This is a genomic window from Chitinophaga filiformis (assembly GCF_023100805.1).
Taxonomy (GTDB): Bacteria; Bacteroidota; Bacteroidia; order Chitinophagales; family Chitinophagaceae; genus Chitinophaga; species Chitinophaga filiformis_B.
The window spans coordinates 5,578,990-5,636,660 of record NZ_CP095855.1; the positions used below are offsets into that span (position 1 = coordinate 5,578,990).

Sequence of the window (57,671 nt, forward strand, 5' to 3'; positions counted from 1 at the left end):
ATACATCTCAGCACATTGCGCCCTGAAAATGGCGGCCTTCGCATTATACCAGGCACACATAAGCAGGGCATTCTGAGTATGTTGTTCCGCAAGAAATATTTCATCGGTCATAAACCCGATAAGAATGAACTGGCCATCACGCCGAGGGCGGGCGATCTTACAGTACATGACGGACGCTTATGGCATCGTGTTGCGAAATCAGATATCATTGGGGAAGAAAGCCGGAGAAGGGTGATCTATGTGCCCATCATTGCGGGCAAATATGAACCCAAACATGAGAACAGTCCCACCTTACTTTATCAACGTCTGGCAGGTGTTATTCTCAAATAATCCCTGCTTATACATCATTGCAAAATGGCGGATCTGCAGGTCCGTCATTTTTTTTCTCATTAATAAGCTGTCTTATTTTGCTGCTTTTCTTCAAACCGCTTCCTGTTCTCCAATATTGTGTCCATATGGGTATGGCCCCAGGCAGCGAGTTGCTGAATGTGCGGGACAAGGCTCTTTCCCAACCCGGAAAGTTCATATTCTACTCTCGGTGGTATCTCAGGGTAGAATTGCCTTATAATCAGTCCGTCCGATTCGAGCGAGCGCAATGTGACTGTCAGCATCTTCTGCGAAATATCGCCTATCGTCTGCGCTATCTGGCTAAAACGGAGCTTTCCCTCGTGGGACAACAATTCTATTATCAGGATAGACCATTTATCGCCAAACCTGTCCAGCACCTGCCGGATAGGGCAAGTCCCACCTCTCCAGATCTTTTCACCACTTTTTCTACTCATAACATATTGATTTCTACGATTGTTACTAAAAGGTTAGTAAGTTGCTGCGGTGAAACGTTCTTGTTTTACAATAACTCTCCTCCTACCTTTGGCTTTCTAAAAGAAAGTAACTCTCTAAAAGGAGTAAAATTATCACAAATATTTAAGATTATGAGAAAACGGGAATAATGTGAAGTATTAACCTAGTTTAAGATTTTCATTAACGATATATGTTGAAACATCTATTATCCAAAAAAAGATATACTTTTGAATTCTAAACAAGAGCAAACATGAAAAAAATCACAATCATCGCCTCTTTATTGGCCCTTTCAGCAACTACTTTTGCACAAACAACATGGTCTGTAGACAAAGCTCACTCAAGACTTGGTTACAGCGTTTCTCACATGACCATCTCTGAGCAGGAAGGTAACTTCAAAGATTACGATGTAAAGATCACCACTACTAAAGATGACTTCTCTGACGCTTCTTTCGAAGTAACTATCAATGTGAACAGCATCAACACTGAAAACGAAATGCGTGACAAGCACCTGAAGAGCCCAGACTTCTTCGATGCTGAGAAATTCTCTACCATCACTTTCAAGAGCACTTCCTTCAAGAAAGTAAGCGGTAAACAATACAAACTGACTGGCGATCTGACCCTGCATGGCGTAACTAAACCAGTTACTTTAACTGCAGTTTACAACGGTACTGTTGAGAATCCAATGAGCAAAAAACCAGTAGCTGGTTTCACTATCACCGGTGCTATCAAACGTGCTGATTTCGGTTTCGCTACCGCTATGCCAGCTGCTGTACTGGGTGAAACTATCAGCCTGAGAGCAAGTGGTGAATTCACTAAATAATAAAGAAGGCAATGAAAAGATTAATTATATTTTCATCAACACTGCTGCTGTCGGCAGCAGTGTTTGCCTACGCTGTACTGGCGCAGGCCTGGAACATCAGTGGTAAATACAATATCAGCTTCTCCAGCAGTGCTGCAGGCGGTATCTTCAAAACCTTCAAAGGCACCATTGCGTTCGACGAACAGAACCTGGCGGCTTCCAATTTTAACGTTACTGTAGATGTTGCCTCTATCAATACCGGCAACGCCCTCCAGAACAAACACGCTAAAAGCGACGAATGGTTTGATGCTGCGAAATACCCTGAGATCAAATACACTTCCAAAAAGATCGTGAAAGCGGGCGCTGGCTACCAGGTAACCGGTGATCTTGAGATTCACGGCGTTAAGAAGGAATTCACTATTCCTTTCACCTTTAAGAAAGCTGGCAACGCCGCTACCTTCAATGGCACATTCAAAGTGAACCGCAACGATTTCCATATTGGCAAACCAGGCGGCGACGTTCCGGATGTGATCGATGTTACAGTAGCTGTTCCTGTTGTTAAAGCCTAATCTTCAAATAGCATTTATGGGTAAAAAAATATTGCTGCTTGCGGTGCTCGCAGTATTGGTGGGTGTTCTTTCAGGCATAGCTGGTGTCGTTTACCAGAAAGTGTATATTGAAACTGTAGGTGAAGGCTTCGTAAATATCGCCAGCGTAAAAAATATTATGACGGGCTGTATACTGGGTACACTGGTAGCCGCTGTTGGTTACTTCCTGCTCAGCCTCGTTTTGAAGGGCAAAACAGAAATGGTATTTAACATCCTGTTTGTCATTCTTTCTTTTGCAAGCATCCTGGGACCAATTGGTTTCAAATTACCACTGGATCAGGACTCGCCTGAATTATTCCCCGGACTGACAGTGCCCATGCACTTTTTTCCGGCACTCGGGTGGTTTGCACTAAGGCCATTTTTTGGTAAATCAATCTAACTGTACACAGATACGATATAAAAAAAACGCCCCTCCCGGAGCGTTTTTTTTTATGTCTGTGAATATGCTTCTTACACAAATGAGCTGAATCCCGTAATGGCACGTCCCACAATCAGTGTATTGATCTCTTTCGTGCCTTCGTAAGAGTAGATCGCTTCCGCATCGGCAACAAAGCGGGCTACATTGTACTCCAGCAATATGCCGTTGCCTCCCATTACTTCCCGCGCTCCTCTTACCACGTCCCGCGTTCTGAGAGAACAGAATACCTTGGCAATAGACGCATGCTCATCTGCCAGCAGGCCCTGGTCCTGTAACTCAGATAAACGATATACCATGGTTTGCATAGCCGTCAGGTTAGACAGCATTTCCACCAGGTGGTTCTGTATGAGCTGGAAAGAAGCGATCGGCTTCCCGAACTGCTTTCTTTTCAGCGTATATGCCAGGGCATTTTCGTACGCGCCGCGTGCACAGCCTACGGCCAGCCAGGCTACACCCGCCCTGGTCATACGCAGTACTTTGGCGGTATCTTTAAAGGAATTGGCGTGCTCGAGGCGGTCTTTCTCTTCCACTACACAATCTTTCAGGGTGATCAGTCCATTCTGCACTATGCGCAGGGCCATTTTGCCATGCATCTTTTCCACGCTGAAACCGGGTGTACCTTTCCGCAGCAGGAAGCCCTTTACCTGGTTGTCATCCACATCCCTCGCCCAGATCACTACCACATCGGCAAAAGTGGCATTACCGATCCATTTCTTCTGGCCATTCAGTACCCAGGTATCCCCTACCCGTTTTACGGTGGTGGTAAGTCCGCCGGCAGCCCCGGAACCCACTTCCGGTTCCGTGAGGCCAAAAGCGCCAATCTTCTTTAACTGCTGCATGTCTGGCAGCCATTCCTTCTTCTGGGCCTCTGATCCCAACAGGTAAATGGAGCCCATGGCCAATCCGCTCTGTACACCGAAAAAAGTGGCCATAGAGCAGTCTACCCTGGCTATTTCCATGGTAACGATCCCCTCCATCAGGAAAGACTTGTTTGGCCCTCCGTAGCCCTCATACGTGGAACCGCAGATATTCAGGGCTGCCATTTTGGGCAGCAGTTCGAAAGGAAATTCTGCCTTCATCCAGTATTCATTCACTACGGGCTGGATCTCCTGTTCCATAAATTGCCTTACCCGCAGCTGCAGCGCTTTATCCTCCGGCGACAACATGCTGCTGAGATCATAAAAATCCCCGTTCACGGGTGGCAACTCTTTTTTCTGCCCTCCGCCACTGCTTTGGAGCATCCTCATTAAGCCTGACAATTGCTGGTCGTTCATCTTGCCAACAGTTGCCATTACCTTAGGCAGATCTATCTTCTCCGATAAACGCCCTAATTGTTCAAAATCAATGCTCTTCAGTAAGTGGAAGGCCTGTCTGATGGTGGATAATTTAACTGCCATGGAATAGATTTAGTGCATTAAATTACCCAAAACTGTCAAATGTTTATTCCACCTGGAAGATTAATTTGGAGGAATCGGTGGATAGACGGATGTGGGACATTTCCAGCTCCACCTTTTCCGTTACTTTCTTACGGGCTATTAAATTGTAGGGAAAACGTAACCAGATCTTGAACTTAATAGCAGGTTCTTCATTATCAAGCCGGTAGCCAAATCTTATTTCTCTGATCTTATTCCGTCCCAGGGCATTGGTGAGGTGACGGACCACCTCCGTCGGATTTTCCAAAGTTGTGTATTCTTGCATGATGATGGCTTAGGTTTAACTCCTAAAAGGTAACTTTCAATAAAAAATATATAACGATTGCGACCATTTCACAGGGGCTTCAGAGAACAGGACCTCAGGCTCAGCTGTAAATTTCAGATCTAAACAGGTATCTTTGGGAGAACACCTTCCATTTATGTAAACGCTGATGAAACTATACCTATTCTCTCCCATCGAAAAAAAATACAGGGAAGAATTTAATCATCATACAATGCTGCAGAACATAAAAGTTACAGCATTCATCTCACTCACCGTTGCTATCACTGCAATGACGGTACGTGTCATATCCTGGATTGTCCCTTACCAGGCAATGGTTTCATCCGATCAGTTCAATGAATACCGGATCATTAACAATTATACAATTATCACTTCCACGCTTTTTGCAGGCCTGCTTTTTTTCATCTGGAAGAAGTCCGCTCCAAAACAGCAAAATCGATACCATTTTATCAGCATCCTCTACTCACTGTCGTTTATCGGTTCCTGCATGGCCCTTACTTTCGTGGCGCAGCATAACCCTAAAAACACGATGACAATGATGCTGTTAGGACTGATCAGCGTGGGGGTACTGCTGGTGTACTCACTTCGTAATCTCTTACTGGTAGCCGGCTCCACCATTGTTACGTTTATGTTATTCTTTCACATCTTCCAGCTGTCTGCCGATACGCGTTCACTGAATTATGTGGTATTCTGGTTGATCATTACCTGTTTCCTGTTTATTTCCCGCCTCATATATTCATATCATGCGAATTACTTTATCAAGCTAAAAACCATCGAAGACAAGAACAGGGAAATCGAAAAAGCGAACCAACTGAAGAATAAAATACTCGCTATTGTGGCGCATGACCTGCGCAACCCCATTTCGGGAATACGGTCTGTAACGCATCTTATGCAGGAATACCCTTATACGAAAGACCAGGAAGAGAAATACCTCTACTGGATCATGGATGCCTGTAAAACAGCTGACCAGATCATCGAGGAATTGCTGATGGCTGCAAAACAGCGGGAAGCTGACCTCTTGCAGACGGATTATGTGTCGCTGAACGAATGGTTGAAACATGTACGGGACAACTGGCTGCAGCAATCGAACTTTAACAGGGATATTATGCTGGAATTGCCGCAACAGGAGTTGAAAGCGCGTATCCATACGGGGAAGATGCAGCGCGTGGTCGATAACCTGCTGCACAATGCCGCGAAATTCACGCCTGCAGAGGGTAATATCACTTTGGGCATGCAACAGTACAGGGGCGGCGTGCGTATATCCGTTACGGATACGGGTATCGGTATTCCTCAGGAACTACTTCCCACACTATTCGACCAGTTTACTGCTTCGAGCCGCCAGGGATTGAACAATGAACCTTCCAATGGCCTCGGACTGCATATCTGTAAACAACTGGTGCAGGAACACGGTGGCAGCATTTACGTTAGTTCCGAAGAGAACCAGGGAACTATCTTCAATATAGATCTCCCCTTTACACTACTATAACCGCTAACGTTATTTATTTTCCATCTCCGGACAGTTGCGGGCATCTTTATTGTCGTACTGCACTATAAGGGCCATCAGGCGCTTTTTCAGATCAGCTGTATTCTGCTCCCGGATTTCCTATTGCAGCTATTATGCAGCTCTCCTTCACCGTTCACCGCTGGCATAAAGGAAATAGCCCGCATATCTGCAGGCGCTTTTACACCGGCAATATCCGGTAAGGCAGGCGCCAGTCACTAAGGTTGCTCTGCTGGGGCCACAAATGGGGTTTGTGACCAAGGGTGAGGTTGAACAAATCCCTTCACGGGCAATCCTGTCGATATCCGGCGTTTGCACATACCTGTTACCATAGGCGCTGATGGCCGGGAAGTGTGATCATCCGAAAGAATGAAGATGATATTTGGTCGTTTCGACTGGCCGCTCAGTTTGGCGGGCGCAAGGAGTACAATTAGTGCGACAAATACAGTTTTTCCACATACACATAGAGATACTCGTTTAGCCATAGTATCCTACGTGCCCGTACATATTCTCAGGGATACGATGTGGCGCCTTTTCCACGATCTTCCACATGTACGACCTGGAGTATACGTGTGGCAATTGCATTCACTAACTGGGGATCCGCTGCATAGTCTGCATTAGGCTGCAGGTCGCCATTGCCCTGTAACAGATAATCGATAGAGTGATCCTCGTCGAGTACAGCTTTATAGTGCTCTATCCCCTTTGATTCGTGAGGTTGAACAACAACTACATAGTTGTCTCCTTTCAAATCAAAATCTAATGTAAAATCTTTCATACGGCATTTTGTTTAGGAAGAACAGTTGTATGTAATCTAAATATAACAAAATTAAGGCCATGTGGTTGCAAAAAGATTTCATTATGCACTAGTCTTCTTTTGCCCCTTTTTCTCCTGTAAACCAGTGCTCTTTCTGCTTAAATAGTACATTAAAGGTAGTAAGTGATCCGTATATCCTGGTAATATACTGCTGCATATTTATTTTGTCTTCGTCACTTAATTGCTTGTGACTGTTTATCTGCTGCTCCAATACACGAAGGCGGTCGCGGACCATCACTATTTTATGAAAAAACGCTTCAATGGGTATCTCCTTGGGCTTCAATGAAGGATCTTTAGGTTGCAATGTCATTACGCCCCCCTCCCATCTTTCACCCAGCGGAACCACTTCTGTCAGCCCGCCCCATAGCCGTAGTATTTTCAGCAGGGACGTTTCAACAGATGATACGGTTTCCAGTTCTATGCTTTGATTCTCGATGTGCAGTATTTCAAAAAGAGGGTCTGTTTTATCGACCTCAATAATGCCCTGATCCATAAAGGTGACTACATACTGCGCATACTTTACGCCGATAATCACTCCCGGGCCATAACGTGCGTGCTGTACCCTTGATCCCTTACCGGCAGTTAATTCTTCCATTGATGCGAAAATTTACCTGACAATATAATACAAGTTATTGAAAAAGTGCATTTTGTGAAATATCACTCCATATTCACAATCGCTTTTATAACGCCGTTGGCCGGATTCAGCCAGCTTTCAAATTCATCTTTTACCTCCCCGAAATGGACCCTGTGGGTAATGTAGGTAGTAGGATCGACCTCTCCGCTTTTCATACAGCGGATCACATGTTCAAAATCCTCCCGGGTAGCATTCCTGCTACTCATGAGGGTGGCTTCCCTTTTGTGGAATTCCGGGTGGCTCACACAGATCTCGCCTTTCTGCAACCCTACCAGTACATAACGGGCCCCATGCGCCATATAGGCAAAACCACCGTTTATAGCCTGCTGGCTGCCTGTGGCATCAATTACCACTGTCGGCATATCGTCGCCTGTGATCTGCTTTAAAGTGGCCATCACGTCCTCCGTTTTTGCATTGACAGTATGGGCCACTTTCAGCTTCTGTTTACAAAAATCAAGACGGGCGGGATTAATGTCCATCGCAATGACCTGCGCCCCTGCAATCCGCGCAAATTCCATAATTCCCAGCCCTATCGGACCGGCCCCTATCACCAGCACAAATTCCCCGGGCACTACACCGGCACGACGCACGCCATGGGCGCCAATAGCCAGTGGCTCCACGAGCGCCAGCGCGTCCATGCTCAAACCTTCCCCGTGCACCAGGGATGCCGACGGCACCAGCAGATATTCTACCATACCACCGTCCACATGCACACCACACACTTTGATATTTGTACAGCAATTAGGCTTCCCGTTCCGGCAGGCTACACAGGTCCCGCAATTAAAATAGGGAATAAAAGTAACCGGCTCGCCGGCGGTAAAGCCAGGTGCATTGTCAAAAGAGACCAGTTCCCCTGCCAGCTCATGGCCCAGGATGCGGGGATAGGAAAAATAAGGCTGTGTGCCTTCAAAAGCATGCAGATCGGTACCACAAATGCCTATCCTTTTGATCCTGACAATCGCATGATCAGCGGTCAATACAGGCATGTCCGTTTCTCCATATTCAAACTTACCAGGCGTGGTACAGGTGAGTATTTTCATAAAGTGTTCATATTGTGCCGGGCTAAAATAATAAAAAAATAACCGCCCGGTATAAAAAACCGGGCGGTCACCTGTACAATGATACTTATCTGGTATTATTCTTTTCGTACTTTAAGACTGGCAGAATCTTTCGCGGCCTTTTTCTTCCTGTCTTCTTCTTTTTTCTGCTGCTCTTCCGCCTGTTTCCTGGCGGCCTTTTCCTTCTTTTTGTAATAGCCCCTCAACAGGAAATTATGTTTCAAGGCTTCCATATTCTCACTAAAACCATCTGAACCTCTCCGGATGGATTTTACCGTTTTCTTCGCCTCCGTCACAGTACCTTCCAGGCTGTTCGCAAGGCTGTCGCTATACAGCAACCTGCCGATACTGCCCTTTCCCTGGTTGATCTGCGTGGCAATGCCTGCCAGCTGTTCGGTGATCACCTCTGCATTTTCGGCCACGCCGGAAAGCCTGTCAAGCACCCTGTCATAATCCATGGGATTCACTGCCTGGATGGCATCCCCATCTTCGACGGGGGTGTCATTCTGCGTACCGGAGCTGATGGTGATCAGTTTATCGCCCATCAAACCATCTGAGCTGATGCCCGCCACGGCGCCCTTCTTAATGAAAGGCTTCACCTTTTCCTTAATACGCAGGGCAACACGGGCAGTTGTATCGGATAATATATCAATACTTTCTACAGTACCTACATTTATACCAACGAAACGCACGTTATTTCCCACCTGCAATCCTCCGACGTTCTTAAAGGTTCCGTAAAGCACAAAAGTCCTCTGAAACAGGCTCTTATTCCTTCCGATCAGGAAAATACCCACTAATAATAGTCCCAGCGTAACTGTAGCAAAGATGCCTACTTTGATTTTCTGTTGTGTTTTCTGCTGCATGCTTTACTATTTAAAAAAGTTATTAATGAGTTCATCCGGCGATTTCGCCAGTTCATCATATGTACCCGTTGCAATAAATTCGCCATCATTCATCACAGCAATACGATCTGCCACTATACGGGCACAGGCCATATCATGCGTGATAATAATGGAAGATGTTTCATATTTTTCCTGCAGCCTCACGATCAGTTCACTGATCTCCCGCGAAGTGATAGGGTCAAGTCCTGTGGTCGGTTCGTCATATAAAATAATCTCCGGACGAAGTATCAGTGTACGTGCCAGTCCTACCCTTTTGCGCATACCTCCCGAAAGATCAGCAGGATATTTATCAATTGCTTCTTCCAGCCCAACACTTTCCAGTACATCTTTCACCCGTTTTTCCATCTCAGCGTCATCTTTCATTTTCAGCACACGGGTAAGGGGAAACAACAGGTTCTCACGCACCGTCATCGAATCGTACAACGCGCCGCTCTGAAAGAGAAACCCCAGCTTGCTACGCAGCTCTTTCAGCTCATCTTCGGGCAGTTCCTTCACCTCTTTGCCGAATACCTTTAAACTGCCATCATCAGGTTCCAGCAGCCCGGCTACACATTGAATGGTCACGGATTTACCCTGACCGGACCGCCCCAATACGACAATATTCTCTCCTTTATGAAGTTCAAGGTTGATGTCCTTTAGTACCTCATTGTCGCCGAACGATTTTTTCAGATGTTCAATACGTATCACAACATCATCTTCTACGGCAGTATGCGTTGTTTTTTCCTCTACGGATGTATCATTCATATCTATCGGCTTAAACATTTAGTAGTTTGCTTTTCCTCTGCAGCGGTATCATTCATGCCAGTCAGCTGAAACATTTGGTAGTTGCTTTTTCCTCTACGGATGTATCATTGATGCCAGTCAGATAAACATTTGGCAGTTGTTTTTTCTGCTACAGATGTATTATTCATGATTCATGCTTGCCGGCCGGACATTTAATAATAGATCAGGTTCGTGAGCTGCACGGCGACAGCATCTATGAATATGATCCATATCGAAGCGCTCACTACGGCAGAGTTGGCGGCGTGGCCCACACTCTCCGTTCCCCGCGATGCATGATACCCTTTATAGCACCCTACGAACCCGATCGCATATCCGAAGAAAAATGTCTTTATCACCGCAGGTATCAGGTCGCTGAACTCCAGTGCATTGAAAGACTTCCGGAAGAACAGCGCAGGGCTGACATGCTCCTGTATATTCACGCCAACCCAGCCGCCCACCAGCGCCAGCCCATCGGCCATGATCGTTAGCAGCGGCACCATGATGGTACAGGCCAGGATGCGCGTTACTACCAGGTATTGCACCGGGTTAGCGCTGGATACTTCCATAGCCGCGATCTGCTCTGTCACTTTCATACTTCCCAGTTCAGCGCCAATGCTGGAAGCTATCTTACCCGTACAGATCAGCGCAATGATAACGGGCCCGATCTCACGCACAATAGAAATAGACACCATACCAGGCACATAACTCTCCGCACCGAAATCTTTCAGCGTAGGTTGTGTTTGCAGTGTAAGTACGAAACCGATAATAAAACCATTGATAGCCACAAGGCCGATGGAACGGTATCCCACAATAAAACACTGACGGAAGAATTCTCCCCACTCAAATCCGTCGCGGAATATATTACGGGCAAACTGACCGGTGAAAACAACCTGGTCTCCAAGCATTTCCATGTATTTGTTAATAGCAGATGTAAGCGCACTGGCCATATTTGTAAGCATTAGGTCAACTGATTCAGGTAGTGGAAATGATCATCCCTGATATAAGAAGGATGGAATTTTCATGCCATGGCAGGAAATAATGGTTTTCAGGCAGAAACAGCAATAAAAACTTACTTTATTGGGTAATATTTTGCCCAACCTGTACAAAGAAGCATAGCATTTCCCAATACTGTTTATTACTTTTGAAAAGAATATGTACACGTCTATGATTCATTTAAAAAGATACCACATATATCTGCTGTTGTTACTGTTTACCCTTGCCTGCGGAGAAAAGAAGGACACAGGCTTTACAATAGAAAAGATCCCCGACCCCATGCAGCATGGTGCTTATGTAAGCAATCCGGATCACCTAGTCAGCCAGGAGACCGAAACCAGGCTCAATGAACAAATGCGGCAACTCGACCAGTCCGGCCGTGCCCAGGTGGCGATCATACTGCTGAATACTATTGGCGATAAAGTTCCGAAAGACGTTGCGCATGATGTTTTCAGGCTGTGGAAACCCGGGCAGCAGGGAAAAGATAATGGCCTCGTGGTATTACTGGTGAATGACCAGCACAGGATAGAATTTGAGACCGGCTATGGACTGGAAGGCGACCTGCCCGACGTGATCTGTTTCCGGATCCAGCAATCAGAAATGCTGCCCTCTTTTAAACAAAACAACATCGATGAGGGCATGTTGAAAGGAATGACGGCGCTTATAAATGTGCTGCAGTCGGCCACAGATACCATAAATATCACACAGGTGGCCCAGGCAGGCGACGCCGCGCCATCCGACACCGAAGCAGCTAACGCTGGAATGGATGCGGCTACAGGTGCCCCTCAGGAACAAACATTCTCTGACGCCATTACCTCTCACGATGTACCGGAACATGAGGCGCCGGGCATCGGCTCACTGATATTGTATGTACTCTACGCATTATTTGCCACCATCTTCGTGGTAAGGCCTGGCATTGCTAAAAGACGTAAGGATCTCCCTCAATTATTCAAAGCAGGGATATGGCATAAGTTCTGGGTATACGCATTGCCGTTTGTAGTGCTGCTTATACTGGTGAGTATCCCGGGGTCTTCGTACCACTGGTGGATGCTCCCTGTTATTGCATACCTGAATCTCCTGGCTTACCTGAGTTACCGTGCATTCACCATCAATAAGAAAGCAGCTGTTTTACTGGCAGGTCTTGACCGCCATGTGCAATATGAAACATTAAACCTGGCGCACGCTAATAGCTGGCTATCTTCGATCCTGTTCCCGCTGCCCCTGCTTGCCTATTCAAGGTGGCATATCATGCGGATGAATAAGCTGCGGTATGATCCCTACAATTGTGAAACTTGTCATCGACCAATGCAGTTATTGAAAAGAGGGAAAAAACGGGAAATGCTGGAGCCGGTACAGGTAGCGGAAGATAAAGTAGGTGCTGTTATTTACGATGTATGGTACTGCAAAAAATGCGAGGAAAAAAAGGTATTAGGTTACCGTAACCTCCGCACGGATGCTACCAATTGCCCTTCCTGCAACGCGCTTACCTTCGTAGCAGGCCGCCGCCGGGTAATAACACCAGCCACAACCCGTCACGAAGGAAAAGGCATCCAGCTTTATGTGTGTAAACACTGTAATTATACCAAGGAAGAAACCTATGTTATTGCTAAGTTATCTTCGGGCGGTTCTTCCGGTTCCTCTTCAGGGTCATCAGGCTCCTCATCCTCGTCTGGTGGCTGGGGAGGAGGCAGTTCCGGAGGTGGCGGCGCCGGCAGCAGCTGGTAAAAAATCTGATCCCTGATCTTGATCATTGTTTATTGTCCGGAATAGGGATATTTTTGCACTTATGAATTCTGAAAAACAACTGAGGAAAGGACCTAACTGGTGGCGTCAATTCGACTTTTTGGGGATGCACCTGCTGCCGATTCTGGCAATTTTCACGCACGTGACAGCTTTTGACTGGATTTTATGTGCCGCATTGTATGTAGTTCGCATGTTCTTCGTAACCGGCGGATATCATCGATATTTTTCCCATCGAACGTTCAAAACTTCGCGCGTATTCCAGTTCATCCTGGCCGGAGGCGCACAGAGCAGTTTACAGAAAGGCGTATTATGGTGGGGTGCCAATCACCGTATCCATCACAAACACAGCGATACTCCGGAGGATCCGCACTCTGCTAATATATATGGTTTCTGGTACGCTCACATGGGCTGGATCATGGGACCTGAATATAAACCAACCCGTTACGACCTGGTAAAGGATTTTAAGCAACCGGAACTGTTCTGGCTGAATAAATACCACTTTGTACCCGGACTGGTACTGGCAGTTGCTGTGTATTTCGTAGGTAACAAAGTGAATGGTGCAGGCTGGTTCGACTGGAGCGCCGGTCTCTCTACCCTGCTGATCGGTTTCTTCCTGAGCACCATCTTCCTGTATCATGGTACATTCACCATCAACTCCCTGATGCACAAATGGGGCAAACCGAGATACAACACAGGCGATTTCTCTAAAAACAGCCTGATCCTGGCGCTCGTTACCTTGGGTGAGGGATGGCATAACAACCACCACTATTACCAGAGTGCTACCCGTCAGGGCTTCTTCTGGTGGGAGATCGACATCACTTACTATATTCTTCGTACACTGGGTTTCTTTGGCATCGTATGGGATATCAGGGGTGTTCCTGAAAAAGTGAAGACAAGCAACCTGCTGACCGAAGAGGCAAAAGAACAGGTGAAAGCAGCGAACAGAAAGCTTGTTGAGGCTAACAGGTAATTCAACTTTTTTTAAATAGCGAGGCTCAGTGTGTAATGCACTGAGCCTCATTTATTTTATAGTAGTTCAACGCTCAGTAGCGCCGGTTCCGGTATGGCGCCTCTCCGGATGTCGATCAGGCTTTGTCAAGCGAATAGAGCATGGAGCTGGGATTGAACAACATCTGCCGTATCAGGCCGACATTCCCATCTGGAACCGGGTGCTACTTACGCTCTCCCTACGACCATATATAGCGTCCACTTATAGGGTGAAACTGTATTCTGCTAATGCGTCACTCCTGAGAAAACGTCCATATTTAACGCTCAGTAGCGCCGGTTCCAGTACGGGATGTCGGTCGGCGCCTCTCCGGATGTCGATTAGGCTTTGTCAAGCGAATAGAGCATGGAGCTGGGATTGAACAACATCTGCCGTATCAGGCCGACATTCCCATCTGGAACCGGGTGCTACTTACGCTCTCCCTACGACCATATATAGCGTCCACTTATAGGGTGAAACCATGTATAAGGCGACTAGCCAGAATAATTACCCTCAGTCTGTTTGGACTTGTACCCGGGCTCCTGTCTATAAATGGAAGCCTGGAGAGTATAGCGGTTTCAGGTGGGAATCGCTGGCCTTAGTTTTTTGAAGCATCGCTCACACGATTGACAGGGGTTTAATATATATTCCAACTGCCCACACGATTCCCAAAGCCTAATGGCAAGCGGCTTCGAAAAACTACAGCCAGTGATCCCAGCCTGAAAACCGCGGTATCGCCCCATTCTGGCGATACAGGCGCCTAATGCAAGCGGAAGTCATAGCGGTTTCAGGTGGGAATCGCTGGCCTTTGTTGTTTGAAGCATGCTCACACGATTGATGGGGGTTTAATACTTATTCAAAAGCCACACACGATTCCTAATGCCCAATAGCACACAGCTTCAAAGAACACAGCCAGTGATCCCAGCCTGAAAACCGCGGTATTGCCCCATTCTGGTGATACAAGGAGCCTAAATACAAGTGTAAGTCAAGGAGGAAATCGCTGGCATTGTTACTTACCAACCCGTTTTTTTACAAGCAAATCTTTGATTTAAACATCAGACGTTTCAACCAAACATCATACCTTTGCTAAAACATCAGACGTTTAATCATGGCAAAAGCAATCAAACTGGCCGATCAGGTCATATATACACTACAAAAAGACATCTCACTGGGAAAATACAAACCCGGGGAGCTCATCCCACCAGAGCCGGTACTGATGGAACAGTTCGGCGTAGGAAGGTCCACTATCCGGGAGGCGATTAAGACGCTCTCTAACGCCGGCATATTGAAAGTGCAACAGGGCGCAGGTACCTTTGTCTGTGACCCAAAAACAACTACGGAACCGCTGGACCAAAGGCTCAGGCGAGCCGCGATGCAGGAAGTGAACCAGGTCCGTCAGCTGCTGGAAGTCGAAATAGTACAGCTGGCCGTGCAACACCGGCAACAGGAGGACCTCGACACCATGCAGGCGCTGCTGGAAGAAAGATGGCAGGCGATTGCAGCGGACGATTATGACGCCTGCGCAGACGCTGATATACGCTTCCACAGAGCCGTGGCTACAGCCTCGCATAATAGCGTATTGGCCGACCTCTATCAGACCTTCACAAATGTGATCATGGACGGCTTCCGGCAAAGAGAAAAACCGCACGTATCACAGTTTGAGCGCACGCACGACCTGCACGTACAGCTCGCCGCCGCCATCGCGCAACAGCAATCCGGCAAGGCCATTGAAACAGTAAAGGCTATTCTTGAAAATAATTTCTAAATAAACTGTCATGTCTATTCTGGTATTTACATTAATCCTCCTGGTCGGCGCCTTTATGGCCGGCATGCTGGGGTCTCTCACAGGTTTGGGAGGAGGCGTTGTATTGATTCCCCTGCTTACACTCGTCTTTCATGTCGACATCCGTTATGCCGTAGGCGCCTCGCTGGTGGCATCCATTGCCAACTCCTCAGGCGCCGCGGCTGCATATATTAAGGAAGGCATTACCAATGTCCGCATAGGAATGTTCCTGGAAATAGCCACCACCACCGGCGCCATTGTCGGCGCTGTACTGGCGGTATATACTCCCACACACCTCGTGGCGATCCTCTTTGGTTTTGTACTGCTGTTCTCCGCCGCTATGACGTTGAGAAAGAAACACGAGCATGGCGACAGCAACAGTAACAGTAAGTTAGCCCGCATCATGCGGCTTAACAGTTCCTACCCGGTAAATGGCGAAGAGGTTCCCTATAAAGTGAGTGGCGTGGCGGGCGGCTATGCCCTCATGACAGTGGCTGGCGTGGTATCTGGCCTGCTGGGTATTGGTTCCGGCGCGCTCAAGGTGCTGGCAATGGATGGCGTTATGCGCATTCCCTTCAAGGTATCTACTACTACCAGCAATTTTATGATCGGCGTAACTGCCGCTGCAAGTGCGGTGATCTATCTGCAACGCGGATATATCGATCCGGGGATAGCAATGCCCGTGGTACTGGGCGTACTTGCAGGCGCATTCGGCGGCTCGAAATTGTTGATGAAACTGAATACGCGCAAACTCAGGATCCTCTTTTGTGTTGTGATCAGCGCACTGGCATTGGAAATGATCTATAACGGTTTTACAGGGAAATTATAAGCAAATGAAAAAGTTATTCTCGAAATCATTCTGGCAGGAAAGAGACGTTGAAATGTTCATAGGTCAGCAACTACGCTGGGGTGTGATCACTTCCAGTATCATCGCCTTCATCGGAGGCATTATCTACCTGATCAATCATGGCGCCGCTATGCCCTCCTATACACAGTTCACCGGTGCACCGGAATATGTACGGCACTTACCAGGCATCTTCCAGGGCGTATTACAATTGGACGGCAGGGCCATCATCCAGCTGGGCGTTGTAGTGCTGCTGGCTACTCCCATCACCCGTATTGCCTTTTCCGTACTGGCTTTTGCCATGGAAAAGGATAGGTTGTACGTGGTGATCACACTGATCGTCCTGAGCGTTATTACATTCAGCATCTTCAGCGGACTGGGAGGCTGACGGCATCACGAGCTGCGCTCGTGATGCAACAACATGTTCATGGCATGACTAAAGGATCCCGCACGGGCAATCTCTCCGTTGTTCACAAAGAAGATCTCATCCGCATTCTCAATCGTGTTCAGCCTGTGTGCTATGATCACACGGGTGGTATGAGCCGGCAGCTTTTGCAATACCGCCTCCAGCTGTTGTTCCGTCACAGTATCTATATTGGCTGTAGCCTCGTCCAGCACCAGCAGGTCCGGATCCCGGAGCACTGCCCTCATAAAGGCGATGAGCTGCTTCTGTCCCAGGCTGATGCCATCATTACCAGAAACGATCTTTGTTGCCAGCCCTTCCTCAAATCTTCCCAGCAGGGTATCCAGTCCCGCCTCAGCAATGACTTCTTCCAGCTGGGCGGTAGTATAACCAGCATATCGCGCATTCCCGTACACGATATTTTCCTGGATGGTGCCGGAGAAAAGGAATGGCTCCTGTAAAATAAAACCGATCTTCTGCGCCCGCTCTTCCGGCGTATAGGAACGAATATCACGGCCGTTCAGCAATACCTCTCCCGCTGTAGGATCATAGAGCCGCGCTATCAGCGAAGCCGTCGTTGTCTTCCCTCCGCCGGTAGGTCCTACCAGGGCATAGGTTTTACCCTTTTCCATGTTGAAGCTGACATCATGCAGGATATCCTTGCTGCCCGGATAACGGAAATACACATTGCTGAAACTGATCAGCGGGGCATTCTCCTTCGCTGGACCTGCCGGTATCACCTTCAGGTCAGATTCAAGCTCCAGGATCTGCGAGATCCTGTCCCATCCTGCCATCGCCGTCTGGAAGTTGGTCCACAGGGCCGCCAGCTGACGGATAGGGTTATAAAAATGGTTAGCGTAAGACAGATAACTGATCAGCAATCCTACCGTAAACTCACCTATGGATATCAGGTAGATACCATACACCAGGATCGCCAGCATAGCCATCTGCGAACAGAAGGCAAAGACGGGTGTAAAAATATTATTGAACAAGCCTGCTGATACCGCCGTACGGTAGCTCTGCTGGTTGGCCTGATCAAAACGTTTGCGGAAATAGTCACGGCGATTGAATGCGATGATCACTTTAAAATTGCTCAGGCTCTCCTGTATCTCCGCACTCAGTCCGCCGGTACTTTTCATATTCGCCGCATTTCTGCGCTTTACCAGCGGCGATATCAGGCGGGTAAAAACGAGCAACATGAATCCCGGCAACAATGTAGCTACGCCCAGTTTGACGTTGATGCATAAGAGGAAGATACCAGCCCCCGTCATCGACATAATGCCACTGGCAAACTGTACGAGCGACTGTGAGAAGAACTGGTTCATCTTATCCGTATCATTGTTGATGCGAGAGATGAGATCTCCTGTTTTATTCTGGTTGAAGAAGGCTATAGGCAACTCCTGCAGCTTCACAAACACGGCGTTCCGGAGATTGTACAACATACGCTGGCCCACTCCGCCCATCATCCTGCTCTGCCAATAGGAAAACCCAAAGTTCACCAGGTACATACCCAGCAGAATGCCCGAACACAGGAGGATGCCGGAGAATTGCTTTGACTGCACATAATGATCGATCGTATAACCGATCACAAAAGGCGCTGTCAGCGTCAATGACTGGCTGACCATCATGATGAAGAATGCCTTCATCAGGTCTTTGTGCTCCGTTTTGATATAGGCCAGTAATTTCAGGAGACGTTTACCTGAAGTGCTTTCCTGTCCTGTTCTATCTGTATTATTCAGGTTGTAATTCATAATTGCTGGTACTACGTTGGGAATTAAAGATCTGTACGTATTCAGGACATGTCTGCATCAGCTCAGGATGGGTGCCGGCAGCTATTACTTCCCCATCCATCAGGAGAATGATCTGGTCAAAATGTTCTACAGATGCTATTTTTTGTGTAACGGAAATCAATGTCAGGTGCGGATAATTTTCCTGGACGTTCTCCAGTATCCTTTGTTCAGTATTGGCATCCACTCTTGCAGTAAAATCGTCCAGCAACAGGATGCGCGGATGAATAGCCAGTGCCCTCGCCAGCATGATACGTTGCTTCTGCCCGCCGGAAAGACTGGCGCCCCGCTCAGACACCACCGTGTCCAGGCCTTCAGGCAATCCTGCTATAAACTCTTTCAGCTCTGCTGTGGCAATTGCCTGCTGCATAGTAGCCTCGCTTACGGTCTCGTTGAAGGCTATATTCTCCCGCAGGCTCATATTGAACACGATGCTGTCCTGGAATACCAGGCCCACCTGTTGTAACAGGGCCGCTTTATCATATTCTTCAAGGTCGGTATTATCGTAGCATACACGCCCGCTCTCAGGTTTCAGCAAGCCGACGATCACGTTCAGCAGCTGTGTTTTGCCCGCTGCAGTCGGACCGATTATAGCGGTACGTGTACCCGCTTTCACTGAGAAAGAGACATCTTTCAGCACCGGCTTGCCGTCCATGGACAACACAATGTTCTCTACCATCACATCTCCCTCCAGTTGCTTCTTTACCGTCCCTTTGTCCTGTACTTCCGGCGCATACAATACCTCGCTGATGCGCTGGAAGGAAGCAGATGCCTGTGCGATCAGGTTGCTCATAAAACCGATCACGATGATCGGGAAGATCAGCAGGGCAATGTAGCTGTTGAATGCGGCAATGTCACCCAGCGACATCTCCCCTTCTATTACAAAGTGTCCTCCCAGCAGCAGCGTTGCCAGTATCGACATTCCCGCCAGGAAGCTGATAACCGGCACCAGGCCTGCAAACATGCGGACAATCGCAATACCGAGGGTCTTAGATTCACCGTTGGGTGCAATAAAACGGTCGTATTCCAGTTGCTGCGCATTGACCACCCTGATCAGGGCAGCACCGGTAATACTCTCATTGATCGTCTTATTCAACTTATCTACCACCTCTCTGCTGATCCGGAACATTGACCGCACTTTTTTCAGCACCCGCCAGAAAGCGATCGCAATAAAAGGGATGATAGAGAGTATGACCAGCCCCAGCTTCCAGTCCCTGCTCAGCAGCAACACACAGCACCCGATGATCATAAAGGCAGAAGAGGCGATGGAAATAATAGCCTGGGATATGAAGACCTTAATGCTGTCTACATCGCCCGTAAGGTTCGTCAGCAGCTTCGAAGGGTTCACCCGCTGTATATACGAATAGTCCTGCCGGGAGATCCTCTCAGCGAGGGAAGTCCGCAAGCGGCGTCCTACCTTTTCTGCCATGTAGGTCTGGATAATACTTTGCAGGTACGTAAAAACAAAGATAGCAGCAGCGGCGGCAATGAACTCGGTGACCAGTTCCCTTACCACCAGTGTTCCTTTCGAATAGGCATCGATGCCCTTGGCAGTCAGCGCAGGCAGGACCAGGCTCAGTCCATTACTACATAAAGCCATCAGGATCAGTAAGAATAATTGTCCTCTGTAAGGGCGCAGCAAAGACATCAATCCTGATTTTCCTTTCCCTGTCGTGGCAACAGGCGTATTTGTCTTCTTCATATCAATAACAAATATATGGCAGCCGGCAGACCTATTACTGCAAAAGGCCAATTAAAAGTAAAATTAAGTGCATTATATACGCAGGTATAGGGCGTCGGGTTAAATGCGCTGATAGGGGGACGAACGGGCAGCGCTAATATTGTATGAGGTGGAAAAAAAAGTCCTCCCGGCGTAACCGGAAGGACCTCGACGCGTCCGCGTCCCAGATATTTTTTATGGAGCAACCCGGTTAGGCGATACTAACCGAAGGTTTCCATGAATATTCTGTAGATTGCATGAATACCTCCTTTTCTTTAGTGAGTTATGAAATTACGGATTTTATCCGAATAAGCTATTCCCACTTGTCCAATTTTAATAGTAATTTTCGTGTTATAATTATGATCCGGATCGAAACCTATATTCCGCGCAACCTGACCCATCTGGTTAAAAACTGCTGGTACCTGGAAGTCCCTGCACAGCTCCCGCAGCCCTACCAGGAAGATATTTTGCCAGACGGGCATCACGAGATCATCTTCCACCTGTATCCGCATGTCGCCCAAAGAAAATTCAGTGATACGGAATGGATCGAAGAGCCCGCCGCTTTTATTGCCGGACAAACACTCACCAGTTACACCCTGCAGCTTATGCCCGGAGCGCGTTTATACGGTATTCGTTTCTATCCCCACACATTATCCGCCTTTCTGAAAATGCCGGTCCCGGACCCTCCTACAGGTATCACACCTTTGAGCGATATTCTTCCCGCCGGCAATTTTATGGCTTGCATCACAGCACATCCGCACACTACCTTCCGACGTTTCGAGAAACTGCTCACCGGCATGATCAGCAGCCTGCAGCATTCCTCCGGCGCTTATGATTATGTGCATGCCGCTGTACGCGAAATAATGCTGCACAAAGGAAATGTGTCTGTAGATCAGCTCCTGCACCGCACCGGTGTATCAGCAAAATATCTTGATGCCCTGTTCAAAAAACAAGTGGGATTAACCCCGAAAGCCGTCAGCAATATCATCCGCTTCAATCACTTTGTAGCCTGGCAAAAGGCTCACCCCGATGAGAATTACACTGCCGGCAGCTACGAAACCGGCTATTATGATCAGTCCCACCTGATCCGCACATTCCGGCAATACACCCAACAATCGCCCAAAGCCTATTTCAATAGTGATACCTGGATCAATAACGTTTTTGTCAATATCTGACAGTTCATTTTTTTTTACATTTTCTACCAAGGCGCCAGCAGTACCGTTGCATCTGCCTGCAACATCCCGCCAGCAGTATCTCATTTATAAAACCCCGCTATTGTCTCCAGGTAGTTCTCAATCGGCATGGAATTACGCATGTCCATCAGCTGTTTCCCCTGCGCACCTACCAATGTCCTGAACTGCCGGCTCTTACCTGTGGCCAGGTCATAGATCACATCCACGATTGTTTGCGGATCATCCAGCAATGCAGGATCTACATTGGCCATCATTGACTTTACCTTGTTAGTGATGTCATCATAATCACGGATCTCAGGATGTTTATTCCATACAATACGGTCTTTGAAATTATTCCCGCTGGATCCCCCCTGCTCCACCAGCCGCAGCTCAATATTCAGGGGTTTCAGTTCATAATAAAGCCCTTCTGTCAGGCCTTCCAGCGCAAATTTGGACATATTATACAGCGACCCTACCGGCACGGCCGTTGTAACTCCCATAAAAGAACTAATGTTGATGAACATTCCTCCTTTGTTTTCCCGGAAGTGAGGCAGGAAACCGCGGATGACATTTATAGGACCGCGCACATTCGTATTGTATTGCCAGTCTATCACGGATTCATATGCCGCCTCAAGCGCACCATAGCTTCCTACTCCCGCATTATTCACTACCACGTCTATCTTTCCAAATGCAGCAATCGCATCTCTCACAGCTGCCTGCACCTGATCAACGCTGGTCACGTCCAACCTGAAAACGCGGATATTCGGATATTGCGTCAGGTCTGTTTCATTTTCTGGCGTACGCATTGTAGCCGCTACATTCCATCCCTGTCCCGCAAAATACTTCGCGCTCAATTTACCTAAGCCATCGCTGGTACCTGTAATAAATACTGTCTTCTTCATGTCTCTTTATTGTGTTGAATTGAATTGATAAGATTGAATTAATATGATTGAACGAATGATTTGAATTACACCTGAATTTGAATTAATTGAGATTAAGCGCGATTAAATTGAACCCCAACCAGCAGCTTCGATTTGGATTGGTTTAACTAACCAATTCATTTTATCTCCAACCAGCATGATTTGAGCCGATTTCAATAACCCTGATCTTGACGAATCCGGACTCATTTAAACCTGACCGAATTAAGCGTAATTGAACCGACCCTTCATTGAAGCGACACAATAACGGAACTTTTGTTCCGCAAATATATACATAACGGAACAAAAGTTCCTAATTAATATTTCTCATTCCGGAATATTAATTCCGTTTCCGTATCTTCGTACCATAATTGCATCACCATTATGGCAAGGACAAAAAGATTCAACGAGGAAGAAATGCTAAACAATGCCATGCTGTTTTTCTGGCATAAGGGATACAATGGCACTTCACCGCAGGAAATATTGGATGAGCTGAAACTGAGCCGTTCCAGTTTGTATGACACGTATGGCGATAAAAGGAGCCTGTTTATAAGCGCCCTCAAGCGTTACAGAGACACTGTCACAGCAGAGGTCATTAATTTCCTGGAGGCAGCAGAGAATATTCCTGAGGCGCTGAAGACGTTGTTTCAGCGCACAAAAGCCCAATGTTTTGTAGGAGAAGATAAAAGAGGCTGTTTTATGGTTAATTCCAAAGTAGAACTTGCGCCTCACGATGAAGAAGTGGCTGCTATCGTAAAAGAGAACAGGGAGGCACTGGAAAACGCCTTCACCGCAGCTATAAAAAGGGGACAGGACAAGGGGCAGCTTTCAAAGGACAATCCTCCCCGCTCCCTTGCAAGATTTATCATGAATAATCTCTGGGGGCTAAGTGTGCATTCTAAATCCGGCGCCGACAAGAAGGTATATGATGACATCATCCGGATAACAATGTCCGTTATAAAATGAAGGCCACTCAAAAGGGAAACAATTATCTGCATCCCCCATACATACATCGGAGTCATGACAAGCGGACTTCGTAGCCAGTCATAGGGAGCGCATAAGTAGCACCCGCGCCCCAAACATGAAACGGGGTTATACCAAAGCGATACAACCCCGTTTACAAACAATTTCCTCAGCAGCAATTAAAAATCTGTCGACACTGTCAACGCCTCCTGCTCCTTAAACGCGTTCTTCAACAACTCCAGCTTCGCCAATCCCCTGGCATATGCATCTGAACCCAATAGCAGATACACTGGTGGCTTCTGCTCATTCACAATCGCAATCAATGCATTCGCCGCTTTCTCCGGACTGCCGATCTGCGCCCCATCCATACCCTTATACTTCGCATGAGAATTCCGGATCGCTGTATACTCCGGAATCGGCTCCCTGGCAATCACCAGCGATTCTTCCGTGAGGAAACTGGTCCGGAACGCTCCCGGCGCCACTACCGTTACCTTAATACCAAACTCCTTCACATCTTCTGCCAACACCTCGGATAACCCTATTACAGCATGCTTCGCCGCACCATACACTGCCCATCCGGTAGCCGGCGCAATGCCCGCAATAGATGAGATGTTAATGATATGCCCTGAGCGTTGTGCCCGCAGGTAGGGCATTGCTTTACGGATCACATTGAGCGTACCGAAAACATTCACATCAAAACTTTCTCTCGTTTCTTCATCGCTCAGCTCTTCAATACTTCCGCCAATACCATAACCAGCGTTATTTACAACCACATCGATCCTGTCAAACGTGGCCACTGTTTTATCTACAGCCGCTGCAACGCTTGCTTCGTTCGTCAAATCTGTCTCTAAGGGAAGAAATTGTTCAGACTCAATACCTACTGCATTGATCAGATCTGCTTTTTTCCTGGAAGTAGCAGCTACCAGCTGACCCGTTGCCAGTAATTGCTTCACCAGACTAAGCCCCAGTCCTTTCGATGCACCTGTTACAAACCATACTCTTTTGTCGCTCATCGTTCGTGATTTTAATGATACAAAGCTAATACAGGCAGTATCACCATCTCTTACACCTATCAAAGCGATGATTGCAAAATTCAAACAGTCCTGAAGGAAGAAGGGGTTACTTTGGTCTGTTTCTTGAAAAAGTTGTTAAAATGAGCTGGTTCCTCGAAGCCCAGGCAGTAACTGATTTCGGAGATATTCCAGTCAGTGTGCTTCAGCAGCGCTTTGGCTTCCCCGACCAGTCGCTCGGCGATATGTTCTGTGGTGGTCTTACCTGTAGTTTCCTTGATAGCGCGGTTCAGGTGATTCACATGCACTGAGAGCTGGTCAGCAAAATCCTTGGCCGAGCGTAAGGTGAACCGCTGGGAAGTGGACTCTATCGGGAACTGGCGCTCCAGTAGCTCTGTAAATACAGAAGTGATCCTGGATTTGGCGTCCGGATGCCGGTACAAAGTATCCATCGGCGTCATCTTCAAAGCGTAATGGACAATTTCCGTTACATAGTTCATCAGCAGGTCATACTTATATTTATAGTCCGACCCTATCTCGTCTAGCATCTTGGTAAAGATCTGGCTTATATGGTCATCCTGCTCTTTATTAAGCAGATAGGAAGGCTTGCCTCCCGGGGCGAACATCGGCAGCTCGTTGATATTCCCTCTCATCCGCTCCGTGAAAAACCCCTCTTTGAAGATGCAGAAAAATCCCGTCCTCTCCTCCGACAGTGGCTCGAAGGTGTAAGGTACATGAGGATTGAAGAACATTAATGCAGTACCGTCAAGTTCAATACTTTTGTCAGCATAGTGATACAGGGTCTTTCCCCGTACCAGGTTGATCTTGTAAAAGTCCCGGCGACTATATTTAAAAGGAGCAGCACCGTGCACTCCCGCCAGGCTGTCTTCCAGCCTGAATACATTGAAATGCCCGATATCCTGCTGAAGATTTTCCGGTAGCCAGTTAAATTTCTGTTGATAGAACTCCTCCAGTGTTTGTGTTGTTGCCATACCCCGAAGTTACAAAATTCAAACAAATCAGCGATATGGCGTAATTGTAACCGGTCCTGCCAGCCCCGAAGGCTGCACCGGCCAGCCCGCAGCATTAAAAGGAGTGTAATTAATGTTCACAAAATTGATCTCATGATACCGCCTCCAGGGTACCTGGTGCTGATCCATGTACCGGATCCTGTTCGCCATCAGGTTGGCTACTTCTATCCGGATCTCGTTATTACCAGCCTTTAAATAGTGCCCTATCCTGGCCCTGAAAGGAATTGCCCAGAGAATACCTGCGTCCTGCCCGTTCACCCACACATGGGCGCTCTCGTGTACCTCCCCGATGTCCAGCACATATTCTCCCGCCTTCTTCTCCGGCAAGGTAAAGGTCGTAGTATATACCCCCGATCCGCAATAGGCATTGGCTGCCGTATCGCCCAGGGCCGTCCAGGGCGTCAGTTTATCCAGCTGACGCGCTACCGGTATAAATGGCCCACCATTCGTGAAAGTCAATTGCCAGTTGCCGGATAATGTCAGCGGCACCTCCGGCGTTTCCAGGTACTTCCAGTCAGCCATTGTTCCTGCCTGTACCCCCTTCCCTGTATGCACGATCATTGCTTCTCCGGGTAATAATTGCAATTTCACTATGGTCCGGCCCCCATCCTGCCTGCTTTGTGCAAGGCCCGTTCTGCCCGTCTGGGGGTCCAGGAGTACCACTGTTCCTTCTGCTTTATTCAATGGCAGATACTCATCTATCTTTTGTGGCGTATGATTTACCAGGTAGTACCATGTAGTATTATTTTCTTTTCTGCGGATGAATTTAAGTCCCTTGTCGACCACCTTCTCACGATCTAACCCTACCTGCCATATGGCCTTTTGTACATCAGCAGCCAGTATCAGCCTCCCTTTGCCGCGCCGCGCCACCATCAATTGATGCTCGTCCGGCCTGAATTGCAGAGAAGCCAACAAGGTCCTGAGCGCCTTCCTCCGGCTCTCCAATCCGCCCAAACCGGGTACATCTTCCGGCAGTGATTCCATCACCACAGCAGATCCTTCTTCCGCCAGCCGGATCAGCTGCTGCATTGTTGTAACCGGCATCAATCGCATCTTCGGTATTACTATTAAGCGGTAGCCGGATAATGGCAATTTCGTACTATCATTTCCTTTGCCCACATCTGCCCTGAGCAATTGCGCATCCGAAATAAAATCCAGGGAATATCCTGCCCCCTGCAAAGCCTTCACCTGTTTGTAAAAAGCAGTAGGTTGCAGCCACTCGTCAATATCATGCACTTTCAAGGACATATCCCGGCCTTTTGCCCGGTGCCAGGTATCATATACCGGCCAGTATACCAGCAGTTCATTGTCGGGTACGCCCGATTGTAATACCGACTGCACCCTGGTAATATATTCGTTTAGCCCCGGCAGATGTGGCCAGAAACTGTTGGTTGGTACAAAATTCACTGAGGCGTAGAACAGCCATCCCGGCCAGGGCACCTCCGGTGGCGAAAAAGTATTGCCATGATAGAACACATGGTTCACACCTGCCAGGAATGCCTGCTCCACCTCCGGCTTGCATTGCGACAAGGAGGTCTTAAAATGCTCCGTCAGCCAGGTAAATGTCTCACACGATATCAGTGGCCGCCCCTGTACGTGCCCGGCGGAAGAAGCAAACTTCAGCATTACCGGGTCGGGGTCCACGTTCCGGATATCCGCGCTGTCCCTGCGCAAACCGGGGATGGGAAAATAGGTGGAGCCATAGGTCTCGCATTCAGGAATATCCACCGCTGCATAAAGATCCAGCAGGTTGCCGGGCGATCCATGTGCCTGGTTCTTCGACAGGCTCTTATAGCCATGCGCCCAATGTGTCCAGGGACGCGTAAAATTCTCCAGCAACAGTTCAGACATCGTCTCCCGGTAGTCAGACTTTACCCTCGCTACCAGGTCCGTACTGTCATCGCTGGCCAGCTCCCGCAGATACCTTGCTAAGTCATAACCCCGCTTCTTTTTAAACGCGGTCAGGAATGCAGGCGTCCAGTCAGCATTATACACTTCATAACTATCATTATAGAAAGAACGTACACCCGGCGCCTTATATTTAAAGGCGGTATCAAAACGATGCAGATAGACCTGCAGCCCTTTGGCCGATAAATGGTCGAGCGTATACCCTTCCCCTCCCGGCGCAGCGCGCTTTACCTGCTGTAATGTCCAGCCGTCAAATAAAGCATAGAGGTCCCATTCACCGCTGGCAGGCGACCAGCGCAAACGACCTTCTTTATCCACCTTATCCTTCAGCGATATGGCCTGATGGCCATTGTAAGCGGTCAGCGCCTGCAATGCGGCTCCTTCCTGTTTGGCATCGTCTACCCTTATAGGTTGTGTAAGCGATTTTCCGGCAGAGACATGATATTGCCGGATAATGAAACGGGAAGCAGCATAGGCTTTCGTCACCTGCGGTCCCCCGAAAGGCCAGCCGGTGCCCGTAGTAAGATCTACTCCCATCTGCCGTTCAGCTGTGGCGGATACAGTATGCCGTAGTAATGCCGTCCAGCGGGGAGAAAGAAAACTGACATATTGCGACTCGTACCCCATTGCCCCATAAATAGGCGCAATTTCAACACCGCCAAAACCAGCCTGTTGCAATACATCGAGTGAAGAAGACAGGTTCTTTTCATTCACGGCACTGCCAATCCACCACCAGCGGGTCCAGGGTTTAGTTTCTCTCTTTACAGCCGGCCACGCGGCCTGTTGTGCAAAGGCAGGCCATACAAACAATAAGCACAGGCCCGTGAATAACAGCCTGCCGGTTCCTTGGATTACAGTTTTCATAACGTCAATTATTGTTCTGTTGCCGACCAGTCAAATTCCGGGTGTTCGGCAGCAGTCTTTGATTGCTGCATCAGCATGGAGAGTGCTCTTACCTTCTCCGGATATCGGGCTGCCAGATCATGCGCTTCGCCACATCCGCAGAAAGACGGTACAGCTCAAAGCGGGCAGGCGTTCGGGGATCCTGCTGCCGCCCGGGCTTACTTCCATTCAATGCTTTGCTGTAAGATAAACCATCTATTCCGGATAAAGTAGCTGAATGTGTAAGATCGGTCAGGATAGGCAATATATTCCGGAAAGCCATTGAATACTGATAACCTGTCCGGCAGACACTTTACCCGGCACCCTCACATAGTTACCCGGATACCTCCTTCATACTGGTCTCGCCTGATACCGCTCAATGGTCCATTACTGTCAAAATACAAGGGCGGGCGCCTCCTTCTTTACGGAGGGCCATTAACGCCGGTGCGTCTGCCCCCGGCAGGATGCCCGCATCCATAGCGCTGCCTGCCAGGACTGCCATCCATAAAACACAAAAGCCGGGCTTAATACCCGGCTTCCTGCGTTCAATAATATACCCGATGGACTATTCTGCTACCTTAAATGTAGACACCGTATTGTCAAATACAGTAAAATACTTATCTCCCTCACCTGCCTTTGTAGTACCGGTAATACCATAAGCAACACCATTCTTCGGCACGATATACAATATTGCGGCTATCTGCATGCCACCCTGTTCAGCTGTATATTTCAGCCATTTGGAAGGAATACCGTTGATATCTTTGTCCCCTTTACCTGCTACTGTGAATTTTCCAAGGTACTTCTCCATAGAACTTACAGTCTTGTCGAAATACGTCTGCAGGGAATCCTTGCCCATATTTTCTGTCACCACGTTTATATTGGCCCTGAAACCGCCTGTTTCTTCCGGCGCCAGTAGTATGGTTGATTTGACGCCATTCAGGGTAGTATCTATCCGCTTCCATTCCTTAGGTCCGTCAATAGTGAATTTACCAGCGCCTGCATTCATGTTGGGCGCGGCCTCCTCCAATATTTCCTTTGCTGATTTCGGAGCATTATTGCCATTCTTACAAGCCGTAAACAACAATACCCCGGCAATGGTTAATAACGAAAAGTACTTCATAAATTCATGTTTATTAATCCATAAAGATAAGTGCATTTTATTTAAAATGAATATATCCGCCATAACTCATCCAGCCGCCCATACCATTCCATTCACAGATTATTATCCATTTTCTATATTTAATACACGATTTTCATATTAATTATATTATTTTCAACCTGATCTTATTGTCACTGCCTTTGCCAGTTATGTGATATGAATATTCAAACAGATAGCATTTTATGGTCAGATACTACGCAATATTCAGAGATGGAAGTCATAGCCCATTACACAGTCTCGAATCAATATCCATTTTACCCGAGTATTCCTACATCCTCATGACAACAGACACCTTAAAACCTAACGGTTATGTTGAATCTACCATCTACCAGTTTGTAAATGCCAAAGGAGAACTGGAACTGCTCAGGATCGGCAACTGGGAACTGCTGTACATCAGTCCCTGGACCTTCAATTCCGATGGGCTCCGCTACTGCCTGTACAATCACCTTACAAAAACCGCGCACGAATTTCATGGAGAAGAGACGGGATTGACTTTTTTCAAACATGACCTCTTCCCTAAACTGCGCGAACTTTCCATTATTCCCGATTACCACCAGTACCTGCTCAGTGAAAAAGTAGACCTGCTGGAAGAAGAACTTACCGAATTAAGAAGACGCCTTTATGAAGTCGAAAAAGTCCTGAAAAGATAACATCCTGCTTCTGTTTTACAACCACCTGCACACTGTTACAGATAATTGTTTTTCATAATTCATTTGTAATTGCGTACCTTTGCGTACGCTTATTTTTTAAACCCACATATATACTTATGAAATCAGTAAAATCAGCGTTATTGTTAGCCGCTGTAGCATCCTCACTTGTTGCTTGTTCAGATAACGACGACGTAAACAACGAAGTTAAAAATGGCCTGGAAGGGACTTACACATTCGTGGCTATGAAAGCCGACACGTATGTAGACGCAGAATATCACTACAGTGATGACGATATGGTTATTAGAACCATCTCCACTTCTACTTACGACGCAAAAAACCTGGGTGGTACCATTACAATTAATGCCACCAAATTTAATTCGAACAAGTTTAAGTACACCGTTGAAACCATCCTGAACGGTAAGACCTACACGAATGGTGAGCAAACCGGCTTTTCGAGTATGCCGGTTACATTCGATATTCCTGAATCCAGCGGCTCTTCCGACTACAAACTGATCGGTACAGACTCTATCTATTTTGCCGGCGGTTTTGTGAGCAGTCCAGCACTTGGCGATACCATGGCGTCAAAACCATCCGGTGCCAGATACAAATGGGAAGGCGACACACTGGTAATATCCTCCGAATTTCGTCAGCTCGATACAAGTCGTGTTAGCGACCAGGGTATGACCCAGACAACATACTCAGACAAACGTTCCAAACAGATCATGCGATTTAAAAAGAACTAATTTTCTTTCTGTCAGGAAAAACGGCTTATGCACAGCGCATGAGCCGTTTTTTTTGCTGCCACGACATCAATTAAGTGGGTAAATAATGATAAGCGCTGAAACAACATAAAAAGCCATAACTTGCTGTATCAGAATCACCAGGTATATGGCAAAATCATCAGAAGAAATTATTATCATAGGCGCAGGCGCCGCAGGACTAATTGCCGCAAGAGAATTGTCCGGAAAGTACAAAGTAACCATACTGGAAGCCCGGAGTACCATCGGCGGACGTATAAACACCATCTACCGGGATGGTATCAAAACAGCGGAAACAGGCGCCGAATTCGTACATGGCGAGCTCCCCATTACATTGGGATTATTAAAGGAAGCGGGGCTTAAATACCAGCTGGTAAGCGGTCAAATGTTCCATGTCGACAACGGGCAATGGTTTGCACAGCATGAAATGATCTCTGACTGGGATGCATTGCTGGAACAAATGGGAAAAAGCCCTGCCGGCATGACCATGCAGGACTTCCTCGACCAGCATTACCCATACGATCAACATCCCGGGCTGAGGGAGGATATCCAGGGATTTGTACAGGGCTTCGACCTCGCTGACCTTTCAAAAGTGGGCGTAAAATACCTCTATAACGAATGGACAAACGAAAATGAAAAGAACTTCCGGATAGACAAGGGATATTCCGCCATGATAGATTTCCTGGCAGCAGCATGCCGCAAACAACAGTGTAACATCATTACTAACACTACCGTCACCGCTGTTGACTGGTCGGCGGCCAAGGTGCAGGTACACGCGGCCAATGGTGCAAGCTGGCTGGCAGATAAACTGATTGTCACTATTCCCCTGGGGGTGCTGCAGAAGAATACGATATCCTTCTCCCCCGCCATTCCCGACTATATCAAAGCGGCCAACGATATTGGCTGGGGCACTGTCATCAAAACAATATTACATTTCAAAACTCCCTTCTGGGAAAAACATACACAGCAGATGGCCTTTCTGTTTGGAGAAACGCCCATCCCCACCTGGTGGACACAAAGCCCTGCGAGGGTGAATGTGCTCACCGGCTGGCTGGGAGGTCCGCCATCTGCTGCCTATATCGCGCAAACAGGCGAACAGTTGCTGGAACTCTCTATCAGCTCTCTGGCTTCGCTCTGTAACGAAACCCCGGCAACATTAAGAGAGCAACTCCTCTGCAGCTATATCGCCAACTGGGCTGCCGATCCTCATGTTGCAGGAGGCTATAGTTATGGTACACCTGCTACGCCGGCAGCACAAGCCCTGCTCAATACGCCTATAGCAGACACCATCTACTTTGCCGGTGAAGCCCTGTATGACGGCGCAAGCCCCGGCACCGTTGAAGCGGCACTGAGCACAGGTATGGCGGTCGCCGCTAAAATAAAAGGCCGTTAATAAAAATATTAACACGAGACCCGCCGCGGCGGGTTACAACCTCGGATCCACCGGCTCGCTCTCCAGCGCCAGCAATCCAAATACACATTGATGCACCTTTCTCAAGGGCTCCTTCGCCACAAAATGTTCTATCGCCTGTACACCCAGTGCAAACTCTTTCAGTGCCAGCGCCCTCTTGGCGCCCAGCCCTCTTTGTTTCAGCCTGCTCAGATGATTTTGCAGCGTATACTCAGGTCCATAGATGATCCGCAGGTATTCCCTGCCCCTGATCTTAATAGCCGGCTGCAGCAAGCCTCGTTCCCCTCTTTCTATGAATGACAGGGACTTCACCACCATTCCTTCTCCACCTTTCTCTGTTAGCGCCTCCCACCAATGCGTAGCATCCGCAATGCTCTGCGCATCATCCAGGTTTACCACTCTCCAGCCCGTGGCTACCAGCGGATTCCCTTCTCCACCGCAGTAACGACCCAGCTGCTCCATATGCCACACATGATCTTTATCAAAGTAGGTCCTGCCTTCTGTTGCCAGCAGATGGAACGGCGCCAGTTTATAGTCGCTCAGGGATTTCACCTCCCAGCAGTACTGCCGGTACGCGGCCGTAAACTGCTGACACATTTCTGCGCGCGCTTCATAATCCTTCAGCAAGGACGCAATGGCCGGATTCCCCGCTCCCGCCCTCAGCACTGCAACGGTCTCCGTCATCGCATTCACAGCGGCAGCGCCGGTAGCGGCATATTGCTGTTGCAGCAATGCCTGTGCTTTCGCATTCCATGGCATCAGCTCACTATCCAGGCACACCCAGTCCGTATCCATTTCCTCCCAGAAATGGCGCGCAGTCAGGGCCGCATGTACCATTGCCAGGAAAGCCTGTTCCGTTTCCTTATCAGTGAAAAAGGCCCTTCCTGTTCGCGTATAGCAGGCGCCTATACTGTCCTCTTCTATACCGAACCGGCGTTTTACCACTTCACTATCCTTACAAACGATCACCACCGCACGGGAACCCATATGTTTCTCTTCACAGATCACCTGCCTGATCCCGTTCTTCCTGTAGTAACCAAAAGCGCCATCGGGATGTTCCAGGTATTCAGGCAGTGTACTTGTTTCTGAAGGAGACATTGTCGGCGGCAGATAGATCAGCCATTTCGGATGAATACTGAAGCGGCTCATAGATTCCAGCGCCGCAGCCGTATGCTCCTCCCTCACCGTCACCAGGTTCAGCAAACGGGTAGGGATCACCTGCTTGCCCATCAGGTCTTCTATATCCAGCACATCATCCTGTTCATGCTGCAGGTTATTGCCTTCTCCGGGTATTCTCAGCGGCCTGGATGGTTCCATATAGGTAGCCAGTGCCGGTACGCTGTGCAACTCCCTTTCAGGATAACGCAGGGCTGTCAGCTTGCCGCCAAATACGCAACCGGTATCTATATCGATGGTATTATTGAACCACTGCGGTTCATATACCGGCGTATGCCCATACGCGACCATTGCCTTTCCCCTGTAACCGGCAGCCCAATTATACCTCACCGGCAGCCCGAATTCGTCTGTCTCTCCGGTCGTCTCTCCGTACAGACAGAATTCACGTACGCCTGCAGAAGCCCTCCCCTGCATCTCTTCCTTCAATCCCGCATGCGCTACCACCAGCTTGCCGTTATCCAGCACATAGTGGCTGATCAGCCCATCCAGGAAGAGCTTTAATTGCTCCCTGAAAGCCGCATCTTCTCCTGCCAGCTGCGCAACGGTCCGTTCCAGTCCATGCATCAGCTGTACATTCTTACCTTGTAGGAATTTCAATAATTTGATATCGTGATTGCCCGGCACACACAAAGCCACACCATCGCTCACGGCATTCATCACGAGTTTGTATACCGCGGGTGTTGCCGGACCTCTATCCGCCAGATCTCCCAGGAACACCAGCTTCCTGCCATTGTTCACCTGTACCTTGTGTCCGGTCGCGTCCACCGTATGTCCAAGTAAGTTAAGCAAGTTGCAAAGCTCTTCATAACAGCCATGCACATCACCGATGATGTCGAATGGCCCCTGTTCGCTATGCTTGTTGTTCCACAACGGCTCCCTTTCTATTGCTGTAACAGCAGCAACATGCCCGGGATCACGCAACTCAAATATCTTTCTGAACCCTTCTTCTCTCAGCTTACTGACGTTTCTTCTCAAAGTGCCGGTATGGGAAGTGATCACATGCGGAGACAGGTTCCTGTCTGTCCGCTGCTGATTCCTTTCCAGGCAAACCTTCTCAGGCATATTCAGCACAATGGCAGCAGGCAGCACATGATATTCTCTCGCCAGCGCCACCAGTTTCTTCCTGTCTTCCGGTCGCACATTGGTGGCATCTACCACTGTCAGTAATCCGCGCTTCAATCTTTTACCCACTATGTAGTGCAACAGGTCGAATGCATCTTCAGAAGCGTCCATGTTATTCTCATTATCGCTCACTATCTCCCGACAGGTGTCGCTGCTGACCACTTCAGCCTTACCGAACCATCGCCTGGCAAAAGTGCTTTTCCCGGAGCCGCTGGCGCCTATCATCACCACAAGAGATAATTCCGGTATCTGTATCCTCATAAATTCAATTAATATAATCCGATTAATAAACTGCGCCCTATCTTGTAAATACTGCCATCTGGGTGGGCGCTCCTATTTCCTCCACTTCATCTCCCAGGGGCTTGATAACATATGTATATCCGTAGGCATTACCAACCATCTCACACCATTGCTGAAACTCGGCACGCGTCCATTCAAACCGGTGATCACTATGCCGCATCTGCGTTGCATCTTCCGTAAAGGTGACATTCCATTCCTTGTTAGGTGTGGTAACCACCACCTTTGCCGGCCTCGCATAAGCAAATACACATTTCTCCAATGCCTTCAGCCGGTCCGGATCAAGGTGTTCGATCACCTCTACCAGTGCCGCCGCCTCAAATCCTTCAATCCTTCTGTCGCGGTAAGTAAGGGAACCCTGTATCAGCCGTATCCTTTTCCGCTGATTATCAGGCAGACGATCAATTTTCAACCGCCGGTAAGCTATTTCCAGCCGCTGGGAAGCTACATCCATTCCCGTTATATGTGTCAGCTGCTGATGCGGCAATAAAAGCTTCAGCAGTTTTCCCTCCCCGCACCCCAGGTCTACCACAGATTTTACAGGAGTACTCAGCAACTCCTCGCAGACCTGCTGCAAACGGGTTTCATGCAATCCCTGTTTAGGTTTCACTGCCACAACATCCGCCTTCAGTAATTCTTCCGGCATGTCATCCTTCATCAGCACAGCCAGTGCATCATCTGCCAGTGAAGACTGATGACGCAGGTAACGCCGTGTGATCAGCTCCCTTTCAGGATGCGTTTCCAGCCATCCCTTCCCTTTCGCCAGCAACTTCTCAATCTCCTCCCTGTTCACCCAGTAATGCTTGTCATTATCCAGCACAGGGATCAGTATAAAAAGATGTGACAATAGAACTTTCAGGGTGATGGTCTGCCTCAGCGTAACCGCAAAGTAGCGGCTGTTGCCCCACCCGGGGAACTGTGTATCCAGCGGATGCTGCGTAGCCGTGACGATATATCCCAGCGGATCGAACATCCGGTGTAACACGGTCTCCCCGCCGCTAACAGGCAGTACGGACAGGTTCACTTCCAATGGCAGGGGCATATCCACCAGTTCAGGCTTGTCTTTACACTTGCCGTTTATCGCCGAACTGAATGCCTTCACAATAGCAGTGCTCATAAGGGAAGAAGCCACATAGGGCCTGTCATTTACATATTGTTCCAGCGCAAACTGGTTACCATTGTTCCGCACCAGTCCTACAGGATCAATATCCAGTAGCAGGGCACAGGTACACTCATCCTCATTGGCCACCGGGTAGAAAATATGCGCTTTACCCTTGCCGAATTCCACCTCCTGCACCTTGGCAGGATGCTTATGCAACAAATATCCCAGGTCAGTAGCGGGTGTATGCCTCGTCGTAATAGTCAGTAACATGCTTTATTAAAAAATTGACAGGGCAAAGGTCAGCGCAGTGTGCGAACTCTTTTTGCGCAGGTATGAAAAACGTTTAAAATTTTATCCCCAATGACGTCCTCTCTCACGTCATGTCGTACCGGAACAACACGCAATTATACCCGGCATTCATCCAATCTATCCAACTGTCAGACCACATCACAAATGATACCTCCGTATCAGCGCATACGCCAGTGCCGCCACCAGTCCTGTCAGCAACGCATGCAACCATCCCCACTTATGCAGAAAACCGGGTTTCCCATCATCGGATGTTTCGTGATCATGATCATGATCATGATCGTCTTCATGATGCCCATAATACATCAGCACCTCCCAGTACACTTCATTGAGATCATATTCCGACAATACTTTCTCTTCTTCAATACGATACTTTGTTCCCACCAACAGATGCTGCTCCTGTTGTTCTATCAGCCGTTCCAGTCCTTCCAGTAATTGCTCCCCCTCCTGCTGCGTAAGCAGGTCTCCCTGCAGGAACCTTACCAATAATGTTTTTAAGACCTGTAATTCCATGCAGCCAATTTATAAACAATCCCCGGTAAACAAAAACCCCGCCGCATGATAAGTTCACCCTGCATTAGTTCTTGCAGATCTGTCAATACGTAGTACCTTTAAATTGAAAACTCAACGGGTATGCAATTCAAACAAATACCCCCGCCGGAATACATGAAAGATTACATCCGGTTTTTCTGGGTATTGGAAAGCCATGATACAAATGTCTCTGCTGCGTCGTTCAGGACTATTGCCGACGGCTGCCCGGGACTTATTTTCCAGCATCCCGATAAAGGCATTTTATTTCAGAACAATAAACAATTACCCGGCACAATTCTCTACGGACAAGCCACCACCCATGCCGAGCTGCGGATAAGCGGCAAATTTAACACCATCGGTATCTTCTTTTATCCGCATGCACTAAAGACCATCTTCGGACTGAATGCCGATGAACTCACAGATACCTGCCTCGATCTCGATCTGATGGCGGGAGAACAAGGCTATCGGCTGTCCCAGCAACTAGCCGATCTCTCTTCCCCACAAGCCCGGATAGATACGCTCTGCACTTACCTGCTGGCACAGATCAACAGGAATGATCAATATGCCGACAAGGCGATGCAACATGTACTGGATCGGATAAAAAAAGCAAACGGTAATATCTCGGTCAAAGAACTGAGAGAAGAGCTACAGTTATCAGAAAGAAGTTTTGAACGCCGGTTCAAACAGCATATCGGCATTACACCGAAACTGTACACCCGCATTTCGCGTTTCCAGGCATCCATGCAGCTGCTCAGGCAAAGCGATTACAATAAACTCTCTGATATCGCTTTTGAAAATGAATATGCAGATCAATCGCACTTCATCAGGGCCTTCAAGGAATTTGCAGGCTACTCCCCTTTCCAGTTTCAGAAAAGATCCAAAGAGCTCATCGAAAACTTATCTATTCTCACGAAATAAGTTCCGGTCCTTATATTTCTCATACGCCTGACAATATTCGCATTCGCCACCCGGGAGAACCATACCAGGATGCCCTGAAGCAGCCATTTCCGCAAAACACCAGGCTTATCCTATCAGGCAGTACCCACCTGTATCCGTCTTATCCATGGCATAGTTTTTACGGCCTCTTTCCTACACTTATTTAATAGTTTCCTAAAAAAATCAGGATATGAAAGCAATTGAAATCCATTCTTTCGGCGGACCGGAAGTATTACAGATGGAAGAGGTTCCCGTTCCACGGATCAATGCAGACGAAGCCCTGGTAAGGGTTTATGCGAGTGGTGTAAATCCGGTGGACTGGAAAATAAGAGAAGGAAAATCGGAACATCCGCTCCCCTTTATTCCCGGATGGGACCTCTCCGGCGTCATTGAAGAAACCGGCGCAAATGTCCGCAACTTCAGGAAGGGAGATGCTGTCTATACCAGGCCAGATGTAAAGCGCGACGGATCTTATGCTGAATATGTTGCTGTGAGGGCAAATGAGCTTGCCCATAAGCCTGCTTCGGTCGATCACATAACTGCCGCAGCTATTCCCCTGGCAGGTTTGACCGCCTGGCAATGCCTGTTTGAACACGGACAACTGGAGGCGGGTCAGAAAGTATTGATACATGGCGCCTCCGGCGGCGTAGGCACATTTGCCGTACAGTTTGCCAAATGGAAAGGAGCTTACGTAATGGCTACGGCATCAGAAAAGAATCATGCATTTTTAAAAGGATTAGGTGCAGATGAAGTGATAGATTATCATACACCTGGTTATGAAGATACTATCACCAGCGTTAATCTCGTAATCGATACGATTGGCGGCGATACACAACAACGCTCACTTAAATTCATTATGCCCGGAGGCATACTTGTCACTACCCTGAAGCCGGAAAACAAAGACATTTTTGAGGAAAAAGGCGTTCGCCTCACAGGCATGTATACGCAGACCAGGCCGGAGGACCTGGCCGCTATTGCCAAACTGGTGGACGAAGGAAAAGTAAAGCCCGTCATTGCCCAAGTGTTATCACTGGAACAAGCGGCGGAAGCACAGCAGATCGTACAGGATGGACACGTGCGGGGAAAGATCGTACTAAAGATCCATGAAGAATAACGCTTTACCAGGAGGACTACTCAAAAGTAAAAACAGGCGCTGGAAAAATCCATATCAGGAATATTGATAAATATGCCGCTTATACTCAAAAAATAATCTCCTCACCTACCTCCAGTTCATATGCCGCTTTCCCTCTCTGGAAGATCCTTGCCGGCACAGTTCCTTCCAGCGTGATCTTCGCGCCTTTCACCCTGATCCAGCTGCCTTCACGTAGTCCTACCACTGTCAGGTCCTGTTGTTCCTGGAATTCCCTTATCCTCGTTTCCCTGGTTTCGCCCATATGTGGCAGATCAGGTATAGGATCGAGATAATGCGGGTTCAGGTTAAAAGGTACCAGCCCCATTGTCTGAAAGCTGGGCGGATACACGATGGGCATATCATTCGTTGTCTGCATATTCACACCGCCTATATTACTGCCGGCGCTTGTGCCCAGGTAAGGTTTTCCTTTCTCTACTTCCCAGCGCAGCACATCCATTAATTCCTGTTCGTGCAGTTGTTTTACCAGGAGGAAAGTATTCCCGCCTCCTGTAAAAAAGCCAGCTCCATTCCTGATAGCTTCCGCCGGATCATCAAAAGTATGCAATCCCCGCACCTGCAATCCGGCCGTGGCAAACACCGCTGCTACCTTTTCTGTATACTCATCATGGGAAATACCTCCGGGACGGGCATACGGAATAAAGATCACTTCAGGAATGCCGGCAAAAAGCTCCCTGATCACCGGCAACAGGTAAGACAGGTAGGTATCCCCATGCAATGTAGATGTACTGGCTAAAACAACATTTTTCATAGCCTGCAATATAAAGAGATAAGCGATAACCATCGGCTACCGCTTACACTTTTATTTGGGTCCGTACGAAGCGTTCTGACCACCGTCTGTACTGATCGTTGACAGGAGGTATCAGTATCTGCCCAAAGATGCACATGCCAGAGCTGTTAGTATCCATGCAGCCGATACCATTTACATTACGGAGGGCGTCAGTTACTGAATCGGTTCTTCAACAGCGTCCTTAAATGCTTCAAACAGAAAATGACCGTTCCTGCGCAGTACGGCAGCTTTTTAGAATGCTTCTCCCAGGTTTATATTAAACGTACTGCCATACTTACTTATGCCGTAATCAAACGCTATATTGGTTCCTGATTTCTTATTGAACTTCACACGTAAACCAAGTCCTGTAGCGGGGTGCAATCCTGTAAAACTGTACGTATCCGGTTTTGTTACGGTGTTCGCATTCGCAAATACAACAAAGCCCAGTAAGCCGTTTTTTGTGATATCCCGCCTGTACTCTACTTCCAGGTCTATCAGCCCTTTTCCCCTGAAGCGATTCTGGTCTATTCCCCTGCCGCTCCGCGTATTCGGGTCCCAGCCAATGCTTGGCAAATCAAGGTAGGGCGTCTTACCGCTCAGCGTTGTCCAATAAAATCCCCAGAAAGCCAGTACATTCTGCTGCCTTTCATCACCGAAGTGAACATATTTCCTGTAATCCAGGTACAAAGATTCCCAGTTATCATTACTACCCAGGAAGGTGGGATTGATCCTGAAAACAGCGTTAAAATAATGCCCGGCCTGCGGGTTAATGGAGTTCTGCCTGGAGTCCTTCAACAGGTTAAGAGAGATCCCCGAAGACACTGTCTGACTGCGATCCGTTCCATATTTGTAGCTCACGAATTTAGATAGCGGCAGACTGTCATTATCCCTGATACCGATATTGGAATGCCAGTCCAGATGATACCCCACTCCCACCAGCCATTTGGGTCTTACTTTCCGGTAAAAGGTCTCATAAAAGCGGAAATAATTGTTCCCCAGTAACTGCCTTTGCTCGTCGGGTACGCCATTCCCCATTCCCCAGGTATACTGTGGATTGATTACGAAGCGCATATCCCCCACCATATTGTACATATTGCCCTCCAGCCATATATTGGACCGCAGGGCGAAGGAAAAGCGTCCTTTAAAGGAAAAAGACGGCGTAAATGACACGTTTGACAGGTTGGTTGTCCTTCGCGGCCCCATATAAAAAGCCGCATTCGTAGAGGTGAGCAGCGCTACACCGCCACCGGGTATGGAAGATGGCGCCGGCAGCAATGAATAATAGATCCTCCGCCTGCCCACTCTTTTGGGCGGCTTCGGCTTATAATGGATGGCACCCTTTAACAGGTCGATTACGTCCCTCCGGGGCACAGTATCCTCATCCGGATCATCATCCCTGCGCTGCGCGATCAGGCAGCAGGGAAGGGCTAAAAACAGTGCTACTATCAGGGTAACTTTCTTCATCAGCGTCGGCTATCTATTTCAATACTTAGTATTAGTCTAATATTATGCCAGTAGATATACCCCTAAGTTGGCACGGCCGCTTTGACTTTTGGGGCGGATGTTTTGGGCGGATTGGACCCTATCCGCGATCCGGTTCGAGGTGGGATCACTGGCTTAGTTCTTTGAAGTATTCCTTAATATCGAACTTTGGGAAGGCGGATGGGCTTTGGAATATTAATTAAACCCCTGGTGGGTCGGTCAACATACTTCAAATAAACTTAGGCCAGTGATCTCCACCTCAAACCGTCCGCCGTCATTGTCGTCCAATTAAAGAGAGAGGAAAGAGAGAGGCGGACGTATGCACGGTGACTTTGCATAATAGCAGCTTCTTTTCTACTTCGGTCTAACGATATCTCTGCTATGTTTCCTTTAACGTAAAGTATCACCTGATGAAGAAATGACCACCTGTATAGGACTGCATCGACACCAAATGTTGTCATTGACAGCAGCACCCAATATCTAACCAGTAGGGAGAGCATAAGTAGCACCGGTTTCAGATGGGAATGGCGGGCCTTCGGCTCTCCGGTGACACGACCGGTGCTGCTAAATTCATATCCAACCCCCATTCGCCTGACAACGCTCAATCGACATTCAGAGAGGCGCCGACCGACATCCCATACTGAAACCGAGCTACTTTGCGTGAATAACTACAAGCCCGCAGAGAGCCGACCTCTCATACTAAGCAAAGTGACTTCGCATGAATAAAAAGGATTGCATCTGCACATCCCCGGCATTATCTTTGCCTTACACCACCATAATGCTAATCCATGCCAGCCATGTCAAAGAAACACCTGCTGTTTATTGCACTGCTACTTTTATCAGTAATCCACAACATCTCCGCTCAGCAATCCCCCACCGCCATTCCCATTCAATTTACTTTAAAACAAGCCGGTTACGTTACCCTGGTTGTCGAAAACAGTGAAGGTATACGCGTTCGTAACCTGGTATCCGAAACATGGTTTCCCGCCGGAAAGAACACGGTACAATGGGATGGTCTGGACGATCTGGGAAGAGATGCTGACGCAGCAAGACATGGCGTTTACAATGTTCCAGGCAAGTTGGTTACGCCGGGACAATATAAGGTCCGCGGACTGGTTAGAGGCGCTATCAATGCCCACTACGAAATGACCACTTACTCAACCGGCACTCCGCCCTGGAGAACAGAAGATCATACCGGCGCCTGGCTGGCTAATCATACACCTCCGCAGGCGGCTTTATTCGTTCCCGGAGAGGCTTCTCCTACCGGCCAGCCTGCAGTACTGTTGGGGTGTTACATCACTGAGGGTCCTGATGGTATGGCCTGGGTGGACATGAACGGCCGCAAACGGGGAGGCCGTACCTGGGTAGGCGGTGTCTGGACAGCGGCTCCTTTCATGGCGATGGATAAGGGACCGAAAGCCATTCCAGGCACGGATCTCTATGTAGCTTCCGCATGGGAAACCAATAAACAGTCAGGCATTGCAGAACTCCGGCTCAATGCACTGAGCGCTAATAAAAAGAACGACTACGATGTAAAACAGATCCTCAAGTATTCTCTCGGCGCCATTGCATTGGATGACGTACAGGAAGCCATCTCCGGCATAGCAGTCAGCAATGGCATCCTGCTGGTCAGCCTCCGTAACAGGAACCGTATTTTAGTGATCGATGTAAGCCAGGGCAGGGTGACCGACAGCATACAGATCCCGGCGCCTGCAGGCATGTGCTATGATGCAACAGGACGTTTGCTATTGCTTTCGGGGAATGATCTGCTGCGTTTCACCGGCTCCCTCCGCAGTAACAGATCTGACAAACTCATTGACAATGGCCTGGATGCGCCCTACGCGCTGACGCTCGACAAAACCGGCAATATCTATATCAGCGATCGTGGCAAAAGTCACACGGTGAAAATATTCTCTCCCGCAGGTAAATACCTCCGGCAGATCGGGAGTCCAGGCGCCCCTGCTGCCGGTCCGTATAATCCGGAGCACATGAACAACCCCGCCGGCATCACTATCGACGCCAACCAGCAACTCTGGGTCACAGAATCCGATTACCTGCCCAAAAGGGTCAGCGTATGGTCACTGGATGGTAAACTGCTGCGCGCTTATTACGGTCCTCCGAAATACGGCGGCGGCGGTACCCTCGATCCGCAGGATAAATCGCGCTTCTATTACGCCGACGACGCTCATGGTGCGATGGAATTCTCTCTCAACTGGCAAACGGGTACATCTGCATTAAAACAGGTCTACTACCGGCCCGACGCTGACGATCTGCCACTGGCATCCCGCAGCGCAGCGCCGGAAACACCCCTCTATTATAACGGGCAACAATACTTCACCAACTGCTACAACAGCAATCCTACCAGTGGCGCTCCTGTCGCCTTCCTCTTCACCAGGCGGGATGGTATTGCGTACCCTGTGGCAGCGATGGGACAGGCAGCACAATGGGACGTACTGAAAGGTGATGCCTTCAGTGCCTCCTGGCCCAAAGGAGTCAACCTAAACGCGAAAGGAGGCTCCAGCCAGGCTTTCTTCATATGGCAGGACCAGAACGGCGACAGCCGCGTACAACCCGGCGAAGTAAAATACCAGCAGGGCACAACAGGTGGTGTTACCATCATGCCTGACCTGTCTTTCTGTGTCGCCAGGGTCAACGATAAGGCCCTCCGCTTCGCCGTAACCGGCACTACCAGACAGGGTTTACCGCTCTATGATATCACCAAGGGAAAAATACTCGCCCAGGGCGTACAATCGCCTGCTTCTTCAGGTGGCGATCAGCTGCTCCAGGGCGCCGATGACTGGAGTGTGCTCACCTTAGGCGTGCAACCATTCTCAGCCCTCTCTGTCAGCGGTACGAAGAACGGAACACCCGTATGGAGTTACCCAAATCTCTGGCCGGGATTGCATGCATCGCATAATGCGCCTGTTGCAGACCTTGCCGGACAACTCACCGGTACCACCCGGCTGCTGGGCGGCTTCTTCAGTGTTAAAGGCTCAGATGCCGGTCCGCTGTGGGCTGTTAACGGCAATCACGGTAACGTCTATATTTTTACTGCAGATGGTCTATTCGTCGCATCGCTCTTTCAGAACATGAGAAGCGGCAGGATCTGGCGCATGCCTTCTGCACAAAGGAACATGTCGCTCGACAGCATCACCCTCGGCGAAGAGAACTTCTGGCCCAGCATCACTGCCACACCCGATGGTAAGGTATACCTGGTAGACGGTGCACGCAGCGCCATCGTAAGACTGGACGGCATGGACAACATCAGCCGCCTGCCCGACATGACCATCACTGTCAATCAGTCCTCGCTCAACAGAAGCCTTTCTGCCATAGCAGCCACACAGGCGGCCCGCCAGCTGGCCACAGGCCCCAAAACGCTACAGGTGAACATCCTTTCTCAAAAACCAGTCATAGACGGTAAGCTGAACGACTGGTCATCCGCCGCCTGGGCAGACATTGACAAAAGAGGCGTTAAAGGGTATTTCAATTCCAGCGCACAACCCTACGATGTAACCGGGGCGCTCGTTGTTTCCGGCGGAAGATTGTATGCAGCTTTCCGTACCGGCAATCCGCACCTGGCAGACAACTCCGGCGAAATGCCCCAGGCCCCCTTTAAAACCGGCGGTGCGCTCGATATCATGATCGGCAGCACCAATGCCAAGGCCGATCCCAATCGCCGTACACCTATTGCCGGCGATTGCCGCCTGCTGATCAGCGTCATTAACGGTAAGCCGCAGGCATTACTCTATCGCGCCGTAGTACCGGGTACCCGTACAGACGATAAAGTGCCATTCTCCTCCCCTTCAAGGACTATCACCTTCGACAGGGTCGACAACATTAGCGGACAGCTCCAGTTTGCCACTTCTGAGGGCAATTACGAGCTTTCCATACCATTGTCGGCATTGGGTATCCAACCAACAGACGGGCTTAAAATAAAAGGGGATATAGGCGTTTTACGGGGCAATGATGGCGAGACCACTTCCCGCCTTTACTGGAGCAACAAAGCGACGGGCATTACTGCGGATGTACCTTCAGAGGCAATGTTGTCACCTGACCTGTGGGGAACATTTCAGTTTAAGGCGAAGTGATATACGAATACTGAATACCAGATACAGAATACTGCATACCGATTACTGAATGCGGAACGCTCCATTCTGAATGTTGAATACCGATATTGAATATCGCTATCAGAATAATCTGCCTGCCTTAGCGGCTACCTGTGCTATCCGGCTTTTAAGATGGCCGCTGAACCCAGGCAATTGTTCTGCGTTGGAGATTGCGCTGAACCCTTCTGTCCAGACAAGCATCACTGCTTCATAATATTGTCTTGAATAAGACGGGGGATGTCCCTGATCAAAAGGGCTGGGAGTACCAGGTTCCGCTTCAGCAGTACATTCAGTAAGGCCGGCATGAACTATTTTTATCATTTCGTATATGGACGCTGCATTTTCTCCATTTACACCGGCATCGATAGCAGTCTTCAGCTTATATATATTTGCATTTGTAAGCCGGTCTTTATCTGTTGGCCGGAAGAACGAGCGCTGGTAAGTAAAGCTGTACTGTATTCTTTTTTCTTTAGGTTTTGCCTGGGGCTTTTCACTATCGTCCTCCAGATCCATACCTTTCACAGCAGTCCCGGGGCCATCCACCGGAACACCAACAGGCTGGCCACCGCTACTTCCCACAGATCCGTCAACAGCACCCGGCCCATAATGTTCCGCTTCCATTTCCCTTAACAACTCGCTCTCCAGGTCTTCTCTTTCTGTGATGGCGCGGTGATCCATGATAAGTCCCTTTACGTCCAATATTATTGATTCCATTATCTTCTCAGGAACACCGTCTGTATAACGCTCCAGCATATCTTCCACATATTTCTCCAACATACTGTCCACATTCCGGTCCTTAACATCGCCGATCATTTCTATTTTCTGCCCCATTACAATCCTTATTGCAACATCCAGTGATATCGTTCCCTGCTTCAGGTCTTTGTGTTTCAGCTCGCCGGATACCTGAGCCAAAAGCTGTTCTTCATTTTTATAATGTGAACGGTTTTGCGCCCAATATATGTCAAGCCAGCCCTTCTTACCAATAAGTGACTCATACATTGATTTCCGTTCAAACTCCTTCATCAGATCAGGCGGTACTATAATTGCATCATCCTTTGCCTCGTCTTTTGACTCGTCCAGCACTCCTCTTCCGGATGAAGACGGCAGAAAGGAAAGAAGGCTGATATTCTGCTGTTTCTTTGCGCCCTTCACCGCTCTATCACTGGCTGATCTGCCGTGGGGTGCTACATCAGCCGGAAGTTCATGCTTGATATTCAGGACAAGTGGCGGAAAACCCCGTTTATCGGACCATTGTCCGGGTGTTCTTTCCTCCTGGGGTATCAGCCTGAAATCCAGTGATTCCGGTACGCAATTTTCCTCCGGTATGGTGGTTCTTCCGGTGATGCCATAATTAACCCTTACCTGGTACGCAACCACCTCATTCTGTCGCCAGTAAGACCGGACATATTGTTCAATGGTATTGGCCATCAGGTTATTGGTGGCATAAGAGAGCGGTACAAGATTCCTGTGATCTCCCGGTCCGTGGAATTCCTCATTAAGCAAATGGCTGGCAGCATAAGCGCCCGGTCTTTCCCTTTGTAAAAGGCTTATTAATCTACCCTGCTTACCGTCTTGTACCGGGGATCCTGTTGTGTTGCCAGGCGCCTGGCTTAGCGGATCGGCATCCATTTTTTCCGGCGTTTCAAAAGCTCCCGCTCTTGTCATTCCGAAGGCCACCTTTGTTGCGGGCAACAGTTGTATCACACCACCAGCGGCTTTCCGTTGCAAGGGCGGCCCGGGGTAATTGCCGGTATATCCATTCCCAATATGTCCGCTACCTGTATATGCATCAAAACGATATGCATCACCGCCAGTTAGTGCTTTACTCCCCATGATATCAGCTTCTCTTTCCAATCCTTCATCATCATTCACATTCAGGCTGTCCTTCATCTGTATCGTAGGATGCACTCTACCCTGCTTCTGCTGCACCACATGCCATGCCTCATGTGGCAGATGTCTTTCCTGCCCGGGAGCGACATGTATATCCGCTCCCTGGGCAAATGCCAGTGCCTGCAATTGGGCTGGCCTCGAAGAATTATAGTGAACACGCACATCATCCATGGAGATACCTGAGAGGCCCTCTATACTACTCTTCAGATTATCAGGCAAGCCTGTATTGTTCGGCTTCAATTGAAAGGGAACAGTTTCACCATCTCCCTGTCTCCTGCCGCCGTTATTTAAAACCGGTACCATCTCCCCTTTCATCTGAATAGCAGCATCTCCGCCCGGGGAAATAAGATCTTCCTGTTCATTCATTCCATCTTCCGGTTTTTGTCTTTTTTGCGCAGGAACGACGGCGGGCCTTCCTATACCTGCTGATAACCGGTTATTAGCTGCGGGAGCAATAGCAGTTGTGTGATGGGTATCCTTACGTTCGTGGGGCATAGGATCATGTATTCGTGCCATACTAATTTACGCAAACTTATCTTATGTCACAGCACGAAATGTCACGGCACGAATTTCGCTGTTGACAATCAATAAAAAAAGCAGCATGTATTGACTGAAAAGAACAGCCTGTAGCCACGAGATAGGGCTAACCTATGTCTAAAAGCCAGTGATTGCAGTCACCGATTGTCCGCTTCCCGACAAAGATTGTCCAGATCCGGACAACCGCCGGCATCCGGAAAATGCGCAAGATGGCCATAAACAATGATTTGGAGGAGTGGCAACATTCTTGTGCCAGGAGAAGAAACTGCTAAGTATGTTCAGCACCCACTTCAAGATTGCCTGGCGGAATATGGCCAAGCAAAAAATGTATTCTGCCATTAAGATAGGAGGATTTTCCCTTGGCATAGCCGCCTGTCTGCTGATCGCATTATATATCCGGCAGGAGCTTAGCTATGACCAGCATTATCCCAACGCTTCACGTATCTGCAGGGCAGTAATAGACTGGGGCAATCCTAACAGCACAGGCACCTATTTCCCTGCTCCCTTTGCAAACGCTTTAAAGGCTGATCTCCCTGAGGTAGAACAGACAGGCCGTTTCCTGGATGGAGAGCTTTTTGGGGCCGGCAGTTGCCAGATAAGGCCCTCAGATAAACAGGAAAACACTTATGAAGAAGGCGTCCTGTTTGCCGACCAGGAGCTGCTTGATATATTGCAGATACCTTTTGTGTATGGTGATGCTGCTCATGCCCTGAGCGAACCCAATACCATTGTGATAACAAAGAGTAAAGCAGATAAGTATTTCCCCCATCAGAACCCGGTTGGCAAAACACTTATCGTAAACGATAACACCGGCAAACCTTACCGGATAGGAGGCGTGATAGAAGACCTTCCCGTCACCTCCCACCTGCAGTTCGATTTCCTGCTTACGTTGAAAGGAATAGAACTCTGGCCTGGCGAACAAACATATTGGCTGGCCAACAATTATCAGACTTATATATTATTACGCCCGGGAACTGACATCATAAAATTCCAGTCAAAACTGGCAGCATTTAAAGACAGGTATATCATTGCAAACGCAGCGAAGACGGGTGATAAAAGGATTATTGACATTGTAAAGAAAGTCCACTTTTCAATACAGCCACTAAAAGACATTCATCTGAGATCTGACAAAATAGACGATCGGCTAAGCCACGGTGATATCCGCCTGGTATGGCTTTTCGGGGCTATTGCGGGCTTTATCCTCATCATAGCAGGCATTAATTTTGTCAATCTCTCCACGGCCCGCTCTGCCAGCAGGGCCAAAGAAGTAGGGCTCAGAAAAGCCGTGGGGTCCGACCGGGCCAGTCTTGTCAAACAATTTCTGAGTGAGTCCATCCTGTTCAGCTTTCTCTCCCTGCTACTGGGACTGGTACTGGCCTGGATACTCTTACCTTATTTTAATTCGCTTTCCGGCAAATCATTAAGTATGCCCTGGAGCGCCTGGTGGCTCGCTCCCCTGTTGATCGTATCAACAACAATTATTGGCGTACTGGCCGGTCTGTACCCTTCTTTATATTTATCTTCCTTTCAGCCCATCCATGCACTGAAAGGCAAGATCAACCAGGGACACCGACGTTCCAATATGCGCAGCGCATTGGTCGTCTTCCAGTTTACCACTTCCATCGCACTGATCATCGGTACCTTCACCATCTATCGTCAGATGAGATACATTCTCGACAAGAAGATCGGTTTTGAGAAAGACCATGTACTACTCATACAGGGCACGAACACACTGGGAAACAGGGTTCCCGCATTTAAAGACGCACTCTCGAAGCTACCTGGAGTTAAAAGCGCCAGTGTCAGCGACTACCTGCCGGTAACAGGTACCAAACGGAACGACAACATCTTGTCAATTGAAGGGACATCTCATGAAGACGCTCCCATCTCCGGTCAGTTATGGGTGGTTGATCATGATTATATTAAGACCCTGAGCATGAACATTGTGAAAGGAAGGGACTTCTCGATCGATATGCGTACTGACTCACAGGCCGTGATCATCAACCAGACCATGGCGAAACAACTGGGGTTAAAGGACCCTATAGGCAAGCGTATCAGCAACACTGGCTCTGCCTGGACGATCATTGGCGTTGTTGAGGATTTCCACTTTGAGTCTCTCAGAAATAGTATCAGGCCACTTTGTCTTACAATAGGTAACAGTTCTTCTATTATATCTGTCAAAGCAAGTGCTGCAGACATGCACGATCTCATCGGATCCATAACTACCCTCTGGAAAGACTTTTCACCTCATCAACCAATCAGATACTCCTTCCTTGACCAACGCTTTGCCCGCATGTACACCGACGTGCAGCGGACCGGCCAGATCTTCACCAGCTTTGCCGTCCTTGCCATCATTGTTGCCTGCCTGGGGCTCCTTGGTCTCTCAGCCTTCATGGCAGAGCAGCGCACAAAGGAGATAGGCGTCCGGAAAGTACTGGGTGCCAGCATTAGCAACCTGGTGATGCTACTATCACAAGACTTCCTGAAACTGGTCTTACTGGCCATCATTATTGCCACTCCCCTTGCCTGGTATGCCATGGATCGCTGGCTGGAAAACTTTGCCTTTCACATCCCGATTGAATGGTGGGTTTTCATCCTTGCCGGTTTCATAGCAGTTGTTATCGCGTTGCTGACAGTGTCCTATCAATCATTAAGAGCAGCATTGGTGAATCCTGTACAATCATTGAAGTCGGAGTAAACGATGAAATCCGCATTATTAAATATTGTCAGTTGATTATTCACGCAAAGTAGCCCGGTTTCAGTATGGGATGGCGGTCGGCGCCTCTCCGGAATGCTATTTGGCTTTATCAATCGAATATGGTTTTGAATATAGATTGGTCGGCACCTGTCGTATCGCCGGAGAGCCGAAGGCCCGCCATTCCCATCTGAAACCGGTGCTACTTACGCTTTCCCTACAATATATTTTTCGTCGTCCTTATCACGAGAAAGCAATGCATGCGTCCGCCTCTTCATCCCTTCCATCAATTGGACGACTATAACAGCGAACGGTTTGGGTGGAGATGACAAAAAAAAACCGCATCCAAAAGATGCGGCTCTCAAAAACTTATTCAGCCTTAAGACTCTTCACAGGATTCATCAACGCCGCCTTCACACTCTGAAAACTCACCGTCACCAGCGTCAATACCAGGGCGCCTGCTCCCGCCACTACAAACACCCACCACGACAGCTCCGCTCTATATTGATACCCCGCCAGCCATTCATTCATAAAATAATACCCCACCGGTCCTGCAATCAAAAAGGCCACTCCAACCAATTTTACAAAGTCTTTTGACAACATTGTCCATAAATTGAATACCGAGGCCCCCAACACCTTTCTCACGCCGATCTCCTTGGTCCGTCGCTCTGCCATAAACGATGCCATGCCAAACAATCCGAGGCAGCTAATAAAGATTGCCAGTACTGAAAAGAACGCCGTCAGCTTCCCTACCCTGACTTCCGTCCCAAACTTCTTCGCATATTCCACATCAACAAACCGGTAGTCGAACGGTTGCTCAGGACTATACCGCTTAAACACTGATTCAATCTTCGAAAGGGCCGTCTGTGCATCCAGTTTTGGATGAATACGTATCAGCATGAGCCCCATATTATCGCTGTTCATATAAAAGACAGCCGGCCGTACCGGCTGATACGGCGATTCCATGATCATATCTTTAACAACACCAATGATAGTAAATGATCTGTCTCCCCACTGCAGGATCTCTCCCACAGGATCTTTTAATCCCATAAATTTTACCGCCGCCTCATTTACTACGAAACCCGAAGAATCTGAGGAATAGTCCCGCGAAAAGTCGCGGCCTGCCTTGAACTGCCAGCCTACGGCCTTACCGTATCCGGACGACACCGCAACAGTCGGCATATCTATCGTGAGCGTAGGATCTTTCCCCTTCCAGGAAATATCTCCATTCGTCTGCCAGACATTCGTTGTCGGCGTGCTTGCTTCTGACATCTCAACAATTGCCCCGCTATTTATCAGCTCACTGCGTACCGCGTCAAAATGATCATGAATGTCCGGTACATTCAGCTCCATGATGACCAGGCCCTCACGGGAATATCCCACCGGACGTGTCCTGGCAAACTGTACCTGCCGGAATACGACAATTGTCCCAATGATCAGTACCAGTGAAACGGAGAACTGCATCACCACCAGTATCTTGCGGGGCAAAGCAGCATGCCTCCCCACACGAAAAGTACCCTTCAGCACCTTCACAGGCTGAAACGAGGAAAGGTAGAAAGCCGGGTAACTACCAGCTACCAATCCTGTCAGCAAAGTGATTACAATACCAGCCAACCAGAAAACAGGATTGCCCCAGGGAATAGATATCTTCTTATCGGCCACAGTATTGAAAAAGGGAAGCGTTAACTGGGTGATAGCCACACATAAGACAAACGCCAGCAGCACTACGAGGAAAGATTCGCTGAAGAACTGACCTATCAGCTGTGAACGCAGCGAGCCGATAGATTTACGGATCCCAACTTCCCGCGCACGTTTCTCAGAACGTGCAGTACTCAGGTTCATGAAATTGATACAGGCTAACAACAATACAAACATGCCAATGATACCAAACAACCAGACAAACTGTATACGTCCGCCTGTGTTAATACCATTTTTAAATTCCTCATGCAAATGCCATTTACTCATTGGATGCAGGAAAATAACGGGATTAAAACGCTTATCCTCTTCACTGAGATGATCCGCTCTTAACTTCGCGATCTTCGCTGACGCAGCGGACATACTAACATTATCCGCCAGCTCTACATATACCAGGAACGCATTAAGCCCCCAGTTGTCTTTATTGTCCAGCAGACCCGGTTGATTATTCCTGATATAGACACTCCAGGGAGCAATAAAACCGACCTTGCTAAAACTGGAATTGAAAGGCAGATCTTTGTATATCCCCCTTACGACCAGGTTCTCTTTGTTATCCACCCGTATGGTTTTACCCATAGGATCTTCCTTCCCAAAATATGCAGCAGCCGTAGAGGCAGACAACAAAATAGCAGATGGGTCTTTCAACGCGTCCCGTGAACCGCTTAGCATTTGAACATCCATCAATGCCGGGCCATTAGGTTCCATGAATTTCCCGATCTTCCGCAGCTTTTTATCGCCTACGGAAAGCACCCTGTAAAAATCCCAGGACGACATTACCACCTGCCTGAAATCACTTCCATACCTTTCCCGCAGCGCATCACCTACCGGGTAAGGCATCGTCTGCCAGGTATCCAGGTGTCCGCCAAAGTCCTGCGTTTGCATTAGCTGGGCGATGCGGTCATAGTTTTTGTTATACTTATCAAAGGATAGTTCATCCCAGATCCACAGACCGATCAACATGGCCACTGCCATGCCCATTGCAAGTCCGCCAATATTAATAAGGGAATACCCTTTGCTCTTCAATGTATTGCGCCAGGCAATTCTAAAATGGTTTCTGATCATAGTGGTACGGGTTGTACGGTCACTGCGCACCGAAAGTATGCCAATTCAAGGCATCTGTGATTATCAATTACTTATCCCATCATCACTTCTCCTGTTGTCCGGTTTCGAAACACTATAATGTCCGTTCCCGGATTATTCTGACCTTGTAATTCCCGGCGTTAGGTGGTATAGTACGTACATCGTATTCTCTCCTGCTAAACCAGCATGTGTACATATACGAACACGAACACATACACATGCACTTCATTTCCCACAAAACATCTAAGCTCTTATATATAACCATCCACGTGTTGCATTAAACAGTATGTATCTATACCTATGTAAAGTCGTCTTGCATACGTCCGCCCTCTCTTATCCAACAATTGAACGACTACGACAGCGAACGGTTTGGGTGGAGATCACTGGCCTAAGTTGTTTGAAGTATGTTGACCGACCCACCAGGAGTTTAATCGATATCCAACAACCCATTTGCCCCAAAGCGTTCCACAGTAAGGATACTTCAAAGAACTAAGCCAGTGGTCCCACCCAAACCGGATCGCGTAAGTCCAACCCCACACTTCTCATCCCTTCCACAATTGGACGACTACGAAACCGGGCCGCGCACACCCAACCACATCACAATCAATCACTTACAAAAACCACCGCCTGCAATCCCACTGCAGCCATAATCACTAACTTAATGCCATCAACCGTTAGCTGACACTATCACTTACAAGAATTATCGCCCGGATATAGGAATTACAAATTTCAGTTATATATTTGTAGCATTATAACTATATACTTCTACAGTATATAATTTGTTAAATTATAAGGCAATACCATATTAAGAACACCATCTTTATTCATTTACAACCTAATTCAACATGCATATTGCATTTGTAATCGACCTTCTTGCATTCGAAGGATTGGGTACTACTCTCACATCACTCGTGAGAAATTGCGGGGACACAGAAAAATTGACACTTCACTTTATCTGTTCAGATGTTGCCCCTAAACATAAAAATAACATCCTACGACTCCTGCAGGAAGAACAATACCTTGGTAAAACGGAGTTCCATGATTTCGACGCCCCTAAGAGATTCGGTCACCTCAATTCTTTGCATGGTAACTGGACCACATACGGTAAGTTCCTCATCCCTGAAGTGATCAATGCAGACTATGCACTCTACCTCGACGCCGATCTGCTTATTCTGCTGGACATTCTCTCCCTGCAGGATATCACATTCAATGACCACTTCCTGGCTGCTGCGCCAAGAGGACCGTTTAAGAACGCATTGGATGGAAGATTCCTGATGGAAAAAATGGGCGTTGACGGAGAACAGCGCTGCTTCAATGCAGGCGTACTGTTGTTCAATCTGAAGGTATGGAAAGAACAACATATTGATCAGAAAATAGCCACACTCTTCGAGCAATTCCCACAGGAATTCCCATCACACGACCAGACCATCCTCAACGGTCTCTGTGGCGGTAAATTCCATTACTTCGAAGGCCGCTTTAACAATATCTGGACGCCGGAACAACAGCCACCAGCACAACTGGACAATGTGATCTTCCATTTCGCAGGAGCGCCAAAACCATGGGATCTCCTCGGAAAGACGATCCACTCCGGCTACAGCATCTGGGCAGACTATGATACCAACTTCTGGGATGCACAATACAAAAAATTCACGTTTGCGAAATTACACCGCACGTGGAAGATCAGAAGATCACTGGGTAAACACTATCTGAAAAGATTCCGCGGCGCGAAAGCACCTGCTGTCGCAACCGCAACTAAATAAAACAGAGCGGCCTGATACTTATTCAAGTATCAGGCCGCTCTGCTTAATGCAATGTTTTAATCTCCCGCCGACAAGGCCAACACCTCACGGATAATCTCCAGCGTGCAGAATCTCACCGACTTCGCCCTTCCCTGTCTTAAGTCTCAAAAGATTGGCCAGTGTAAGAGCTCCTTTCTCTGGCCAGCTCACTCAATGACATCTTCTTTTTCGCCATCATTACATCCAGGCTTACGATAATCGGCATGGGGCGATACCGTTAACTCATTTTCTCATTGCAATGCTACTCCTTTTTAAAATAATTCCTACGCGCTGTTCATCGTCTTCCTGATCTTAGTATATCGATCATATTCGATTTTATACATTATATTCGCACCACAATACGGTAGGCCGAATTTTGAAAACCTGCTGCCGCGTTGATCCATTACAAAACATCCTTCAGAAAACCATTTTACTGTACTGTGCCAACATGTACCTATCGAAAAACCTTGCATTCCAATTCCCTTAAATAAAAACCATATGATCACAGCCCGTGCTACGACACGCAGGAGAATGACGTTCCTCCTCGCCGTTGTCCTCTCCATTATCACGACAGGTATGATTGGTACACCCGCTTTCTCCCAGAACTGGAGACTGGCCCAACCCACATACCCTACTACCGACGCATTTGTTATCACCTACTCCGTTGCCGACTATGGTGCCAGCGGCGATGGTGTGACAGATGTTACCAGCATCTTCCAGGACCGCCTGAATGCTTTAGGCGCCTTAGGTGGCGGTACCTTGTATGTGCCTGCCGGCAAATACCTTATCCGTGGTAACCTGCTCATTCCGAAGGGCATCACCCTGCGCGGTGAATGGCAGAAACCTGTCAAAGGCCAGCCCATCAACGGTACCGTCCTGATGGCTTACGCCGGCCGTGGCGACGAGAATGCCACTCCTTTCATTACCATGCAGACCTCCGCCGCCGTTCGCGACCTGGCCATCTGGTACCCGGAACAACTGCCGGATAATATCACACCCTATCCACCGGCCATCGTTTTCGGAGCACCGAATTACTTTGGTAATGAATTCTGCAATGCCAGGAATCTTACTTTCGTCAACGCCTATACCGGTATCCTGTTTTCAAGAACGAATGGCGGTACCTGCCCGGTGATCAACGGCGTATATGGTACACCCTTGTCCAGAGGTGTGGAGATAGACAATATCGTTGACGTGGGAAGGATTGAAAATGTCAACTTCTCTCCCGCTTACTGGGCTGGCTCCGGACTGCCGAATGCTCCCGCTGCCGGCAGCTCCTACGCGAACTGGATCTATCAGAATGGCACCGGTATCGTGATGCGCAGGAACGACTGGTCATACACCGCGTTCGTAGATGTTGAAGGATATGCTATCGGCTTCCATGCTGTTACTTCTATTCCCAGCGCCCCGGCTATTCCTAACGGACAGAACTACGCGATGACCTTTACTAATTGTAAAACTGGTATCTATGCAGAAGTGGTCAGCAATGTAGGTATCATGTTTGCCCGTTGCACGACGGTTAACTGTGCCACTGGTCTGGCCATCGGCGGAGGTTCTTCCACTAATGGCGCCTTACAGCTGCATACCTGTACTCTCGGAGGATCCATTGATGCCATTACCGCTGATCCCACCTGCGTAGCCAGGATCATGCTGCAACAGTGTACCATTACCGGCGGTAACGTGACCATCGGTGGCGGCACCTTCGCCGCGTCTGACTGCGACTTCAATAACAAAGCTCCGCAGATAGTACTGGGCGCTAACGCAAGAGGTATCATCACCGGCAACCGTTTCAAAAATGGTGTAAGTATCGAAAACAACTCACTCTATACCAACGCCATAGACCATACGCCGCTGACACTAAAGAAACTGCCGCCCTTTCCTACCATCACACAAACCACGCATAAACCGTCCAGGCAGGTACTCTACCTGGCCACAGCAGCACCTTTCAATGCCAAACCTGATGGCGTGACAGACAATACCACCGCTATCCAGAATGCGCTGACCAAAGCCGGTACAGACGGCGGCGGTATCGTGTTCCTCCCGCCGGGGAAATATAAAGTGACTGGTCACCTGACAGTACCAGGCAACGTAGAGCTCAAAGGCGCAGCCGACAACAGCACTACACCTACTGGTCCCGGCGCCGTGCTGGAACCATACGCTGATAAAGGCAATCCTAATGGTACGCCTTTCATCAAACTATCTGCCGGTAGTGGTCTGCAGGGCATCACTATCAACTACCCGGAACAAATGGCTTCACTGGCGCCTAATTTCCCTGCATATCCTTACACGATACAGGTAACAGGCAGCGATGTCTATATCATCAATGTAGGCCTCCGCGCCGTGTATAACGGTATAGATATGTTCACCTACCAGTGTAACAACCACTATGTTGACTGGCTGGCCGGGCACGTATTCCACAACGCCGTTAAAGTGGGCGGCGGCACCAGCGGCGGACAAATCTCCAACACCCAGTTCAATACCATCGCCTATGCTGCCGGTGCGGAATCAAAATTCGGCAGCTGGCCCAACTCACCTCAGGGCGATAACTCAGCCATTTACGCCTACCAATTAAACAATATGGATTTCATCATCCTGGGCAATGCACAAAACGAAATATTGTACAACGATTTCGTATATGGCGCACATCATGGACTGATCCTCGCCAATGAAGGCAGTGGCGCCTCAGGCATCAGTATGGGCCTCGGACTGGACGGAACAAAAAATGCGATCAGCTTCGAAAAGCTGGGTGCCGGCGGCTTTGACTTCATCAACAGTCAGATCGTAGCCCTGAACAACAACCAGGACACTTCTACCAGCTATCTCAATACTACCAGCACCTTCACTGGTCAGATCAACCTGTTCAACTCCGACTACTGGGGTAATCCAGCCAGGTCTA

The 57,671-nt window shown here is 48.4% G+C and carries 45 protein-coding genes (2 of these 45 only partly in view); 21 read left to right on the forward strand and 24 right to left on the reverse strand.

Annotated features, from left to right (window positions below):
• On the forward strand, window positions 1-330 hold the final stretch of the coding sequence (locus tag MYF79_RS21605; protein WP_247809917.1) for a phytanoyl-CoA dioxygenase family protein. Its footprint begins 480 nt before the window's first position; 330 of the gene's 810 nt are visible here — the last part of the coding sequence; its start codon lies off the left edge, out of view; its stop codon occupies window positions 328-330.
• Between the two features lie 59 nt (window positions 331-389).
• Here MYF79_RS21605 and MYF79_RS21610 read toward each other — a convergent pair whose 3' ends face one another.
• Entirely contained in the window at window positions 390-782 is a 393-nt protein-coding gene (locus MYF79_RS21610; RefSeq protein ID WP_247809918.1) for a winged helix-turn-helix transcriptional regulator, read from the reverse strand.
• A gap of 269 nt (window positions 783-1,051) precedes the next feature.
• Here MYF79_RS21610 and MYF79_RS21615 point away from each other — a divergent pair, with 269 nt between their 5' ends.
• Genes MYF79_RS21615 through MYF79_RS21625 form a run of 3 tightly spaced genes read left to right on the forward strand, consistent with a single transcriptional unit; the run spans window position 1,052 to window position 2,587 of the window.
• On the forward strand, window positions 1,052-1,621 hold the full coding sequence (locus MYF79_RS21615; protein ID WP_247809919.1) for a YceI family protein: 570 nt from the start codon (window positions 1,052-1,054) through the stop codon (window positions 1,619-1,621).
• 11 nt (window positions 1,622-1,632) lie between these two features.
• A complete protein-coding gene (locus tag MYF79_RS21620) occupies window positions 1,633-2,169 on the forward strand; it encodes a YceI family protein (RefSeq protein ID WP_247809920.1) in 537 nt (178 codons plus the stop codon).
• A gap of 16 nt (window positions 2,170-2,185) precedes the next feature.
• Complete coding sequence (locus tag MYF79_RS21625) at window positions 2,186-2,587, forward strand: hypothetical protein (protein WP_247809921.1); 402 nt, start codon at window positions 2,186-2,188, stop codon at window positions 2,585-2,587.
• 71 nt (window positions 2,588-2,658) lie between these two features.
• Here MYF79_RS21625 and MYF79_RS21630 read toward each other — a convergent pair whose 3' ends face one another.
• Together MYF79_RS21630 and MYF79_RS21635 are read right to left on the reverse strand one after the other, a co-directional pair.
• Entirely contained in the window at window positions 2,659-4,023 is a 1,365-nt protein-coding gene (locus MYF79_RS21630; RefSeq protein WP_247809922.1) for an acyl-CoA dehydrogenase family protein, read from the reverse strand.
• Window positions 4,024-4,066: 43 nt separating this feature from the next.
• Complete coding sequence (locus MYF79_RS21635) at window positions 4,067-4,324, reverse strand: hypothetical protein (RefSeq protein ID WP_199655242.1); 258 nt, start codon at window positions 4,322-4,324, stop codon at window positions 4,067-4,069.
• A 166-nt stretch (window positions 4,325-4,490) separates the two neighbouring features.
• Between MYF79_RS21635 and MYF79_RS21640 the strand changes: the two genes are divergently transcribed.
• Window positions 4,491-5,825, forward strand: a complete 1,335-nt coding sequence (locus tag MYF79_RS21640; RefSeq protein ID WP_247809923.1) for a sensor histidine kinase — start codon at window positions 4,491-4,493, stop codon at window positions 5,823-5,825.
• Window positions 5,826-6,351: 526 nt separating this feature from the next.
• Here MYF79_RS21640 and MYF79_RS21650 read toward each other — a convergent pair.
• The 6 genes from MYF79_RS21650 to MYF79_RS21675 all read right to left on the reverse strand — a co-directional run bounded on the left by MYF79_RS21650 (window position 6,352) and on the right by MYF79_RS21675 (window position 10,969).
• Window positions 6,352-6,615: a hypothetical protein gene (locus tag MYF79_RS21650; RefSeq protein ID WP_199655244.1), complete on the reverse strand. Its 264-nt coding sequence runs from the start codon at window positions 6,613-6,615 to the stop codon at window positions 6,352-6,354.
• An 88-nt stretch (window positions 6,616-6,703) separates the two neighbouring features.
• Complete coding sequence (locus MYF79_RS21655; RefSeq protein WP_247809925.1) at window positions 6,704-7,249, reverse strand: hypothetical protein; 546 nt, start codon at window positions 7,247-7,249, stop codon at window positions 6,704-6,706.
• A gap of 62 nt (window positions 7,250-7,311) precedes the next feature.
• Complete coding sequence (locus MYF79_RS21660) at window positions 7,312-8,328, reverse strand: zinc-binding alcohol dehydrogenase family protein (RefSeq protein ID WP_247809926.1); 1,017 nt, start codon at window positions 8,326-8,328, stop codon at window positions 7,312-7,314.
• 95 nt (window positions 8,329-8,423) lie between these two features.
• Window positions 8,424-9,209, reverse strand: coding sequence for an MlaD family protein (locus MYF79_RS21665; RefSeq protein WP_247809927.1), 786 nt, complete (start codon window positions 9,207-9,209; stop codon window positions 8,424-8,426).
• Window positions 9,210-9,215: 6 nt separating this feature from the next.
• Entirely contained in the window at window positions 9,216-9,992 is a 777-nt protein-coding gene (locus MYF79_RS21670; RefSeq protein WP_247809928.1) for an ABC transporter ATP-binding protein, read from the reverse strand.
• 191 nt (window positions 9,993-10,183) lie between these two features.
• Window positions 10,184-10,969, reverse strand: a complete 786-nt coding sequence (locus MYF79_RS21675) for an MlaE family ABC transporter permease (RefSeq protein WP_247809929.1) — start codon at window positions 10,967-10,969, stop codon at window positions 10,184-10,186.
• A 205-nt stretch (window positions 10,970-11,174) separates the two neighbouring features.
• Between MYF79_RS21675 and MYF79_RS21680 the strand changes: the two genes are divergently transcribed.
• The 5 genes from MYF79_RS21680 (at window position 11,175) to MYF79_RS21700 (ending at window position 16,746) form a co-directional block, all read left to right on the forward strand.
• Window positions 11,175-12,728 (forward strand): TPM domain-containing protein, encoded by a 1,554-nt coding sequence (locus MYF79_RS21680; protein ID WP_247809930.1) that lies wholly within the window; start codon window positions 11,175-11,177, stop codon window positions 12,726-12,728.
• Window positions 12,729-12,789: 61 nt separating this feature from the next.
• Complete coding sequence (locus tag MYF79_RS21685; protein WP_247809931.1) at window positions 12,790-13,716, forward strand: acyl-CoA desaturase; 927 nt, start codon at window positions 12,790-12,792, stop codon at window positions 13,714-13,716.
• Between the two features lie 1,123 nt (window positions 13,717-14,839).
• Window positions 14,840-15,496, forward strand: coding sequence for a FadR/GntR family transcriptional regulator (locus MYF79_RS21690; protein WP_247809932.1), 657 nt, complete (start codon window positions 14,840-14,842; stop codon window positions 15,494-15,496).
• Between the two features lie 10 nt (window positions 15,497-15,506).
• On the forward strand, window positions 15,507-16,343 hold the full coding sequence (locus MYF79_RS21695) for a sulfite exporter TauE/SafE family protein (protein ID WP_247809933.1): 837 nt from the start codon (window positions 15,507-15,509) through the stop codon (window positions 16,341-16,343).
• A 4-nt stretch (window positions 16,344-16,347) separates the two neighbouring features.
• Window positions 16,348-16,746, forward strand: a complete 399-nt coding sequence (locus tag MYF79_RS21700) for a DUF1634 domain-containing protein (RefSeq protein ID WP_247809934.1) — start codon at window positions 16,348-16,350, stop codon at window positions 16,744-16,746.
• Between the two features lie 5 nt (window positions 16,747-16,751).
• Here the strand turns inward: MYF79_RS21700 and MYF79_RS21705 are convergent, their stop codons facing one another.
• Complete coding sequence (locus MYF79_RS21705; protein WP_247809935.1) at window positions 16,752-18,512, reverse strand: ABC transporter ATP-binding protein; 1,761 nt, start codon at window positions 18,510-18,512, stop codon at window positions 16,752-16,754.
• Window positions 18,493-20,250, reverse strand: coding sequence for an ABC transporter ATP-binding protein (locus MYF79_RS21710; RefSeq protein ID WP_247809936.1), 1,758 nt, complete (start codon window positions 20,248-20,250; stop codon window positions 18,493-18,495). The genes MYF79_RS21705 and MYF79_RS21710 overlap by 20 nt, the downstream gene beginning before the upstream one ends.
• 377 nt (window positions 20,251-20,627) lie before the next feature.
• Here MYF79_RS21710 and MYF79_RS21715 point away from each other — a divergent pair, with 377 nt between their 5' ends.
• Window positions 20,628-21,443: a DUF6597 domain-containing transcriptional factor gene (locus tag MYF79_RS21715; protein ID WP_247809937.1), complete on the forward strand. Its 816-nt coding sequence runs from the start codon at window positions 20,628-20,630 to the stop codon at window positions 21,441-21,443.
• A gap of 80 nt (window positions 21,444-21,523) precedes the next feature.
• On the opposite strand, the gene MYF79_RS21720 is transcribed toward MYF79_RS21715, so the two are convergent.
• Complete coding sequence (locus MYF79_RS21720) at window positions 21,524-22,342, reverse strand: SDR family oxidoreductase (protein ID WP_247809938.1); 819 nt, start codon at window positions 22,340-22,342, stop codon at window positions 21,524-21,526.
• Window positions 22,343-22,741: 399 nt separating this feature from the next.
• On the opposite strand from MYF79_RS21720, the gene MYF79_RS21725 reads away from it, so the two are divergent.
• A complete protein-coding gene (locus tag MYF79_RS21725; protein ID WP_247809939.1) occupies window positions 22,742-23,323 on the forward strand; it encodes a TetR/AcrR family transcriptional regulator in 582 nt (193 codons plus the stop codon).
• A 176-nt stretch (window positions 23,324-23,499) separates the two neighbouring features.
• Here the strand turns inward: MYF79_RS21725 and MYF79_RS21730 are convergent, their stop codons facing one another.
• The 5 genes from MYF79_RS21730 to MYF79_RS21750 form a co-directional block, all read right to left on the reverse strand.
• Entirely contained in the window at window positions 23,500-24,333 is an 834-nt protein-coding gene (locus MYF79_RS21730; RefSeq protein ID WP_247809940.1) for an SDR family NAD(P)-dependent oxidoreductase, read from the reverse strand.
• A gap of 80 nt (window positions 24,334-24,413) precedes the next feature.
• On the reverse strand, window positions 24,414-25,322 hold the full coding sequence (locus MYF79_RS21735) for a helix-turn-helix domain-containing protein (protein ID WP_247809941.1): 909 nt from the start codon (window positions 25,320-25,322) through the stop codon (window positions 24,414-24,416).
• Between the two features lie 27 nt (window positions 25,323-25,349).
• Window positions 25,350-28,133: a glycosyl hydrolase gene (locus MYF79_RS21740; protein ID WP_247809942.1), complete on the reverse strand. Its 2,784-nt coding sequence runs from the start codon at window positions 28,131-28,133 to the stop codon at window positions 25,350-25,352.
• 88 nt (window positions 28,134-28,221) lie between these two features.
• A complete protein-coding gene (locus tag MYF79_RS21745; protein WP_247809943.1) occupies window positions 28,222-28,434 on the reverse strand; it encodes a hypothetical protein in 213 nt (70 codons plus the stop codon).
• 282 nt (window positions 28,435-28,716) lie between these two features.
• Window positions 28,717-29,271 carry a DUF1795 domain-containing protein gene (locus MYF79_RS21750; protein WP_247809944.1) on the reverse strand — a complete coding sequence of 185 codons (555 nt, stop codon included), beginning with the start codon at window positions 29,269-29,271 and terminating at the stop codon, window positions 28,717-28,719.
• Window positions 29,272-29,492: 221 nt separating this feature from the next.
• Between MYF79_RS21750 and MYF79_RS21755 the strand changes: the two genes are divergently transcribed.
• From MYF79_RS21755 to MYF79_RS21765, 3 genes are all read left to right on the forward strand, one after another.
• A complete protein-coding gene (locus MYF79_RS21755) occupies window positions 29,493-29,960 on the forward strand; it encodes a hypothetical protein (RefSeq protein ID WP_247809945.1) in 468 nt (155 codons plus the stop codon).
• Between the two features lie 116 nt (window positions 29,961-30,076).
• Window positions 30,077-30,703, forward strand: a complete 627-nt coding sequence (locus MYF79_RS21760; RefSeq protein WP_247809946.1) for a hypothetical protein — start codon at window positions 30,077-30,079, stop codon at window positions 30,701-30,703.
• A 145-nt stretch (window positions 30,704-30,848) separates the two neighbouring features.
• Window positions 30,849-32,111, forward strand: a complete 1,263-nt coding sequence (locus MYF79_RS21765; RefSeq protein WP_247809947.1) for a flavin monoamine oxidase family protein — start codon at window positions 30,849-30,851, stop codon at window positions 32,109-32,111.
• Window positions 32,112-32,144: 33 nt separating this feature from the next.
• Here MYF79_RS21765 and MYF79_RS21770 read toward each other — a convergent pair whose 3' ends face one another.
• The 3 genes from MYF79_RS21770 to MYF79_RS21780 all read right to left on the reverse strand — a co-directional run bounded on the left by MYF79_RS21770 (window position 32,145) and on the right by MYF79_RS21780 (window position 36,645).
• Window positions 32,145-34,688: a polynucleotide kinase-phosphatase gene (locus tag MYF79_RS21770; protein ID WP_247809948.1), complete on the reverse strand. Its 2,544-nt coding sequence runs from the start codon at window positions 34,686-34,688 to the stop codon at window positions 32,145-32,147.
• 37 nt (window positions 34,689-34,725) lie between these two features.
• A complete protein-coding gene (locus MYF79_RS21775) occupies window positions 34,726-36,096 on the reverse strand; it encodes a 3' terminal RNA ribose 2'-O-methyltransferase Hen1 (protein ID WP_247809949.1) in 1,371 nt (456 codons plus the stop codon).
• A 177-nt stretch (window positions 36,097-36,273) separates the two neighbouring features.
• On the reverse strand, window positions 36,274-36,645 hold the full coding sequence (locus MYF79_RS21780; protein ID WP_247809950.1) for a hypothetical protein: 372 nt from the start codon (window positions 36,643-36,645) through the stop codon (window positions 36,274-36,276).
• Window positions 36,646-36,765: 120 nt separating this feature from the next.
• Here MYF79_RS21780 and MYF79_RS21785 point away from each other — a divergent pair, with 120 nt between their 5' ends.
• Both MYF79_RS21785 and MYF79_RS21790 read left to right on the forward strand, forming a co-directional pair.
• Entirely contained in the window at window positions 36,766-37,581 is an 816-nt protein-coding gene (locus tag MYF79_RS21785; protein WP_247809951.1) for a helix-turn-helix transcriptional regulator, read from the forward strand.
• Window positions 37,582-37,789: 208 nt separating this feature from the next.
• Window positions 37,790-38,713, forward strand: coding sequence for an NADP-dependent oxidoreductase (locus MYF79_RS21790; RefSeq protein WP_247809952.1), 924 nt, complete (start codon window positions 37,790-37,792; stop codon window positions 38,711-38,713).
• 85 nt (window positions 38,714-38,798) lie between these two features.
• Here MYF79_RS21790 and pepE read toward each other — a convergent pair whose 3' ends face one another.
• Window positions 38,799-39,500: a dipeptidase PepE gene (gene pepE / locus MYF79_RS21795; RefSeq protein ID WP_247809953.1), complete on the reverse strand. Its 702-nt coding sequence runs from the start codon at window positions 39,498-39,500 to the stop codon at window positions 38,799-38,801.
• Window positions 39,501-39,770: 270 nt separating this feature from the next.
• Complete coding sequence (locus tag MYF79_RS21800) at window positions 39,771-40,982, reverse strand: BamA/TamA family outer membrane protein (protein ID WP_247809954.1); 1,212 nt, start codon at window positions 40,980-40,982, stop codon at window positions 39,771-39,773.
• A gap of 815 nt (window positions 40,983-41,797) precedes the next feature.
• On the opposite strand from MYF79_RS21800, the gene MYF79_RS21805 reads away from it, so the two are divergent.
• A complete protein-coding gene (locus MYF79_RS21805) occupies window positions 41,798-45,088 on the forward strand; it encodes a hypothetical protein (RefSeq protein ID WP_247809955.1) in 3,291 nt (1,096 codons plus the stop codon).
• A 99-nt stretch (window positions 45,089-45,187) separates the two neighbouring features.
• Here the strand turns inward: MYF79_RS21805 and MYF79_RS21810 are convergent, their stop codons facing one another.
• Entirely contained in the window at window positions 45,188-47,491 is a 2,304-nt protein-coding gene (locus tag MYF79_RS21810; protein ID WP_247809956.1) for a DUF4157 domain-containing protein, read from the reverse strand.
• 277 nt (window positions 47,492-47,768) lie between these two features.
• Between MYF79_RS21810 and MYF79_RS21815 the strand changes: the two genes are divergently transcribed.
• Window positions 47,769-50,228: an ABC transporter permease gene (locus tag MYF79_RS21815; RefSeq protein ID WP_247809957.1), complete on the forward strand. Its 2,460-nt coding sequence runs from the start codon at window positions 47,769-47,771 to the stop codon at window positions 50,226-50,228.
• A 366-nt stretch (window positions 50,229-50,594) separates the two neighbouring features.
• On the opposite strand, the gene MYF79_RS21820 is transcribed toward MYF79_RS21815, so the two are convergent.
• Entirely contained in the window at window positions 50,595-52,982 is a 2,388-nt protein-coding gene (locus MYF79_RS21820; RefSeq protein ID WP_247809958.1) for an ABC transporter permease, read from the reverse strand.
• 863 nt (window positions 52,983-53,845) lie between these two features.
• Here MYF79_RS21820 and MYF79_RS21825 point away from each other — a divergent pair.
• Both MYF79_RS21825 and MYF79_RS21830 read left to right on the forward strand, forming a co-directional pair.
• Window positions 53,846-54,760 (forward strand): glycosyltransferase family 8 protein, encoded by a 915-nt coding sequence (locus MYF79_RS21825; protein ID WP_247809959.1) that lies wholly within the window; start codon window positions 53,846-53,848, stop codon window positions 54,758-54,760.
• 516 nt (window positions 54,761-55,276) lie between these two features.
• A protein-coding gene (locus tag MYF79_RS21830; RefSeq protein WP_247809960.1) for a carbohydrate-binding protein crosses the window boundary here: on the forward strand, window positions 55,277-57,671 show its 5' portion. 1,718 nt of this gene lie beyond the right edge of the window; only the first 2,395 of its 4,113 coding nucleotides appear in the window; the start codon lies at window positions 55,277-55,279; its stop codon lies off the right edge, out of view.

What these genes read in the sequence shown, in the direction of transcription:
- MYF79_RS21610 (WP_247809918.1), bottom strand. Translation starts at nt 782, where the DNA reads ATGAGTAGAAAAAGTGGTGAAAAGATCTGGAGAGGTGGGACTTGCCCT.
- MYF79_RS21615 (WP_247809919.1), top strand. Translation starts at nt 1,052, where the DNA reads ATGAAAAAAATCACAATCATCGCCTCTTTATTGGCCCTTTCAGCAACT.
- MYF79_RS21620 (WP_247809920.1), top strand. Translation starts at nt 1,633, where the DNA reads ATGAAAAGATTAATTATATTTTCATCAACACTGCTGCTGTCGGCAGCA.
- MYF79_RS21625 (WP_247809921.1), top strand. Translation starts at nt 2,186, where the DNA reads ATGGGTAAAAAAATATTGCTGCTTGCGGTGCTCGCAGTATTGGTGGGT.
- MYF79_RS21630 (WP_247809922.1), bottom strand. Translation starts at nt 4,023, where the DNA reads ATGGCAGTTAAATTATCCACCATCAGACAGGCCTTCCACTTACTGAAG.
- MYF79_RS21635 (WP_199655242.1), bottom strand. Translation starts at nt 4,324, where the DNA reads ATGCAAGAATACACAACTTTGGAAAATCCGACGGAGGTGGTCCGTCAC.
- MYF79_RS21640 (WP_247809923.1), top strand. Translation starts at nt 4,491, where the DNA reads ATGAAACTATACCTATTCTCTCCCATCGAAAAAAAATACAGGGAAGAA.
- MYF79_RS21650 (WP_199655244.1), bottom strand. Translation starts at nt 6,615, where the DNA reads ATGAAAGATTTTACATTAGATTTTGATTTGAAAGGAGACAACTATGTA.
- MYF79_RS21655 (WP_247809925.1), bottom strand. Translation starts at nt 7,249, where the DNA reads ATGGAAGAATTAACTGCCGGTAAGGGATCAAGGGTACAGCACGCACGT.
- MYF79_RS21660 (WP_247809926.1), bottom strand. Translation starts at nt 8,328, where the DNA reads ATGAAAATACTCACCTGTACCACGCCTGGTAAGTTTGAATATGGAGAA.
- MYF79_RS21665 (WP_247809927.1), bottom strand. Translation starts at nt 9,209, where the DNA reads ATGCAGCAGAAAACACAACAGAAAATCAAAGTAGGCATCTTTGCTACA.
- MYF79_RS21670 (WP_247809928.1), bottom strand. Translation starts at nt 9,992, where the DNA reads ATGAATGATACATCCGTAGAGGAAAAAACAACGCATACTGCCGTAGAA.
- MYF79_RS21675 (WP_247809929.1), bottom strand. Translation starts at nt 10,969, where the DNA reads ATGCTTACAAATATGGCCAGTGCGCTTACATCTGCTATTAACAAATAC.
- MYF79_RS21680 (WP_247809930.1), top strand. Translation starts at nt 11,175, where the DNA reads ATGATTCATTTAAAAAGATACCACATATATCTGCTGTTGTTACTGTTT.
- MYF79_RS21685 (WP_247809931.1), top strand. Translation starts at nt 12,790, where the DNA reads ATGAATTCTGAAAAACAACTGAGGAAAGGACCTAACTGGTGGCGTCAA.
- MYF79_RS21690 (WP_247809932.1), top strand. Translation starts at nt 14,840, where the DNA reads ATGGCAAAAGCAATCAAACTGGCCGATCAGGTCATATATACACTACAA.
- MYF79_RS21695 (WP_247809933.1), top strand. Translation starts at nt 15,507, where the DNA reads ATGTCTATTCTGGTATTTACATTAATCCTCCTGGTCGGCGCCTTTATG.
- MYF79_RS21700 (WP_247809934.1), top strand. Translation starts at nt 16,348, where the DNA reads ATGAAAAAGTTATTCTCGAAATCATTCTGGCAGGAAAGAGACGTTGAA.
- MYF79_RS21705 (WP_247809935.1), bottom strand. Translation starts at nt 18,512, where the DNA reads ATGAATTACAACCTGAATAATACAGATAGAACAGGACAGGAAAGCACT.
- MYF79_RS21710 (WP_247809936.1), bottom strand. Translation starts at nt 20,250, where the DNA reads ATGAAGAAGACAAATACGCCTGTTGCCACGACAGGGAAAGGAAAATCA.
- MYF79_RS21715 (WP_247809937.1), top strand. Translation starts at nt 20,628, where the DNA reads ATGATCCGGATCGAAACCTATATTCCGCGCAACCTGACCCATCTGGTT.
- MYF79_RS21720 (WP_247809938.1), bottom strand. Translation starts at nt 22,342, where the DNA reads ATGAAGAAGACAGTATTTATTACAGGTACCAGCGATGGCTTAGGTAAA.
- MYF79_RS21725 (WP_247809939.1), top strand. Translation starts at nt 22,742, where the DNA reads ATGGCAAGGACAAAAAGATTCAACGAGGAAGAAATGCTAAACAATGCC.
- MYF79_RS21730 (WP_247809940.1), bottom strand. Translation starts at nt 24,333, where the DNA reads ATGAGCGACAAAAGAGTATGGTTTGTAACAGGTGCATCGAAAGGACTG.
- MYF79_RS21735 (WP_247809941.1), bottom strand. Translation starts at nt 25,322, where the DNA reads ATGGCAACAACACAAACACTGGAGGAGTTCTATCAACAGAAATTTAAC.
- MYF79_RS21740 (WP_247809942.1), bottom strand. Translation starts at nt 28,133, where the DNA reads ATGAAAACTGTAATCCAAGGAACCGGCAGGCTGTTATTCACGGGCCTG.
- MYF79_RS21745 (WP_247809943.1), bottom strand. Translation starts at nt 28,434, where the DNA reads ATGGCTTTCCGGAATATATTGCCTATCCTGACCGATCTTACACATTCA.
- MYF79_RS21750 (WP_247809944.1), bottom strand. Translation starts at nt 29,271, where the DNA reads ATGAAGTACTTTTCGTTATTAACCATTGCCGGGGTATTGTTGTTTACG.
- MYF79_RS21755 (WP_247809945.1), top strand. Translation starts at nt 29,493, where the DNA reads ATGGTCAGATACTACGCAATATTCAGAGATGGAAGTCATAGCCCATTA.
- MYF79_RS21760 (WP_247809946.1), top strand. Translation starts at nt 30,077, where the DNA reads ATGAAATCAGTAAAATCAGCGTTATTGTTAGCCGCTGTAGCATCCTCA.
- MYF79_RS21765 (WP_247809947.1), top strand. Translation starts at nt 30,849, where the DNA reads ATGGCAAAATCATCAGAAGAAATTATTATCATAGGCGCAGGCGCCGCA.
- MYF79_RS21770 (WP_247809948.1), bottom strand. Translation starts at nt 34,688, where the DNA reads ATGAGGATACAGATACCGGAATTATCTCTTGTGGTGATGATAGGCGCC.
- MYF79_RS21775 (WP_247809949.1), bottom strand. Translation starts at nt 36,096, where the DNA reads ATGTTACTGACTATTACGACGAGGCATACACCCGCTACTGACCTGGGA.
- MYF79_RS21780 (WP_247809950.1), bottom strand. Translation starts at nt 36,645, where the DNA reads ATGGAATTACAGGTCTTAAAAACATTATTGGTAAGGTTCCTGCAGGGA.
- MYF79_RS21785 (WP_247809951.1), top strand. Translation starts at nt 36,766, where the DNA reads ATGCAATTCAAACAAATACCCCCGCCGGAATACATGAAAGATTACATC.
- MYF79_RS21790 (WP_247809952.1), top strand. Translation starts at nt 37,790, where the DNA reads ATGAAAGCAATTGAAATCCATTCTTTCGGCGGACCGGAAGTATTACAG.
- pepE (WP_247809953.1), bottom strand. Translation starts at nt 39,500, where the DNA reads ATGAAAAATGTTGTTTTAGCCAGTACATCTACATTGCATGGGGATACC.
- MYF79_RS21800 (WP_247809954.1), bottom strand. Translation starts at nt 40,982, where the DNA reads ATGAAGAAAGTTACCCTGATAGTAGCACTGTTTTTAGCCCTTCCCTGC.
- MYF79_RS21805 (WP_247809955.1), top strand. Translation starts at nt 41,798, where the DNA reads ATGTCAAAGAAACACCTGCTGTTTATTGCACTGCTACTTTTATCAGTA.
- MYF79_RS21810 (WP_247809956.1), bottom strand. Translation starts at nt 47,491, where the DNA reads ATGCCCCACGAACGTAAGGATACCCATCACACAACTGCTATTGCTCCC.
- MYF79_RS21820 (WP_247809958.1), bottom strand. Translation starts at nt 52,982, where the DNA reads ATGATCAGAAACCATTTTAGAATTGCCTGGCGCAATACATTGAAGAGC.
- MYF79_RS21825 (WP_247809959.1), top strand. Translation starts at nt 53,846, where the DNA reads ATGCATATTGCATTTGTAATCGACCTTCTTGCATTCGAAGGATTGGGT.